Genomic DNA, 57,671 nt, shown 5'->3' with positions numbered 1-57,671 from the left:
GCTGAACGCAACGTTCCAGCCCTTGGATGCAAACAAGACGGCTGTGGCGCGCCCGATGCCGCGCGATCCACCGGTAATCAGAACTGTCCGGGCCATTTTTGCTCCCACTTCGCATCATGTTTTGGTGTTTTGGCCACTATGACGCGTCAGATTGGAATTGGTCAAAAAGAAACGGCCCTGCTGTGGAGAAGCAGGGCCGTTTCAGAGGGAAAAAGACAAAAATGCCGCAAGGATCATGAACCGTGATCCTGCGCGTCGTCATTTGATGTCAGACCAACCCGGGCGGGACTGATCCGTTATTCCGTGCTTTGGGCATCGTACTGATCATATGGAATACGATCCGCGATGTCGTCTGCCTGATGGGCAGGGCCAATATCAAGACCGAGCGCAGCTTTTTGACCCAGGGTCAAGCGCTCAAGGCCGTCATAGGCCGTCTGGCGACGACGAGATTGTATGACGCTTAAGGCAGTAATAGGAAAACGGATCACCGTTCATGGTCTCCAGCAAATTGACGTCCCGACGGGCCATCTTTTTGTCATGGGATTGTCATACGTTAACCTTTGACTAATGTGCATTGCGAAGGTTGCAAGGCATTCATACGCCGGATGCATGCACCGGTATTTCCCGCGTCCAAAATGGCGTAGCATACCGATGTGGCGTTTGGTGCTTGCGCCACGTCGGTACAAACCCTTACATAAGTCGTACCACCCGCCCGATGCCCCACAGGATGAAAGAGGATCTTCATGGCCATTTCCGGTGATGCTCAACTTGCCAAGCTGCTAGAAGCCGCCAATGTCGACAAGGATGTTAGCGCTGTCATTGATCTGATTGACGGTGTTCTGGCCGCCGCCGAAGGCAGCACGCGAGAAGACTGGATCGATCTGATCTGTCCATCCCCGGATGACGCATTGCGGGCCGAGTTGCTGGCCTTGCGCGACGAACGCAAAAGCCGCTTTAAAATGGCCAAGGATGATTTTGACGCCGCACACCGTGTTGATGCCCTGCGCACTTATCTTGCCGCCAAGGGCGTTGATGGCTTTGTTGTGCCGCGTGCCGATGAACATCAGGGCGAAAATGTCCCGGCCCGGGCCGAACGTCTGGCATGGTTGACCGGCTTTACCGGGTCTGCCGGGGCAGCGGTTGTTCTGCGTGACAAGGCTGCGGTTTTTGTTGATGGCCGCTATACCATTCAGGTCCGCCAGCAGGTTGACCGTGACCTGTTTGAATACCGCCATCTGGTCGAAGAACCGGTGGTGGGGTGGCTGCACGACAATCTGAAATCCGGGCAGAAACTGGCCTATGATCCGTGGCTGCATACCGTGCAGCAGGCAAACCATCTGCGTTCTGCATGCGATGCCGCCGGGGCGGAGCTGGTTGCGATTGATACCAACCCGATTGATGCGATCTGGCATGCCCAGCCACATCTGCCACTTGGTCCGGTGCGCCCGCATCCGATGGAATATGCCGGCAAGTCCTGCTTTGAAAAGCGCACCCAGATCGCTGAAATCCTGTCACGCATTTCGTGCGATAGCGCCATTTTGTCTGCGCCTGACAGCATTGCCTGGCTTTTGAATATCCGTGGTGCCGATGTGCCGCAAACGCCGCTGGCCCTTGGCTATGCGATCATTAATGGTGATGCCTCGGTCGATCTGTTCATGGATGAGCGTAAGATTGCCGCAGAAACCGTCGCCTGGCTGTCGGGCGAGGCAACTTTGCGCGCGCCGGGTGAACTTGCCGGTGCCCTGCAGGCGATGGGCAATCAGTCCGTGCGTCTGGATGAAGCCACAGCCGCCGACTGGCTGCGCATGCAGCTTTCCGAAGCCGGCGCAACCGTGCGTGTCGGGCGTGATCCGGTTGCCATTCCCAAGGCGTGCAAGAATGACGTCGAACTCGAAGGATCGCGCAAGGCCCACAAACGCGACGGCGAAAAGATCATCCGGTATTTCAAATGGCTTGATGAAGCCGCAAGCGGTGGTGACATCGATGAACGTGCGGCAGCCGACATGTTGCTGTCGATGCGGGCCGAGGATCCGCTTTTCCGCGATTCAAGCTTTGAAACCATTCCGGGCAGTGGTCCGAACGGGGCGCTTTGCCATTACCGCAATACCCCGGAAACCAACCGCAAACTCACGCCGGGCGAGATTTTCCTGATTGATTCCGGTGCGCAATACCTTGATGGCACCACCGATATCACCCGAACGACCGTGATTGGCGAACCGACACAGGAGCATCGTGATCGCTTTACCCGGGTGCTCAAGGGCCATATTGCCCTTGCCCGCGCCGTGTTCCCGGTGGGCACCACCGGCCAGCAGCTTGATACGCTCGCACGCATGCCGCTTTGGGAAGCCGGGCTTGATTTTGACCATGGCACAGGGCATGGCGTTGGCAGTTACCTTGGTGTGCATGAAGGCCCACAACGCATTTCCAAGGCGCCAAACAAGGTGGCGCTGAAGCTTGGCATGATCGTTTCCAACGAACCAGGTTTTTATAAGGAAGGCGAATACGGCATCCGGATTGAAAACCTGATTGCGGTGACCGAAATCGATGCGCCGATTGGTGCAGATCGCAAGATGCTTGGCTTTGAGACCCTGACCTTCTCGCCGATTGATCGCAAGCTGATCGATCCGGAACTGATGACCAAGGACGAGTTGCAGTGGTTTAACGATTACCATGCACAGGTCTATGCGATGTATGCCGATGATCTTGATGAGGATCATCGTGAATGGCTGCAAAAGGCAACGGCGCCGATCAAAAAGAAACAGGACTGACCCAGGCAATGGGCGAGATGCACTCAGCAAGGCCGCGTCGGTTTCAGGCGCGGCTTTTTGCATCCTCGCACTGACAAACCAGATCTAATGTCGCTATAAGACGGTATTGGATCGATTCAAGGAAAGCGGCAAACCGCTTCTGAAAGTTGGAGGAACATATGGCTGAAGTCGAAGCCCAGTGGATGGCAAATCCCGATCGCTATCAGGATGAAAACTGGAACCGTTGTGGGCGCAGTGGATTGCTTCTGCCGAAAATCACACTTGGTCTGTGGCAGAATTTCGGTGGCGTGGATGTTTATGAAACCCAGCGGGCCATGATCCGCCGTGCCTTTGACCGTGGTGTGTTTCATTTTGACCTTGCCAACAACTATGGCCCGCCGCCGGGCTCGGCCGAAGAAAACTTTGGTAAGGTTCTGTCGCAGGATCTGAAATCCCATCGTGACGAGTTGGTCATTTCGACCAAGGCGGGGTATCGCATGTGGCCAGGACCGTTCGGCGAATGGGGATCGCGCAAATATCTGATTTCAAGCCTTGATCAAAGCTTGAAACGGATGGGCCTGGATTATGTCGATATCTTTTATTCGCACCGGGTTGATCCCAACACCCCGCTTGCCGAAACCATGGGCGCACTTGATCAAATCGTGCGGTCGGGCAAGGCGCTTTATGTCGGGATTTCGTCCTATTCCCCGGAAATGACCCGCGAAGCGCATGCGATCCTTAAAGACATGGGAACGCCATGTGTTATCCATCAGCCGTCCTATTCCATGGTCAATCGCTGGGTCGAGGATGGTTTGCTTGATACCCTGTCCGAGCTTGGCATGGGCTGTATTGCCTTCTCGCCGTTGGCACAGGGACTTCTGACCAACAAGTATCTGAATGGTGTGCCCGAAGATTCCCGTGCCGCACTCGAAGGATCGTTCCAGCCGGGTATGTTGTCAGACGAAAACCTTGATCGTGTTCGCGCGCTGAATGAAATCGCCAAACGCCGTGGGCAGACTTTGGCGCAGATGGCGATTGCCTGGGTGCTGCGTCGCCCCGAGGTAACATCTGCCCTGATTGGCGCGCGCCACGTTCAGCAGCTCGATAACAGCCTTGATGCGCTTAACAATCTTGAATTCAGCGCAGAAGAACTGGCCGAGATCGATAAATATGCCGGTGATGGCGGTGTGAACCTTTGGCAGAAGTCCTCGGACAGTCAGGCACCCGTCTGATACCCGTCCCAAATATCATGATGAAAACCCCGACCAGAGCAGCCCCCGGTCGGGGTTTTTGTTTGGGGTGGGCGGGTTTTTATTGATTGGCCATCGGGACGGTTCCGGCCAGATCATGCAATGTATCAACAACAGCCTTGCCGCCAGCACTGAGTGGACGGTCATGAAGCCAGGATAGCATCACCTTGCGGGAGAGTTCCGGATTGGTGATCCGTCGCGCCATCAGCCGGCCGGTTGACAGTTCCTGAACCAGTGAACTGCGCGGCAAAACCGTGTGCCCGACATTGCGGGTCACAAGGTCAACCAGCACACGAAGCGCATCGGCCTCAACCACGGGCGTCAAGGGACGTCCGGCGCGAAAGGCCGCTTCCTGCATCATGGCACGAAGGCCATGCTTGTTGGTTGGCATGATCAGGGGCAGGGACAGGACATCCTCATAGGCGATTTCGGTTTCCTGTTCGCCGACCTGAGAGGGATGGGAAATCAGAAACAGGTCTTCGCGCCATAGCGGTTCGGCATGCAGGCTGCGCGAAATCATGCCGTCATGAAGAATGCCGATATCAAGACGCCCCGATAGAAGGCCTTCTTGCACATCTCCGGTCAGGTCTTCGGCGACCGTGACATTGAGATCAGGATATCGATCCCGAAGGGTTTCAATCAGTGCACCGGTAATGACGATCCCGGCACTCGGTGGGACCCCGACATGGACATGACCGGTGACCTGGCTGCTCCGCGCGGATAGATCGGCTTCAAGCCTTGCTAGGTCGGTCAGAATAACACGCGCCCGTTCGGCCAGCATCTGGCCCGCCTCGGTCAGTTTGACACCACGACCGGTACGTTCGAGCAGTTTGGTATCAAGGGTTTCTTCAAGCAGATTAAGCTGCCGACTGAGCGCCGGTTGCGACAGGTTCAGCCGTTCTGCCGCGCGTGACAGGCTTCCGAGTTCGGCAATATGCACAAAGCTTCTGAGTTGTTTGATATCCATGCGTCGTGATCCTGCGCGGGTTCCTGCAATGCCAAGATAAACAGATATAGCCAAAGCTGATATCTGATAGCAAATAATTCGAATTGAATAATGGCAGTTTGCAGGTGACTATGGCAATCAAGAGAGGACCGGAGAATTTCATGACGCCACCACCGTCACCTTCTGAGCCCGAAGCAAAGGTCGCTCCGACAGCAGCCGCTGTCGTGTCGCCTGCGGGTTCTGCCCTGACCATCGTTTTGCTGGCAACTGTTGCCTTGGCCATGAAGGGCCTTTTGGCGAAGTTTGTTTATGCCACCGGTATGACGGTGGATGGATTGTTGTTGCTGCGGTTTCTGATTGCCATGCCGTTCTTTTGGCTTGGTGTGGTTCTGTTTGGCAAGAACCGGCCGGGCGAACGCAAAATGAAACCGGTCGATCTGGCATGGGGCGGGCTTTATGGCGGTATGTTTTTTCTGGCCGCCCTGTTTGATTTCACCGCCGTCTCGCTGATTGATGTCACGGTCTCGCGGATTGTGCTGTTTACCTTCCCCGCCGTGGTGATGATCCTGGAAGCACTTCATAAGCGGCGCTTCCCGCCATTTCGCCAAATTGTCTGCTTTGTCATTACCTATGTCGGACTGGTTCTGGTTCTTGCCCCTGATGGGTTTGGCGAAGTGTCGGACAGTTTGTGGTACGGGGCGGCCTGGGCGTTTGGTTCCGCACTGACCTATGCGATTTATCTTTATTTCGGGCAGCGGATGATTACGACGGTTGGCTCCATGCATTTTGCCGCCCTGATCAACACGGCGGCGGGGATTTGCATGGTGATTTACGAGCTGATCGTGCAGAACCCGCTGAACCTCAATATGGCCGGGATCATGTGGACGGTGGGCATCTCGATCTTTTGCACCGTTATCCCGTTCTTCCTGCTCTATGAAGGCATTCGCCGGGTCGGGGCGACACAGGCATCGCTGATTTCATTGTCCGGCCCTGCCATGACATTCTTTGCTGCCTGGCTGTTCCTTGGCGAAGTTCTGACCATTCCGCAATTGATCGGCTTTGTCGTCGTCACGTTGGGTGTGGCGTCACTTAAAAACAGCTTCACCCTGGCGGGATTGGGCAGGTTGTTGGCGCGCCCGTTCGCATCAACTGGCGGGCCATCGCAACGCTAAGACGTTTGGTGTCTGCTGTCTGGTGTTTATTCGTCGCGTTGCCAGCGGCGGACTTCGATCTCATGTTCTGGTAACCGTTCACCGCGGCGCCATTTCAGCGGATCGATAAACTCCCCGGCCCAGACACCGCTGCGTGCCTGGCGGGCCTGATTTTCATAGGCCTCGTATTCTGGCATCTGATCAGGGCGGGCAACCGCCATGCCACGCAGGATCAAGCTTTGGCCGATATCGACCCCGTTGGCATTACGACAGACGGCCATATTGCGATGATACCGGTTCTTGCCGCGCACTTCACAGGTGATCGGCGTGGCCACAAGAAGGTTGGTCGTGATTTGCCATGCCTCTGCCCCGCAGGCCGTGCTTTGCCCATTGACCAGACATTTCTGGAACCGGTTCATGGCATCCGCGCCCCAGAGATCAATCCGTCGGAAACCGAATTCCAGCGTATCTGCATCAATCGCGCGTGCCGGTCCTGCCAAGGTGTCAAAGTCCGGGTCGGCCTTTGCCAAGGTTGGGACACATCCCAGAATCAGGGCAACAAGACCAAGTCTGATCAGGTGATGGGGAAACAGGGGCGCCATGCGGGCCTCAATACAGGTCGCTGTATCTGATTTCATCAAGCTGTGCGAAGATGACTTTCCATTGATCATCCTGCTTGAGCAGCGCAAAGGCATAGTCGCAATCAAAGATCAGGTTGTTTTCCGAATTGCCAAAGCGGAACGAAACAATCGCGCGCGCGCCGCCGGGTAGGGCGGAATGCTGTTCAACCACCATGGATTTGGCCATGGCAAGATCAGCGTTTTTCAGTTCTTCGAAAAAGGACTGATGGTATTTGTGCAGATCAGATGAATTGGCAATCGCCTGAACACCGGACAGATCATTGATCAGGCACGGGAAGTGAAAGAATTCATCAAGCGCGTTTTCTTCAAGCTTGAGATGGGCGTCGACATAACGGCGAAAGAAACTTCCTAGGTCTTCCATCAGCACACTTCCCGAATGAGAACATTTTTATTCAGCAGCAATCAGATCAAGCCATCCTTGTTCATCAAGCACTGTAACACCTAATTCTTCTGCTTTCTTTAATTTGGAGCCTGCACCCGGCCCCGCAACCAGATAATCGGTTTTTGCCGAAACCGATCCGGCGACCTTTGCACCCAAACTTTCGGCTTTGACCTTGGCCTCGCTGCGTGAAAACAGCTCAAGCTTACCGGTAAAGACAACGGTTTTACCGTTGACCGGGTTGTCACTGACGGTGGGCGCTTCGACATCGGTAATGGTCAACAGGCTCTGCAGATCATCAAGCACCTCGCGGTTGTGATCCTCGGCCATGAACTCGATCAGATCCTTGGCGACACCCGGGCCGATCTGATCAATATTGATCAGTTCACGCAGTGCTTCGCTATCGGGCTCATTGGCGGCGACCATTGCGCTGCGCCATTCCGCCAGTGATCCATAATGACGGGCCAGAAGCTTTGCTGTGGCCTGCCCGATCTGGCGAATGCCAAGCGCATAGATAAATCGATCCAGCCCGATGGTTCTGCGTTCATTGATGCCATCAAACAGCTTGGTGGCGGATTTGTCGCCCCAACCTTCAAGCTTGCGAATGGCATCGCCATGATCGCTTTTAAGGCGGAAGATATCACCAGGTGACTTCAGCCAACCCAGTTCAAAGAACGCCTCGACATTCTTGGCGCCCATGCCATCGATATCAAAGGCATTACGCGATACGAAATGCTTCAGGCGCTCAACCGCCTGTGCCGGGCAGATCAAACCACCGGTGCAGCGCGTGACGGCTTCGCCTTCTTCGCGCATGGCGTGGCTACCGCATTTCGGGCATTCGGTGGGGAATTCGTAAGGGGTGGCATCTGTGGGATGATTGCCATCCTCTTCAAGAATAACCTCAACGACCTGCGGGATGACGTCGCCGGCACGTTGGACAACCACCAGATCACCCACCCAAACGCCCAGACGGTCGATCTCGTCACGGTTATGCAGGGTGGCGTTCGATACCACGACACCGCCAACCGTGACCGGTTCCAGCCGTGCGACCGGGGTCAGGGCACCGGTGCGCCCGACCTGAATGTCGATGGCCTTGATGCGGGTGCGGGCCTTTTCCGCCGGGAATTTATGGGCAATTGCCCAGCGCGGCGATCGGCTGACAAAACCAAGGCGCAGCTGAAGTTCGAAATCGTTGACCTTATAGACGATGCCATCAATGTCGTAATCAAGGTCCGGGCGCTGTGTGCCGAGCTCGTCATAGAACGCCATGATGTCATCGGCATCATGCAGCAACCGGGTCAGGGGATTGGTGACAAAACCCCATCCTTCGACCTTATTGAGAAAATCCCACTGGGTCTGGGCAAGGCTTTCGGACAGTTCGCCAAAGCTGTAGGCAAAGAACCGCAGCGGGCGCTTGGCGCTGATCGATGGATCAAGTTGGCGTAGCGACCCGGCAGCCGCGTTGCGCGGATTGGCAAAGGTTTTGCCACCGGTCTCGGCCTGTGTTGCGTTCAGTTTCTGAAAGGCTGAGCGCGCCATATAGACCTCGCCGCGGATTTCGACCACGTCGGGCGCATCATCGGGAAGTGTTTTCGGGATGTCGTCAATATGGGCGACATTGGCGGTAACATCCTCGCCCTCCGACCCGTCACCACGGGTGGCAGCGGTGACCAGTTCGCGGTTCTCATAGCGCAGCGACAGGGAAAGACCATCGATCTTTGGTTCGCCCACCACTTCGACCGGGCTGTGCGCGGTCAGGTTCAGGAAGCGACGAATACGGGCCAGAAAATCAATAATGTCTTCGCGCGAAAACGCATTACCGAGCGACAGCATGGGACGGGCATGCTTCACCTTGGCAAAGCCTTCTGCCGGGGCGGCGCCGACTTCCTGTGTCGGGCTGTTTTTCTTGAGCGTCGGGTAGTGCGATTCCAGTTCGATCAGGCGATTGAACAGCGCGTCATAGGTCGCATCCGAAACCAGCGGGTCGTCATTAACATGATAGGCCTCGTTATAAGACCGGATGCGGTCTGAAATTTCCGCATGTTGTTTGCGCGCATCGGTGCTCGACGACGGCATTTCAGGAAGATCGGACATGTTTGACGCGTGTTCGGCGCTCATATTCTTTTTGTTCCGTATTCAAGGTTGGGCCGACACGTTGGCGTCGGGATCAATTGGGTTGTTCAAGCAGACTGTCGGCTGCCGCGCGGGCCTCGGCTGTCACGGAATGACCAGCCAGCATACGGGCGATTTCTTCGCGCCGCGCGCCATCGATCAGGGCGTCCACACGGGTGACCATGGTGCCTTCTGCCTCGCGCTTGGCGATATAGAAATGCGTGCGACCACGGGCCGCAACCTGCGGGCTATGCGTGATCACAAGGATTTGGCGTTCCTTGGCCAGAAGATGCAGGCGCTGACCAATTGCCGCTGCCGTTGCCCCGCCAACGCCACTGTCAACTTCGTCAAAGACCAGACTGGGTACGGCGGAAACACGGGCCAGAACGACCTTAAGGGCCAGCAGGAAGCGCGAAAGCTCACCGCCTGATGCGATCTTGTTGAGCGCGCCGGGTGGGCTTCCGGGGTTGGTGGCGACGGTGAATTGCACACGGTCAATACCGTCCTGACCCCAGTCGGCTTCTTCAAGCTCGGCAATGTCGGTGACAAAGCGGGCCTTTTCCATACGAAGCGGCGGCAATTCAGCATTGATTGCACCGTCAAGCTTGGCAGCGGCTTCCTTGCGCGCATCATGCAGTTTTTTGCCCGCGGCAATATAAGCGTCGCGATATTCGGCAACGGCAGCCGTCAGGCGGTTCAGTTCCTTTTCCCCGAACTCAAGCTGATCAATCTGGGATCGGAAATCCTTCATCAGGGGATTAAGGCCATCGACCGGCACATTGTATTTGCGGGCGGCCGCGCGCAGGGCAAACAGGCGTTCCTCGACATTTTCCTGATGGCCGGTATCAAGATTAAGATCAGCCAAGGTTGCAGAGATCGACCGATTGGCTTCTTCAAGTTCGATGGCCGCACGATCAAGGGCCTCGATGATCGGTTCAAACCGGCCATCGGCCTTTTCAAGTTCGCGTTCGAGGCAGCGCTGCGCACTGCGAAGCGCACTTTCTGCCCCCTTGCCACGTGAAAGTTCCGATCCGGCATCATTCAGGGCCGCGACCAGCTTTTCGCCATGCATCAGGAACTGGCGTTCCTCGGCCAGGCGCTCTTCTTCGCCTTCTTCGGGGGCGAGCTTTTCAAGCTCATCCACGGCGTGGCGCAGCCATTCTTCTTCTTCGCGGGCTTGCTCAATGCGGGTGCGTGCGGCATTGAGTTCCTTTTGCGTTTCACGCCATGCCCGCCAGTGATCGCGCACGGTCATGGCAAGCGTGCCAAGATTGCCATGGGCATCAAGGGTCGCGCGATGTGTGGTCGGATCAAGGAGGCCGTGCTGGTCAAACTGGCCCTGAATTTCAACGCAGTAATTGCCAACATCGCGCAGCAGGCCAACTGACACGGACTGATCATTGACATAGGCGCGCGATCGACCATCAGAGGTAACCACACGCCGCACGACAAGGTCTTCGCCTTCAAGGTCGATATCCTGATCGGAAAGCAGGGTGAAAACCGGATGGCCCTGCGGCAGGTTGAAGGTTGCAGTGACACTGCATTTGTCGCAGCCGTGGCGGACAAGGCCGCTGTCGGCGCGTGCACCCAGGGCAAGTCCAAGCGAATCAAGCAGGATCGATTTACCAGCACCCGTTTCACCTGTGAGCACGCTAAGCCCGTCGTGAAAATCGAGATCCAGTTTGTCGATAAGGACTACATTCCGAATGCTGAGGCGTCGAAGCATTGCTGGGTACTGATGTTGTTAACGGAGCAGCAGACAGGTACAGCCAATTGTGAATTTGCAGAGTGCCCAATCCCGCCCGGCCTTGCAAGCCTTGCGAGGGCGAAACAGCCTTCAAGTCAGTCGCGATAACGACGTTTGATCAAACTGCAGTAATTTCAGATGCTAACCGCAAGTTGTTCTTTTTTTGTTCTATATTGTCGCAAGGCGGATTGTCAAGCAAACCCTTGGCCTTGCGACGGTTCGGCGACCTGAAATCAGAACAGGCTGGAGATGGAGTTTGTGGTGGAATCCCACCAGCTTTCCTCTTCGCGCTCCGGGGCGTCTTCGCCAAGCATGAGGCTATAGGATTCGCTGTAATATTCGCTGCCCGGGAAGTTGTGGCCCAGAACGGCAGCGGTCCGTTTGGCTTCGCCTTCAAGACCAAGCGAAAGATAGCATTCGGTCAGACGTGCGAGGGCTTCGGGGACGTGGGTGGTGGTCTGGTAATTTTCGATCACCGATTTAAAGCGGTTGATCGCTGCCAGATACTCGCTGCGGTCCTGATAATAGCGCCCGACATCCATTTCCTTGCCGGCAAGGTGATCGACCGTCAGGTCCTTTTTCAGCTTGGCGTCGCGGGCATATTTGCTGTCCGGGAAGCGGCGGATGACGTCATCAAGCGCATCCATCGCGTGCTGGGTCATCTGCTGGTCGCGGCCAACATCGGAAATCTGTTCGTAATAGGACAGCGCCTTGAGGTAATAGGCATAAGGCACATCCGGGTTTGCCGGATGGAGCGAGATAAAGCGATCGAGTGCGTTGATCGCATCGTCATACTCGTTGTCCTGATAATAGGCATAGGCCGACATCAGGGTCGCCTTGGTCGCCCAGACGGAATAGGGATGCTGGCGTTCAACTTCGTCAAATGCCTCGGCAGCTTTCTGGTATTCCTTGGCGTCAAGCAGGTCCTGCGCACCGTTATACAGTTCGGAAACCGGACGTTCGACATATTCCGGTGCCTCATTGCTTGAACATGCCGCAAGCATCAGCGACACGCCGCAAATGGCAATGAGTTGTTTGGCGCGAACGGTACTTAGCACTGTGACCTATCCTCGAAATTTGTGATGCACTCACCGTAAAATCCGCCGGACTATATCATGTGAAGGGCGTGCTTGGGCAAGTAGTAGTGTCGTCAATTGCCGACTTTTATTTGACCGCAGATATCGCAAGCCGGATCAAAGGGCCGAAATTTGCTCCGCGCAATAAAAAATGGCGACCACACGGGCCGCCACTTTCAACATAAGATAACCAATCCAGCCTGGCTTCAGGCGGTGGCAAGAACCGGCTCGGCAACGCCGCGCAGGGCTGCTTTGGACAGCGGAACAACCCGATAAGCACTTTCATCAGCCAGCAGGGCCTGCAGCAGCAGGTTGTTGACGTGGTGGCCGGATTTGTACGCGGTGACCTTGCCCTGGAGCTGCTTGCCAGCGGTATAAAGATCGCCCAGCGCATCAAGGATTTTGTGGCGAACGAACTCGTCTTCGTAGCGCAGGCCTTCCTCGTTCATGACTTCGTCACCGGAAAGGACAACAGCGTTATCAAGCGACCCGCCACGTGCCAGACCGGCAGAGCGCATTGCTTCGACTTCATGCAGGAAGCCAAAGGTGCGTGCGCGCGAAATATCGGCAACAAATACGCCGTCATCAAATTTGACAGACATGCGCTGGTTCGCGATCGCCTTGCTGGCAAAATCGATTTCGAAATCAATCTCGAACCCGTTGGCCGGCTCGACCCGCGCGGTGCAGCCGTTATATTCGACTTCAATCGGTTTGAGGACTTCGATGACCTGACGCGGGGCATCCAATTCTTCGATGCCGACACAATCGATAAGGAAGTTAAATGGGGCGGAGCTGCCATCCATGACCGGAACTTCATCGGCATCGATATCGATCAGAACGTTATCAATGCGCGATCCGGCAAGGGCAGCCATCAGATGTTCGATGGTGCCAATCTTGATGCCCTTGGACGCATCGCCAAGGCAGGTGCAAAGACGGGTATCAATCACACCATCGTAACGTGCCGGAAACAGCGGCTGGTCATCCAGATCCGTGCGGCGAAATACGATGCCATGATCAGCAGGGGCAGGGTGCAGGGTAATGCGGATCTTCTGGCCGGAATGCAAACCGACACCGGCACAACCGATGGAGGCTTTCAACGTGCGCTGGGCCACATAGCCGTCACCGGAATGGCCTGTCTGCGCGATGGCAGCACCAAGATCGGCAATATTGTTCACAGGAACCCCCAAATCAGGTCAGTCAGTTTGTCATCAATCAAAGTCAAAGCATGTTTAAAGCCGTCTTCAAACCCGTCGGCCCCTGCTTTGTTAGTTTCAAACATTACAGAGGATCGAACAATCACTCAAATCACTCTTTGTTACGCTTTGTAAACTTCATATGTAATTGAAATTAAATAATAAAATTGAAATTCAATTAGTGTTTCGCGATATCTGTAACAGTCCGGGGTTGGGGGCTTTGATCACAGGCAGGGATGTGTTGCGTCATGTAATCTGGTGCACCCAAAAAAAAGGGGAAGGCATGCCGCCTCCCCCATCTTCGCGCGGAGATCGTCGTCAGTTGGCCTGACGACGAAGGAAGGCCGGAATTTCAAGAAGGTCATCAGACGCGCCTTGCGTCTTGCCCCGGGAAGCGGGCTCCTTCTTCATGACAGGTTCACTGTCTTCGCCAAGGGGCATCTCGGTCTGACGCGGGGCAGGTGCCTGCGGCTGCGAGACTTTCGGTTCCGCGTGGTGTTGCGGTTCCTTGGCGGTTTTGTTCTTGCCAAACAGGCTGCCCAGAACCGAACGCGGAGAGGTTGCATTCTGGGCATCGGCTGCTTCGAATACATCCGGGCTGTACGGTTTGTGCTCGGCTTCGCTCGGGCTTACAGCGCGCGGCGGAATAAAGGCCATGTCGCCGTTGCTGGTGGTTTTTTCGGTCGGCTTGTCAGCGCGCAGAACCGGTTTCGGCTTGAGAACCGTCTGGCCCATTTCAATCGAACCGGTTTCCTGTGCTTCGGCCTGATGGCTGATTTCCGGCTGCTGTGCGCTGCCGGTGGCAGCAAAGCGATCCGCCGGAATGTGATCAACCGATCCACCACCTGCGTAATCGCCAGCGGCGGTGTTTTCAGCTGCAGCGGCGGCTGCATTGCCGGCACCATGCTGTGCGAAGGACGGGGCGGCTGCTGGCTGTTCTGCCGGTTTCGGTGCCACAGGCTGTGCGACGGAAACCGTGGTTGGCTGCGGACGGCGAACTTCTTCGGCGTCGATACCGGTTGCCACGACAGAAACGCGAAGCGCGCCTTCGATGGTCGGATCAAAGGTCGAACCAAAGATGATGTTGGCTTCAGAAGCGACTTCTTCGCGGATACGGTTCGCGGCTTCGTCAACTTCATACAGCGCCATATCCATGCCGCCAGTGATGTTAATGAGGACCGCACGGGCACCCTTCATCGAAGCATCTTCAAGAAGCGGATTGGCTATTGCGGCTTCGGCTGCCTCGAGGGCGCGTTTTTCACCCGATGCTTCGCCGGTACCCATCATGGCTTTGCCCATCTCGCTCATCACAGTGCGGATATCGGCAAAGTCAAGGTTCACAAGACCGGGAACCATCATAAGGTCGGTAATCGAACGCACGCCGTTGCGCAGAACGTCATCGGCCATCTGGAAGGCATCTGCGAACGTGGTTTTTTCATTCGCAACCCGGAACAGGTTCTGGTTCGGAATGATGATCAGGGTATCAACATACTGCTGAAGCTGCTCTATGCCCTGTTCGGCGGTGCGCATGCGGCGCGTGCCTTCGAAATGGAACGGCTTGGTAACAACCCCGACGGTCAGAATGCCAGCCTCTTTGGCGGCACGTGCAATGACCGGGGCGGCACCGGTACCCGTACCACCGCCCATACCGGCGGTGATGAATACCATGTGGCTGCCTTCAAGCTGCGCCTGAATGTCTTCAATGGATTCTTCTGCGGCGGCACTGCCTGCATCCGGACGTGCGCCTGCACCCAGCCCCTGGGTGATCTTGCGGCCAAGCTGCATCTTACGCGTTGCTTTTGCCTGGGTCAGGGCCTGAGAATCGGTGTTGGCAACAACAAAGTCACATCCTTCGAGTTCGGATGCGATCATGTTGTTAACGGCGTTGCCGCCGGCACCGCCGACACCGATAACGGTGATCTTCGGTTTTAGGTTTTCTTCCGTTTCTGGAACGGAAAAATTGATTGTACTCATTGTTTGCTCTTCCTCTCCGCGCTTTAGAGCTTAAAGATCACACAAGCCTTCCCTTTGCCTGTGCGTGCCAGAAATGCTTCGGGCACAAGACCTCCAAGTTCGTTTTAGCGGGCAAAGAGTTATTGCCTTCTTAATACGGCTAAAAGTTTTCAGAAAATTGGAGAAAAAAGTACGCCTGATTTACGTACTAGAAGTTCTCTTTGAACCAGGCGCCCAAACGGCCCCAACGCCCACCTGATTGACGGATTTGCGCCATGGCTTCGCTCAGCGGGTCGTTTTGTTGAGCAACGGCGCGCAAAAGCAGGCCGGAACAGGCCGAAAAGGCCGGGCCAGCCGTGGCTTCGGCAAGGCCGGAAACCCCATGCGGCAAGGCAATGGTCGCCGGACGTTCAAACATCTGGCTGGCCAGATCGGCGATGGCATTAAGCTGACTGGCGCCACCGGTCAGAACGATGCTGCGGCCGCCAATCTGTGACAGACCATGTTCTTCGAGCTGATCGCGAATCAACTCGAAGGTTTCTTCAAGACGCGGCTTGATGATGTTGATGAGCATCGAGCGCGGCACATGATTGAAGTTGTTTTCGTCCTCATCCCCAATGGTCGGAACGGCCAGGATTTCCTGATCGTCAGACGGTGATGTCAGGGCACTACCATGCAGGGTTTTCATACGTTCCGCATGGTTAAGCGACGTATTGAGCCCATAGGCAATATCACGCGTGACATGTGCACCACCTACCGGGATCGAGGTCGTGTAAACCACCTGACCGGCGTTGAACACGGCAACACTGGTTGTCCCAGCCCCCATGTCGATCACGGTCGCACCAAGATCACGTTGATCGGGTGTCAGGGCAGAAAGGCCCGATGCCAGCGGGGTGACCACGGTTTCTTCAATCGCCAGATGGCAACGCGCGAGCAGGGTATCGAGATTGCGCAAAGGGGCAGTCTGGGTGCGGACAAAATGCAGATCAAGACCAAGGGTCGATCCATACATGCCGCGCGGATCATTCATGGTATTGGCGCCATCAAGGCGGAAGCCAAGCGGCACAGTGTGGATCAGCTCATCACCCGCCTGACGCAGAAGGGCTTCTTTCTGGTCATTGAGTTTGCGGATCTCAAGATTGCCAATCGGACGGGAACCAAGCGGGAGCTCAACCGTATGGGTTTCCGATTCCGGGCGACCACCTGAGAGGTTTACAATCACCGAGTCGATGGTTTGTCCCGCCATTTTCTCAGCGGCGTTGACTGCGGCAAGGACGACTTCCTGTGCCGCATCCAGATTGGAAATGGATCCACTTTGCAGACCCTTGGACATGTTGTGACCAATGCCGATGATCTTGGGCGGCTGGTCCTTTTCACGCCGCGCAATAAAACAGCAGACCTTGGACGTTCCAATGTCCAAAGCCGCAATCAATCCTGATCTGGTTTTGCCGCGTGCCAATTGAATGCTCTGAATTTTTATCGGTTATGTGGCGGGAGTTTTATAACTCTACCTTATTAAGCCCGTTTTCCACCAAAAGCGGTTGCAATTTGGTTAAGGCAGACCATCCCATAACGCATCTTTCATGCGAATGTTCGCAAGAACTGTGTAAAAACAAGATTGGCAGTCTGAAAAGAACCGTCCGAGGCGCTTTTTCGGCGGCGGTTTGTAAGCTGGCAGAAGGGCGGTCAGTTCAGACCGCGCCCTCCTTCTTTGGCGGATTTCGCCGTTGCTCGGCAGCCCCCGGCGTCAGACGGACAAAAGTCCGGTCTGGAAGGCGCAGATCAACAATCAGAACATCGCGATCAAGGATGCCATGATCACGATCCAGCAGTTCAAGCCGCTGCCAGGCCTTTGCCATGTTTTCTTCAGGCAAGCGAATGAACATGCCGTTGGCAAGCTGGATGTTCCAGCGGCGATGGCCGATGCGCTGGGCGCCGGTGATCTGTTCATAAAGATGCGGGATGGTCTGCAAGGTGGTCAGCATTTCAGCCGCGGCCTTGGGCGCGTCATCGCCGACCAGAACCGGCAGATCAAGATAATCACCCAGTTCATAGTTCTGAAGCTGTTCGCCGTCGCCATCAATCAGGACATGCTCGCGACCTTCGGTTTGCCACAATGCCAGCGGTTTGCGCTCAACGACCGACACGATAAGGGTATCGGGCAGCTGACGTTCGACCGTTGCGCTGCGCACCCATGAAAGTTCCTCGACCCGTTCACGCGCGGCATCAACGTCAAAGGTGATAATCGGCGTACCCGGTTTCTGTCCGATGGCGGCCAAGAGGGCATTGGTGTCGGTTTTTTCGCGGCCGGATACTTCGATATTCTTGACCGTCATGCCGAACTCGGCTGATAGGCGCACGCTTTCCTGTTCGGCCATATCAAGCCATTTATCGGCCTTGCCGGTATATAAAAGGGCGGCCGGAATAATCGTGATTGCGCCAACAAAGCCGCTCCACCACATGACGCGGGCGATCTTTTTAACGTTGGATGCAACGCCATGCTTTTTATCAAGCTTTTCGCGGCGTTCGCGGGCCTGTTCTTCTAGCGTTCGCATGAGGCGTCCTCCACCATCCACGCAACGATATCGGCAAAGCTCATACCGTCGTGACGGGCGGCATCCGGAACAAGCGATGTCGGCGTCATGCCCGGCTGGGTATTGATTTCAAGGATCGCCAGATGATCCTTTTCCGGGTCATAGCGGAAATCGGCCCGCGCTACACCACGGCAACCAAGCGCCTTATAGGCTTCTTCGGCGTGGCGTTGCAGGCGATCACGCAAATCGCTTTCGATGTCGGCCGGGACGATATGTTCTGATCCGCCCTGGGCATATTTGGATTCAAAATCGTAAAAGGCATGATTGCCGGTCAGGATTTCGATGACCTCCATCGCCTTGCCATCCTTGACGGCAACGGTCATTTCCCGACCGGGAATGAATTCTTCCTGCATGATACCAGCACCATGGTCCCAACTACGGGCGAGCATGTTCTGCTCTTCCTCGGCCGTCAGGATGATCTCAACCCCGACAGACGATCCCTCGTTATTGGGTTTAAGGACGTAGGGCGGCGGCAATGCCTTGCCCGATGCAATGTCTTCACGCGTCACCCAGACGTGGCGGGCACAGGGGATTTCATATTCGGCAAACATCGCCTTGGCAGACATCTTGTCCATGGCGATCGCCGATGCCCTTACACCGGAATGGGTGTAGGGTATGTTCATGATTTCAAGCAGTCCCTGAACCGCACCATCTTCGCCCCAGCGACCATGCAGGGCGTTAAATATCACATCGGGTTTGGGATCAATTGCGCCAAGCTGACTTGCGATATCGCGCGTCGCATCGACCTCGGTGACCTGATAGCCCTTTTCGCGCAGGGCCTTGGCGCATTCGCGTCCGGATGACAGGGATACTTCGCGTTCTGCTGACCAACCGCCCAGAATGACAGCGACATGTTTGCTCATGCGTCTTTTCCTATGATCGAGTGGCCAAGGCGCTCACCAATGCGCCGGATTTCCCAGCGCAGCTCAACGCCGCTATGTTCTTTGACCCGTTTGCGGACCTCATCGCCAAGCTGCTCAAGATCAAGGGCGGTGGCATCGCCCGTATTGATCATGAAATTGCAGTGCTGTTCGGACATCTGTGCGCCACCGATTTTAAGGCCTCGGCATCCGGCAGCATCAATGACTTCCCAGGCGCGGTCCGGCACCGGATTGGCAAATGTCGATCCGCCGGTACGTGATTTGATCGGTTGTGATCCTGCACGCGCCTGCTGGATTTCATCCATGCGTTTGGCGATGTCGGCCGGGTCGCCCGAAGTGCCGCGCAGAATGGCGGATGTGAAAATCCAGTCTTCCGGCACACCGCAATGGCGATAGGACATGTCCATCTCATCGGGTGTGACGGTATGGATGGTCCCGCTGCCATCAATGGCAGTTGCCGACACCAGAACATCCTTGATCTCGGTGCCATAAGCCCCGGCATTCATGCGAAGTGCCCCGCCAATGGTGCCCGGAATGCCCGACAAAAATTCAAGACCGGCAATCCCGTTCATCTGGGCTGTTTGTGCGACGTTCAAATCAAGCGCGCCGGCGCCGACATGGAGATCACCATCCTTGATGGTGGCCTCGGTAAACGGGCGGCCCAAGCGGACGACAACGCCACGAATCCCGCCATCCCGGACCAGAAGGTTGGAGCCAACGCCGATCACGGTCACGGGCAAGTCTTGCGGCTTGCCTTTCAGGAAGTCGGCAAGATCGGCTTCATTGGCCGGGCGAAACATTACATCTGCCGGGCCGCCGACCTGAAACCAGGTGACCTTGGCCAGTTGCGCACCTTCACGCAGCTTGCCGCGCACCTTGGGCAGGCGGTCAATCAGGGGCGTATGGTGTTCCGGCGTGCTCATATCTGTTTCAGTTCTTGATCGCTTCAAGTTGGGCGGGCAGGGCATTGGCCCAGGCACTGATCGAACCAGCGCCGAGACAAACGACGAGATCGCCCGGTTTTGCTTCGGCTTTGATGACTTCGGCCAGTTTTTCCGGGCCTTCAAGGGCGCTGACATGGCGATGGCCAAGATTGCGCAGGCCTTCGACAAGCGCATCCCGCGAAGCACCCTCAATCGGGCTTTCTCCGGCTTCAAAGACGTCGGCGACAATCACGTTGTCGGCATCGTTAAAGCAGGTGCAGAAATCTTCAAACAGGTCATGCAGCCGCGAATAACGGTGCGGCTGGACCACGGCGATGACGTTGTTCCGGGTGGCCTGACGGGCGGCCTTTAGCACGGCTTTGATTTCAACCGGGTGATGGCCGTAATCGTCGATGATGGTTACGCCATCAACTTCGCCGGTTTTGGTAAAGCGGCGTTTCACACCGGTAAAGCCATCAAAGGCGGAAACGATTTTCTCGTCCGGAATGCCAAGTTCCAGCGCAACCGTAATCGCGGCCAGCGAGTTCGAAACGTTATGGTCGCCCACCATCGGCAGGCGGACATCCTTGATCACCCGTTCTTCGCTGTCGACGCGTTCGCGGATGACAACATCGAAGACACTGTCGCCGATATTGGTGCGGACATTAACCGCACGCACATCGGCCTGCGGCGAGAAGCCAAACGTGAAAATACGACGATCAGTGATGCGCCCGATCAGAGCCTGGACTTCAGGATGGTCGATGCACAGAACGGCAAAGCCATAAAATGGAATATTCTGAACGAAGTTCTTGAAGGCTTCGCGCAGCTGATCGAAGTCTTTCCAGTGATCAAGATGTTCCGGGTCAATGTTGGTCACGACCGAGATGGTCGACGGTACTTTGACAAAGGTGCCATCAGATTCATCGGCCTCGACCACCATCCAGTCACCTTCACCCAAACGCGCATTGGTGCCGTACGAGTTGATGATGCCACCATTGATCACGGTCGGATCCAACCCGGCGGCATCAAGCATGGTCGCAACCAGGGACGTGGTGGTGGTTTTGCCATGCGTGCCACCAATCGCAATTGCGGCCTTAAGGCGCATCAGCTCGGCCAGCATTTCAGCACGGCGAACGACCGGGATCATGGCCGCGCGCGCGGCGGTGACTTCGGGGTTGTCAGGTTTGACGGCGGTGGAAATGACAACGACCTTGGCGTCTTCGACATTTGCCGCCTTGTGGCCGACAAAGACCTTGATGCCAAGGGCGCGCAGGCGCTGCACATTGGCATTGTCGGAAATGTCCGACCCCTGAACCGAATAACCGAGGTTATTGAGGATTTCGGCAATACCGGACATGCCGATGCCACCAATACCGACAAAGTGGATGGTGCCGATGTTGAGCGGCAGGGTGTTCATTGAGTGTCTCCTCGGTCTTTGGTCATGTTTTTGTTGTCCGGGCTTCCGGCCGGGTTCAGGCCCAGCATATCAAGCACCATGTCTGCCAACCGCTCTGCGGCGTTGGCGCGGCCACTGCTTTTCGCAGCCTTGGCCGCACGGGTAAGTGCGGCCGGGTTGGTTAGAAGTTTTGCCAGGCGATCCGTCACGGCCTCACTACTAAAGCGATCCTGCGGCATCAACCATGCACCGCCAGCCCCTTCGACCTGTTGCGCGTTATAGCGCTGATGATCGTCAATGGCATGGGGCAATGGGACCAGAAAGCCCGGACGTCCAGCGGCAGTCAATTCCGCAACGGTCGACGCGCCGGATCGGGCAATTACCAGATGGCAGTCGCGCAGGCGTTCGGGGATATCATCAACGAAGGATGCCAGTGTCACGTCGATCTGCGATCCGTCATAGGTTTTGCGCACGGCTTCGATATCTTCTTCGCGGGCCTGCTGGGTGACGATCAGGCGTTTGCGCAGGCCTTCTGGCAGGTTCACCAGTGCGGTCGGCAGAATTTCAGACAGAATGCGCGCCCCTTGCGACCCACCGGTGATCAGCAGGCGGATCGGACCATCATTGGTCGGTGCGTCATATTCGCTCGATGCAAGGGCGGCGACTTCGGCGCGGACCGGGTTGCCGGTCCAGATGACTTTGGCCTCATCTTCGGGCGCTATCATCGTGACCTTGGCAAAGGATGTTGCAATACGTTGGGCGTTGCCTGCAACCAGACGGTTGGCGCGACCCAGAACCGCGTTTTGTTCGTGAATGGCATAGGGAATGCCAAGCCACTTGGCGGACATGGTCGCCGGGATGGAGGCATAGCCACCAAAGCCGATTACGGCTGCGGGTTTGACCTTTTTAATACGACTTCTGGCCTTAAGCGTGCCAAGGCCAAGGCGGGCGGCCCCGATCAGGCGGCCCTTGATGCCTTTGCCTGCAATGCCGCCGGCCGGAAGGATGACAGTCTCGACGCCTTCAACACCTTCGGTATAGCGGGCAGCACGGGCATCTGTGAAAAACAGGACCTGTGCGCCACGACGCACGAGTGATTTGGACAAGGCAACAGCCGGGAACATATGCCCGCCGGTGCCACCGGATGTTACGGCGATCACCTGACCTGCCAGCGGTGTCTCGGCAGCAGTAAGTTCTGGATTTGCGAAGTCAGTCATCTTGTCCACATGTAAAACGACGGCGGTGCAGGGAAGCTCCCTGACAGTTACCCCCATCAGAACCCGACAAAGGTTAATATCCCTTCAAACCGGACCCTGAATAAGGCCCGAATTTGTCGTTTTGATGCAGAAAGTTTTTAAGGCGGGATGTCGACTATTCGCCGGGGCGTTTGCGTGTCAGGGCAAGGACAAATCCCATGCCGATCGCAATGCCGATTGTCGCCGATCCACCGTATGAAACGAACGGCAAAGTCATGCCCTTTGGCGGGACCAGCTGCAGGGTGGAGGCCATGTTGATCACGGCCTGCAAGCCGAACTGAACCAGAATGCCGGTGACAGCCAGAACAACAAACAGGTTGCGTTCCCCCATCAGGCGCGAAAACCCGCGCATGATGATGAAGGTAAAGACACCAACCACCAGCACACAGAACAAAAGACCGAATTCTTCGCCCGCAACGGCAAAGATAAAGTCGGAATGCGCATCGGGGATGGAGTTTTTGACCCAGCCTTCACCCGGGCCTCGGCCCATGATGCCGCCGCTCATGAAGGCTTCCATCGATCGTTCGATCTGATAGCTGTCACCCGATGCCGGATCCAGGAAGCGATCCACGCGCGACTGAACGTGCGGCAGGATCAGATAGGCGGTAACAGCCAGTCCAACCGCGCCAAGCCCCAGACAGAACACCAGAATGATCGGAAGACCGACCAGGAAGATTTGTACCGACCAGATCGAAGTGATGACAACGGTCTGGCCAAAGTCCGGCTGGATCATCAAAAGGAAGATGCACACCGCGAGGATCAGGCTGGAAACGATATAGCCCGGGAAGTTCGGGTTCAGCCGCCCTTCGGCAAACATCCAGGCAATCACAACCGCAAAGGCGGGTTTAAGGAATTCCGAGGGCTGCAGGTTAATGCCGGCAATGTTGATCCAGCGTACTGCACCCTTGATGTCTGATCCGATGAACGGGGTGACGATCAGCAGAAAGATCACACCCAAAAACATGAAGGATGCCAACCGTCTGATCCACTTCACCGGCAACAGAGAAATGGCAAACATGCAGATCGTCGCCATGCCAAGGAAGACAAACTGGCGGGTAACAAAGTGGAAGCTGTCGACATTGATGCGATCGGCGACCGGCGGGCTTGCTGACATCACCAGAAGTGCGCCAATCCCCATCAAAAGAATGATGGCAGCCAGCAACCAGCGATCCACCGTCCACCACCAGATCCCCAGAACCGAGGTATCGGCACGCGAAAAGGCGATATGAGTGTTATGACCAAAAAGGGACTTCATGCGCTTTCCTTTCCGGTCAAATTGCCATCGGCCAAGGCGGTATAAAGATCGCGGAAGGCGTCACCGCGTGCTTCAAAGCTTCTGAACTGATCGAATGACGCGCAGGCCGGGGTCAACATCACCACCGGATTGTCATCACCGCTGTCCTTGGCATCGGCAAAGGCGGCCTTGGTTGCGACATCAAGGGTTTCGCATTTCGTCCACGGCAGGTCATTGCCAAGGGTTTCGGCAAATTCGTTGGTCGCAGCGCCAATCAGATAGGCTTTCTTGATGTGGGGATAGAATTCCTGCAGGCCTTCGATCCCGCCTTCCTTGGGTTTGCCACCCGCAATCCAGTAAATGTTACGATAGGCCGACAGCGCCTTTGCCGATGCCTCGGCATTGGTGGCCTTGCTGTCATTAACGAACACAACGCCATCAATGGTGCCAAGCATTTCCTGTCGGTGGGCAAGACCCGGGAAGGACATGATGCCATCAATGATCCGCGTGGCATCGACACCCCGCGCGCGGCACAGACCATAGGCAAAGGCAATGTTTTGCCAGTTATGGCGCCCGGGCATCTGGGTGACGGTCGTAAGATCAAGAATGAGGGTTTTGGCCCCGGTCATGTCATCAATCAGCCAACCATCGCCATCGACATAGATGCCGTGATCGACGGGCTGTTTGACTGAAACCTCGATGATGTGGCGACCGCCTTCACGGGCCAGCTCCATGGACATCTTCGCACATGGCTCATCATCAATGGAAATGATCGCCCATTTCGGGCCCTTGGAGTGGGCAAAGATCAGGTGCTTGGCACCGATATACCCATCCAGCCCGCCATGACGATCCAGATGATCCGGGGTGATGTTCAAAAGCGCGCAGGCATCAAAGGCCGCATGTTCCAAAAGTTCGAGCTGATAAGAAGACAGCTCAAGAACAAGGCAATCATCAGATGTGGAGGGTTCAAGTCCAAGGGCCGCATTGCCAAGGTTGCCACCGGCTTGTGTCTTGATCCCTGCCTGTTCGATGATGTGGGCCGTCAGGGCGGTGGTGGTCGACTTGCCGTTGGTGCCGGTGATCGCCAAGGTCGGCACATCGGGCTGTGCCGTGCACAGCAGGTCAACATCGCAAATGATCGGCTTGCCTGCACGGCGGGCCTTTTCAGCCGCGGGATGCGGGGTCGGGAAGGTTGATGGAATGCCCGGGCTGATGACCAGCATATCGGGTTCCGACCAGTCGCATTCCGCCAGATTGATCGGTACCAAGCCAAGCGGTTCGATCTGTTCGCGCGATGACGGGTTGTCATCCCACGCCCAGACGATGGCGCCTGCATTGATCAATGCTTTCACACTGGCCAGTCCGGATTTCCCCAGACCCAGAACCGCGATGGTTTTGCCGCGCAGATGCGAAAGATCAATCACCTCAGTTTGTCCTTAACGAAGTTTCAGGGTCGCAAGACCAACCAGTGCGAGAATGACGGCAATAATCCAGAAGCGGATCACGATGGTCGCTTCCTGCCAGCCCTTTTTCTCGAAATGGTGATGAAGCGGCGCCATGCGGAACACGCGCTTGCCGGTCAGTTTGTAAGATCCGACCTGAATGATGACGGACAGGGTTTCGAGAACGAACAGCCCCCCAATAATCGCCAGAACCAGTTCGTGTTTGGTCACAACCGAAACCGCGCCCAAGGCACCGCCAAGGGCAAGCGATCCGGTATCGCCCATGAACACCATCGCCGGCGGGGCGTTGTACCAAAGGAAACCAAGGCCAGCACCGACCAGTGCGCCAAGGAAAATGGTTAATTCACCAGAACCGGCGACGTAATGGACCTGCAGGTATTCGGCGAACTGAACGTTACCGATCAGATAGGTAATCAGCGCAAAGCTTGCGGCTGCGATCATTACCGGCACGATGGCCAGGCCATCCAGACCATCGGTCAGGTTGACCGAGTTCGAGGCCCCGACCATGACAAACATGGCAAACGGCACAAAGAACCAACCCAGATCGAGCAGGAAATTCTTGAAGAACGGGAAGGCCAGCGCGGTCGAAAGTGGATCGGCGGTGTTATACGAAATCCACCAGGCAGCAAGGGCCGCGATCGAAAACTGTCCAAGCAGCTTCAGCTTGCCCGGAAGGCCTTTGGTATTGCGTTTGGAGACCTTCAGGAAATCATCGAGGAAACCAAGGAAGCCATAGCCGATGGTGACCAACAAAACCGCCCAGACATAAGGGTTGGTCAAATCAGCCCAGAGCAGGGTGGCAATTGACGTTGAGATCAACAGCAAAAGCCCGCCCATGGTCGGCGTGCCTTTTTTCGTCAAAAGGTGGCTTTCCGGGCCGTCTTCGCGGATCGGCTGGCCTTCGCTTTGTTTGGAACGCAACCAGTTGATCAGGTGCGGGCCGATCACAAAGGCAAGGACAAGCGATGTGATGATCGCACCGCCCGTGCGGAAGGTGATATACCGAAACAGGTTCAGTACCGGCATCTGATCAGCAAATTGATAAAGCAGATTATAGAGCATTGCTCTGGTCGTTCCTTTTGAGGCTTACTCTGATGCAGTTGTGGAATTCTCCACCACGCCACAGGATTTTAAGGCCGATACAATTTTCGAAACGTAAATGCCAAGCGATCCTTTGATCAAAACCACGTCGCCATCGCGCAAATCGGCCTTGATCGGCTCAATCGCGTCTTCGGCGGTCTCAAAGTGGCCGGCATTGCGTTCGGACGGCAGGGTTTTATCGAGCTCGGCCATCAGCGGCCCAACCGAATAAACCCGGTCAATCTCAAGCGAGGTTAACGGGTGATACAGATCGGCATGCATCTTGGCTGCAATATCGCCGAGTTCGCGCATTTCACCCAAAACCGCAATCTTGCGGCCGCCGTCGCCCGGTTTGCTCTGGGACAGCACCTTGATCCCGGCCATCATCGAGGTCGGGTTGGCGTTATAGGCATCATCAATCAGGGTAAAGGTGCCGTCGCCTGACGGCAGTTTGATGGTCAGCGTTTCGCCACGACCGGCCGGCGGGGTGACATCGGCGAGATCCTTGGACGCTTTGACCAGATCCGCGCCAATCGCATCGACACAGCCCAGAACTGCAAGCGAGTTCAGAACCCAGTGTTCGCCCGGGCAGCCGATGAAATATTCCAGATCCTGGCCGCCAACGCGCGCACGGACAGCACTGCCATCGGTGACAATGTTGGCTTCAAACAGGCGATAGTCGGATACCGCATCCGTACCAAAACACTTGATGTTACTCAGGCCAAGCTCCTTGGCGCGCCGTGCAAGGGCGAAGTAATGCAGGTTGTCACGGTTGAGGATAACCATGCCGTCATTCTCAAGGCCGTCGAAAATCTCGGCCTTGGCCATGGCGATTTCGGCTTCGTCCTTGAAGAATTCGGTATGTGCCCCGACCACGGTGGTAATCAACGCCACGGACGGTTTGACCATTTTGACCAGCGTGCTGATTTCGCCCGGATGGTTCATGCCGATCTCACAAACGCCATACTCGGCATCCACCGGCAGGGTCGCCAGTGTTATCGGAACACCCCAATGGTTGTTGAAGCTGGCCGGGCTGGCATGGGTTGTACCCTGCTGGGACAGCACGTATTTAAGCGCTTCCTTGGTGCCGGTTTTGCCGACACTGCCGGTAATGGCAACGATCTTGGCTTTGCTGCGTTGACGACCGGCGATGCCAAGGCGCTCAAGGGCGGCCATGGTGTCATCCACCAGAAGAACCTTGTCGCTATCGGTGATGCCGTTGGCATCTGAAACCATGACGGCATGGGCGCCAGCATCAAGGGCGGCCTGGGCAAATTTGTGACCGTCGAAATTCGGGCCCTTTAGGGCGATAAAAAGATCGCCTTCGCTGACTTTGCGGCTGTCAATCGAGATGCCGGTTACCGTCCAGTCGCCTGTGGTTTTACCACCGGTTGCGGTTGCGGCATCCGTTGCGGTCCATAAAACAGCCTTCGTCATAACGTCACTTTCTTTTCGCTCAGACCATCACGGCCAAAGCGCCGTAACGGGAATTAAGGTCAATTGCCGCCGGCAAGAATGCTGCGGGCAACAGATGCATCATCGAATGGAAGAACCGTATCACCGACAACTTGGCCTCTTTCATGGCCTTTTCCGGCGATAATAAGGACATCGTTGCGCTGAAGGATGCCAATGCCGCGTTTGATGGCCTCAGAACGGTCGCCAATCTCGACAGCACCTTCGCACTTTTCCTTGATCGCAGCACGAATGGTGGCCGGATCTTCGCTGCGCGGATTGTCATCGGTGATGATGGCAATATCGGCAAAATCGTGGGCAACCTGCCCCATCAGCTGGCGTTTCCCGACGTCACGGTCTCCACCGGCTCCGAATACACAAACCAGCCGGCCTTTGCAATGCGGGCGAACCGCCTTGATCACGGTTTCAAGCGCATCTGGCGTATGGGCGTAATCCACGAATACCGGCGCGCCGAAGCTGGTTTTGCCGACCAGTTCAAGACGACCGCGCACACCATCAAGTTTTTCAAGCGCAAGGATTGCCTGATCAAGATCCGCACCCGATGCCACAACGATGGAAAGGGCGGCCAGCGCATTCATCACCTGGAAGCTGCCCATCAGCGGCAGGTGGATGTTGTATTCGCCCTTGTTCGCAGCAAGACGGAGCTGGGTGCCGGTGCTGTCCGGCGTTGCCTTGATCAGTTTGATGTCATCGGCGTTCTGGCCATAGGACAGAACATTCACACCGCGCTTGGCGCACAGCTTTTTCAAAAGATCAAACTGTTCGACATCGGCATTGAGCACAGCAGTGCCGTCCGCGACCAGAAGGTCGGAGAACAGGCGGGCCTTGGCAGCGAAGTATTTTTCGAACGTGCCGTGGTAATCCAGATGATCGCGCGACAGGTTGGTAAAGGCAGCAACGGTGACCTCGACGCCATCAAGGCGGTATTGGTCAAGCCCGTGCGAGCTTGCTTCCATCGCGACATGGGTAACGCCAATACCCGACATTTCATCAAGACTTTGATGCAGGGCGACCGGGTCCGGCGTGGTCAGCGAACCGGGGATTTTCGCCCCGGCGGCGCGAATGCCAAGGGTGCCGATCGATCCCGACATGTTGCCCAGGATCGTCCAGAGCTGTTCGGTAAAGATCGCGGTCGATGTTTTGCCGTTCGTACCGGTGATCGCTGCAATGTTTGCCGGTTGCTGACCGTAAAAACGTGCGGCCAGCTGGGCATAGCGTTTGCGCGGATTTTCCACCGGGATCAGCGGAACCGTGGGGGCTGCTGGTCTGGGCGTGCCGTCCTTTGCAAGGATGGCTGCGGCACCAAGTTTGATCGCATCTTCGATATACTTGGACCCGTCGTCTCGTGCACCGGAAAGGGCGGCAAACATATAGCCATCCTTCACGGTACGTGAGTCTGCTGTCAGGCCCGTGATATCCGGGTCCTGTCCTTCGGCATGTTTCAATGCCGCCTGATCACCTGCCATGAGCTCAGAAAGACGCAAGTTTGCGCTCCCCCTTGCGAAGTTCGATCTGCAGCGCTTGCTCAATCTCCGGCGCCTTCGCATTCGCCGGCTCAATGCCCAAAAGGGGAGCAATACGTGTCACAACCTTGCCAACGGCAGGGGCGGACACCCAACCTGCTGTGGCAAATCCATAAGTTTCTTTGGTGCCTTTGGGCTCGTCCAACGTCACCAGAACCACGTATTTCGGGTCCTGCATCGGGAAAGCGGCGACAAAGGTCGACATGCGGGCGTTCTTGACGTAGCGCCCGTTCACGAGTTTTTCCGAGGTGCCGGTCTTCCCGCCAAGGAAGTAACCCGCCACTTCGGCCTTCTTGCCAGAACCTTCGGTAACGACCAGCCGCATCAGGCGGCGCAGCTGTTCCGAGGTTTTCTGGGAAAATACACGTTCGCCTGCCGGGGCGCCGTCCTGTTTCAGGATGGTTGCCGGGCGACGAATGCCACCATTCACAAGGGTGGAAATACCACTGACAACCTGAAGCGGGGTCACGGCCAGACCATGACCGAACGAAATCGTCATGGTGTTGATCTCGCGCCAGGGATTGGGCACAAGCGGTCCGCCGACTTCAGGAAGCTCGATCTGCGGTTTGTCGAGCATGCCAAGCTTTTTAAGGTAGGTGCGCTGGTTCTCGCCGCCAAAGGCCATGGCCATGCGCGCCGAACCAATGTTCGAGCTGTGCACAAGAATTTCCGGCACTGTCAGCCAACGGTTTTCGGCGTGATAGTCGCGAATGCGGAACCCGCCAACCGGCAGCGGTTCCGTCGCGTCATAAACCGAATTCAACGTTGACGTGCCGGTTTCAAGGGCAATCGCGGTGTTAAACAGCTTGAACACCGAACCCATTTCATAAACGCCAAGCGTAGACCGGTTAAAGCGCGCGTCCGCCGGTGCCTGACCCGGACGGTGCGGATCAAAGTTCGGAAGCGACGTCATGGCAACGACTTCGCCGGTATAGGCATCCATCACCAGCCCGGCTGCGCCAACCGCGCTATAGGTTTCCATCGCGGTTTCGACTTCTTCCTCAAGCGCGTATTGCACCCGGGTATCAAGCGAAAGTTCCAGCGGGCCGTTATTGATGCGCAGTTCGTTGTCAAACTCCCGCTCGGCGCCGGCGATGCCGTTATTGTCGATATCGGTGAAGCCCAGCGCATGTGACAGCAAACGCCCATGCGGATAAACGCGGCGTTCTTCACGCTGGAAGTTCAGGCCGGGAATGCCCAGCGAGTTGACTTCATATTGCTGTTCCGGCGTCAGGTTGCGGCGCAGCCAGACGAATGCCTTGCGCGAGCTTAGGTGACGGATCAGCGTGTCGCGATCAAGGTCGGGCAACACGGTCAGCAGAAGGTCTGCGGACTCAACCGGATCCTTGACGACGCGGGCATCAGCATAAAGCGAATTGGTCGGAAGATCGGTTGCCAGCAACATGCCGTTGCGATCAACGATATCGGCGCGCTCGGTCTTAAGTTCGCGGGTATCGGTGCCCGATGCGACGGCGGGTTCGTTGCCCTGACGCAGAACCGATGCATCCACCAGACCATAGGTGATCCAGCAAAAACCGATGATGAACATCGCACCGGTAATGAAGATACGGTTGCGCGCGGTTTCGATCGCAAGACGTTCGCGTTGATCCGGGCCCAGTTCCGGGCGATCACCACGCAGCCAGTATGAGAAACGGGTCAAGCTCATTGCGCACCCCCGGTTTCTGCCGCGACCGACGGGGCGTCGATGATCATGGAATCTGCGGCCTCGTCATACATCAGATCCCCTGGACGGGCGCGCGGAACGGGCATGAAGGCAACTGCTTCACCGAACTTGTCGATGCGATACTGATGCAGGTCGGCATCTTCGGGCAGATCATCGATGCTGGCCATTTGCAGCACGTCAATCTGGGCCAGGCTCAGATACTGCTGAGACAGGCGTTCGATCCGCTCGGGATTGTTCAGATAGCTCCACTCCGCCTGAAGCACATGGATGCTTTCCTGTTCGGCGAGAATATCAGACTGGATTTCGGCGTAGCGCTTTTCAAGGCGCTCTACCTCGTGGCTGACCCAATAGGTGCCGGTGCCAATCAGGATGGTCAGAACGAGGCCAATGATGGTTACCGCACGGGTCATTTGCGACCTCCCTGCGATGTGGCTGGCTGCTCGTTGCGGGCAACGGCGCGCAGTTTGGCCGAACGCGCACGCGGATTGGCGCGGATTTCCTCCTTCTGACCGGTCACGGCCTTGCGCGTGATGGTCGAAAATGTCGGAATGGCGACTTCCGGCTCGCCGGGCAGGCGACGTGACATCTTTTTCGGATCGCCGGAGCGTGCCTTCATGAAGGTTTTTACCTGCCGGTCTTCCAGCGAATGGAACGTCACCACCACTAGGCGACCGCCCGGTTTCAGCAAGGTCTCAGACGCCGCCATGGCACGTTCAAGTTCGCCAAGCTCGTCATTTACATAAATGCGCAGCGCCTGGAACGTGCGGGTCGCCGGGTCAATGCCATCCTTGGATTTGCGCACCACAGAACGGACCGCGCGGGCCAGTTGGGATGTCGTCGTAAAAGGTTCGTCAGAACGAAGTTCGACAATCTTGCGCGCGACCTTGCGCGATGCGCGTTCCTCGCCATAGCGGTAAACGACATTGGCAATGTCTTCTTCTTCGGCATTGTTGACGAAGTCGGCCGCGGTCGGGCCGGACATTGACATGCGCATATCAAGCGGGCCGTCTTCGCGGAACGAAAACCCGCGATCCGCCTGATCGAGCTGCATGGATGAAACACCGATATCGAGAACGATGCCATCAACCTGCTCTGCACCCGCTTCCGGGATCAGGCGACCCATGTCACCAAAGCAGCCCTCAACCATATGGAAGCGGCCGTCATATTCGGCTTCAAGCTTTTTGCCGGTGGCAACTGCGGTCGGATCACGGTCGATGCCGTAAAGTTCGCAATTGACGGAATCAAGAATGGCGCGGGAGTAACCGCCTGCGCCAAAGGTGCCGTCAACCATGATCTCGCCGTCACGCGGTGCAAGGGCTTCGAGGACCTCGCGCAGCAGGACCGGCTTGTGGGGACGGTCTTCGGTGGCAAAGCTCAGATCCTTGTCGCTCATGATGCGTCCTCCTCATCTACGGTGCCGGGACGTGCACCTTTGGGGAGTTCATTCATCGGTTTGAGCTTCAATGTCGCACCACGGTTGAGCGTGCGGGTCCGGCTGGCTTCTTGCAGGGGCTTGAAGATGTCAGGGTTCCACAGGCGGAAGGTGCGACCACGGCCAACAAAGGCGACCTGGTCTTCGATACGGGCAAATTCGATCAGTTCTGCGGGCAGAATGATGCGACCTTCGCCGTCATAAGGAAGCATATGCGAGGAGCCAAGGATGGTGTCTGCCAGGTCATCGGCCTCGTCAGAGAACATGTCGAGTTCATCAAGCGATGCGGCGATGCGCTCCATATGGCTGTGGCTGCAGCCTTCAAGCGCGCTTTCCTTGTGGGATTGATACAGGTAGATGCCAGCGAATTCTTCGTTGTCGAGGGCCGCACGGAACCGCTTGGGGACGGATACGCGTCCCTTCCGGTCCAGCTTGTGAATGTGCGTCCCTGTGAACAGCACTTCGCCATTCCCCTGATCAAAAATCCGATTTCAAAACACGGGCCCAATCGGGCTGTCTTGCGACTGTGATGTGACTGAAATGGATATGCCCCGCATGGCACGGAATTTGTGCCTATTTATGGGGTACCATGGGAAATGATGGGGGTCAATGGGATTTGATGGGCTACTTTGTGACGTTTTGGCGCTTCCCGAGGGTTTCTGCGGTACATGCAAAAAGGCTGAATTCGGCCAAAAATCCCGGAAAACCGGTGCAGCTCCATCTTCTGCCCATGAAATCCCAAATCCGTTCCACGGGTGCCCATGGGAAGACCATCGTAAAACCGGAATTTGGGTTTTGATGGTCCGGTTGTAGCATTGGGTTTGGATGGGCGTGATGAAGACAATTTGCGATTTGATAGCCAATCGGGTTTGATGCGCGGGCAAACTCCTGCAAAATGTCAAAACGATCTCTGATGGTCTTTTGATCGGTTTGACCTGCCATCAGAACGGAATATGGCCCCCAACGGGGCGGGCTCATCTGGCGCGGGGCAGCGTCAGTGAAACGAAGGAAGCGATTGTTGCGGATAAAAGCTGCCATTCTATTAATGGGTTGCGCATTCTCCGGCGCCTCTTTGTTGCCGGGGTTTGGCTCGGTCACAGGCGGGGAGGCATTCGCACAGGGGCTATCTCTTGACCCGGCCGGTGGCGGATCAACCTCACCCGAAGTTTCATCGCCGCAGATGCGGGAATTGCTGCCACTGATTATGCAGCAGTTGCAAAACAACCCGGAACTGATGTCGCAGTTCGGTCTGGGCGGGCTTTCCGGATTGAATGGCCTTGATGGGGCGGGATCGGGTACCGGTGTCCCCGGCATGACGGGGGATGGTGCCGCCAATATTCCCGGCCTGAGCGAGGCAATTGCAAAGGCCCTTGCCCAGCAAAATGGCGGAACGGGTATCGCTCCCTCCGGGATCCCGGAACAAGTCAAAGTCTATCGTGAACAATATCATCCGATCGATATTGATCAGGACGGCCGGATCAGCGCGGACGAGGCCGCGGCCTATGCCAGCTGGATGTTCCGCCGCCGCGATATCAATGGCGATAATGTCCTTGTCGCGCGGGAGTTTACCGCAGTTGAAAAACTCCCCGGTTCAGCAGAGGGCAACCGTCAAAGACTGCGCACCGAAAGCCGCCGACTGGGGTTGCTGTTTCCCGATTACGATGCCGATGGCGATCAGATGATCACCAAGGTAGAATTCCTGGCAAAGGCGCGCACAACCTATGATGACAAGCGCGGCGACGATGCGGATATCGATCCGTTTTCGTTCCGGACGGTGTTGCCGTTTTAGCGGTGATTCCATCTGAAACGCATTCATCACATGACAAGCAAGACATAAACTGGCATCCGATATGGTCGGTAAGCCGGAAAAGACGGAGAGGCTGATGGACACCAACGAATTCTTTGCTCCGGTGCGCACGACGACTGACGACACCAACGCGCCAGCGCCCGTTGCTTCGGATGCCTCTGGCGGCGTTGATGCCGCCGATGGTTTGCCAGCGAAACCTGCAACAGGAAAAGTTGATCGCCTTCCGGTCTGGGTGGACTTGCATTCTCCCACCACTGAGGAAATCAAGGAGATCGAGGAGCGCTTTGGTATCGAGATGCCGACGCGCGAAGAAATGCAGGAAATTGAGCTATCCTCGCGCCTCTATGATGAAGACGGGGCGTTGTTCATGACCGTTTCGGTTCTGACCAAGGCAACCACCGATGCACCGCAAACAACGGCGGTGACCTTCATTCTGGTCAAGAAAACCCTGATCACGGTGCGTTATGCTGATCCGGTCCCGTTCAAAACCTTTATCCGGCGTGTGAAGCGCAGCCCGTCACTTGCCAACAGTGCAGAGGCGGTTCTGTTTGGTTTGCTCGAGCAGATCGTGGATCGTCTGGCTGATTTGATGGAACAAACCGCGATTGATCTCGAAGGCCTGTCCAATCAGGTCTTTATCAGCGCCGAAGACAAGGGCTCTGACGGTGATCATCGCGAAACCCTGCGTCAGATCGGACGAACCGGCAACCTGTCAGGCAAGGCCAAGGACAGTCTTTTGAACCTGCATCGTTTGGGCTTGTTCCTTTCGACCCAGGCGCGGCTGAAAAAGGACGCCAAGGCAAGGCTCAAGATTCTGTCGCGCGATATTGTCTCGATCACCGAACACGCCAATTTCATCGCCAACAAGGTGACCTTCCTGCTCGATGCGACGCTGGGTATGATCAGCCTTGAACAAAACAACATCATCAAGATTTTCTCGGTTGCCGCCGCTGCCTTCCTGCCGCCGACCCTGATTGCCAGCATCTATGGCATGAACTTCGAATTCATGCCCGAACTTGAATGGCAGTTCGGATACCCGGTGGCGATTGCCCTGATGATCCTCTCGGCCGTCCTGCCGCTTTTGTATTTCAAACGCAAAGGCTGGCTTTAAGGCATCTGGCAAAATTGGTGGGGCTTCTGTCCTTTCAGACAGTCTTCGCGCTGCTAGATTAACGAGCGTATTTACCTGATTTCGGAGCCCCAAAATGAGCCAGACCGCCCTGATCCTGATTGATTGGCAGCAAGGATTTGATGACCTCGACTACTGGGGAAATCGCAATAATCCTGATGCTGAAACCAATGGTGCAAAGCTGTTGGCGCATTGGCGGGCGCAAGGGTGGCCGGTTTTCCATGCGAAGCACGACTCAACTGAGCCGCAATCGCGTCTGCATCCCGATCACCCCGGAAATGCCTTCAAGCCGGGGCTTGAGCCCCGCAATGGCGAGCCGGTCTATGGCAAGAATGTCAATTCGGCCCTGATCGGAACAAGGCTTGAGGCCGATTTGCGCGCACAAGGTATTTCAAAGCTGGTTCTGTGCGGCATCACCACGGATCATTGTGTGAATACGACCACGCGCATGGCGGCCAATCTTGGGTTTGAGGCCACCATTGCCGCAGATGCCTGCGCGACCTTTGATCGCAGCCTGCCAGATGGGCGGGTTTTCCCGGCCGATCTGGTGCATGACGTGGCACTGGCCAGCCTGAATGGAGAGTTCGCAGCGGTCAAAACAGTGGACGAAATCATTGCCGGGTAATCGGCAATTGACTTGCGTTTGCAACTAAAGCAGTTTCTGCCTCCAATCCCCGCGAAAGGTAAGTCTGCCATGACGAAAATCGATACCCAGGAAAAGCTCCGTGCCATCTATGGGGAGCCGCTTGGGCTTGCCGTATCCAAGTGTTTGCCGGCACTTGATCCGCACTGCAAACACTTCATTTCCCTGGCACCTTTTGCTGTGATTTCGTCGGCAGATCAGGATGGTAATGCCGATGTCAGCCCGCGCGGTGATGGCCCGGGCTTCATCAAGGTGATTGATGACAAGACTCTGGTCATGCCCGATCGTCCGGGCAATAACCGGGTGGACAGCCTGTCAAACATCATCGATAACCCGAAAATCGGGATGCTGTTTTTTGTGCCGGGCGTGAATGAAACGCTGCGCATCAATGGTGTGGCCGAAATCAGCACCGATGTGGAACTGCTTGGTCTGTTTACCGATACGCCCAAGGCGCCGATTACCGCCATCAAGATTAAGGTCGAGGAAGCTTTCCTGCATTGCGCAAAGGCCCTGATGCGCTCCAAGTTGTGGGATCCGGAAACCCGGATCGAACGCAAGACGCTGCCGACCTTGGGCAAGATGATCAAGGATCAGACCTCGACGGATATTCCGGAAGGCACACAGGAAGAAGCCGACAAGTATTTCGCGCAATCGATTGCTGAGCGCGGCTGATCTTCTGCCTGCAACTACGGGCATTTTGTTCGGGCGATGACGGGAAGCTGTCATCGCCTTAAATCTGTCTGGAAAAGATAAAACCAGATGGCCTGTAAGCCGGGTTCTGTCCATGCGGCGAACCGCACTGGATGACTATTCATCTGGGACGTCCGTCGCCGAACGCCTCCTGCAACCAACCCGAATGGTGGTGCGAAAACCCACCTGCCGACAATGCCGAAGCATCCGGCCGACCATTCCTATTAGGTTTTGCTCCCGGTGGGGTTTACCATGCGTCCCGCATTGCTGAAGGACCGGTGCGCTCTTACCGCACCCTTTCACCCTTACCGGATGGCTTGCGCGATCCGGCGGTATCCTCTCTGTGGCACTTTCCCTAGGGTCGCCCCCGCCAGACGTTATCTGGCACCGTGTTTCCGTGGAGCCCGGACTTTCCTCCCCGATTGCACGCATTCAGGGCAGCCATCCGGCCATCTGGTGGTCGGGATGTAGGTCACATCACGGGGGAGGTCAAGAAAAAGCGATATGGCTAGGTGGTCTAGCTGGCAACCGTACTGGCCAACAGCTTGGCAATGGCAAGGCATTCACCGTCAACCTGGCCGGAAATGTCGTTCTGGCGCCAGTGCCGCTGGAAGGCGATGGTACGTTGGGTTTTGTCTTCTTCGCTGGCTGCCCGGCCATAGCCGATGGCATCAAGCACGGCATGAAACTCATCCGGGTTTGAAGGTGCGGCGACCACGTTTGATGCGATGGCCGGAACGCCATTATATCCGGGCCAGAGCCCAATGGCGTTTTCGGCCAGCTGCTGCCAGGGGAACAGTTCCCCCGGGTCTTCCTTGCGGTCCGGGGCCATATCGGAATGTCCGATGATGCGGCCCGCCGGGATGTCATGGCGGGTCAGGATATCTTTTGTCAGGTCGATAACCGCTTCGATCTGGATATCCGGGAAAGGACGATAGCCGAACTCATGACCCGGATTGACGATTTCAATCCCGATGGAGTTTGAATTCACATCCCGGCATTCCTGCCAGACGCCGACGCCTGCATGCCAGGCGCGCTTGTCCTCGTCGACCAGCTGAAGGATGCGGCCATCTTCCTCAATCAGGTAATGGCTTGAGACCGAGCTTGCCGGGTCACACAGCCGCTCAAGGGCAGCCTGCCCCGATTGCATGCCGGTATAATGCAGGATCAGGATATCAATCGGGCAACCATCGGGGCGATCACCGAAATTCGGGGAGGGATGGGAAATGATACGTCCCTGTAAGCTTTTGTTATCCAAGCTGTCCCCCATTTGGATCAGTCCATCCCCTGTACTTTGCGCTGAACCGGTTTGCGCAACATGATCACAGCCACACCGCACAGGACAATGATGCTGCCGATGATTTTAAGCAGCGAGAATGTCTCGTCAAACACAAGGAACGACCCGATGACACTGATCACGGGTGCAAGCAACATCCAGGGCACCACGACATTCACATCCTGGGTTTTCAGCAAGTGATACCAGAAACCATAGGCAACGATGGACGACATCACCACCGTGAATGCCAGGTTCGCCCACGCCACCCAGCTTGCAGCAGCAATCGCCTGAAAGGCGTGTGGTTCAAAGATCAGCGACAGGACCAGTAACTGCGGGGCTGCCATCAATGCCATCCAGCCATTGAGCTGGAAGGTGTCGATATCGCCCAGCTTCTTGATCATGACATTGGCAACCGCCCACATGAAGGATGCAAACACCACAAGCAACAGCGGCAATTGCAGCTCTGTCATGGTCGGATCCCAGAACATCACGGTCACGCCAATAAAGGCCAACGCCATGCCCGATAGTCGTTTCCAGCCCAGCCGGTCATTGAAGAAATAGGTCGCAAGCATTGATGAAAATGGCACGCCCAGAAGGATGATGACGGCAACCGGCCCGGCATCAATCATCGAAAGGGCATAAAACAGAACACCGAAATGCAGGCCGCCAAACGTCACGGAGATCAGGGCAAGTTTGCCAAAACGCCCGTGAGGGACTTTGGTGAACGGGATCAACAGGATCGCCACAGCCGCAAAGCGGATCGCCGTCAGGATGAAAGGCGGGATTTCGCCAACCGCGCCTTTGACGGTCAGCATGTTCACGCCCCAGATAACGGCGACGGAAAAGGCCATAAGCAAGGCTTTGATCGACATGACGGGGCCTTTCGGTAAAAGGGGCGGTAATTGCACCAAGGATATCAGACGGATGGTCAATCCCGTCGATATTTTTAGACGGGTTATAAATCCTGACCTTGGCCCTTGATCCGATGTTTTGCCCCAAAGCACAAATGAGTTGTTCTCAACTCAGGGCTCAACTGTCACGCGTGGGCACAAGAATACGGTCAGGACTGACCAAGTTCCTCACGCAGCATTTCAAGTTCAAGCCAGCGTTCTTCGGAGGATTCAAGCTCTGCACGCGCCGCATCCAGACGGTCGACCTTTTTCTGGAAGCCGTCCGGGTCCTTGGTGAACAGGCTGCTATCCGATAGGGCCTCTTCAAGGGTTGCGATTTCGCCTTCAAGCTTGGCCATGGCACCTGGCAGGTTGTCATATTCGCGCTGATCCTTATAGCTCAGCTTGCCCGCTGGTTTGGACTTCGGCGCAGATGCCTGTGCGGTTTTCTTGACCTGCTTGGCAGCGGCCTTTTCTTCCTTGGCGGCCTCAGCGCGCGACAATTTGCGCTGGGCAATATAGTCGGAATAACCGCCGGCATATTCGATGGCCGTACCATCGCCTTCCATCACGATGGAGGATGTGACCACGCGATCGAGGAAATCACGATCGTGGCTGACAAGAAGCAGCGTGCCTTCATAGTCGCTCAGCATTTCCTGCAGCAGGTCGAGCGTATCCATATCCAGATCGTTGGTCGGCTCATCCATGATCAGAAGGTTGGTCGGCTTGGCCAGCTGTTTGGCCAGCAACAGGCGGTTGCGTTCCCCGCCCGAAAGCGCGCCAACCGGGCTTCTGGCCTGCTTTTCATCAAACAGGAAGTCGCGCAGATAGCTGACTACATGGCGGGGATTACCACGCACCATGACCTGATCACCGCCCACATCACAGAGCGTATCCCAAAGGGTTTTGGTGTCATCAAGGGCGGCGCGCTTCTGATCAAAGTAGCTCGGGTTCAGGTTGGTGCCGATCTTGATCGTGCCGCTGTCGGGTTCCAACTGCCCGGTCAGCATTTTCAAAAGCGTGGTTTTCCCGGCCCCATTCGGGCCGATAATGCCAACCTTGTCACCGCGCATGATGCGGGTCGAAAAGTCCGATATGATCGGGCGGTCGCCAAATGACTTGGCGATGTCGGTGGCCTCGATCACGACCTTGCCCGACGTTTCACCCGCATCGGCCGCAAGCGACACATTGCCAATCCGGTCAACCTGTTGGGAACGCTGCGCGCGCATGTCATGAAGTCTGCGCAGGCGGCCCTGGTTACGTTTGCGGCGCGCGGAAATGCCCTGTACCGACCAGACGGTTTCTTGTGCGATCAGCTTATCGAGCTTGGCGCGTTCCTCGGCTTCCTTGCGATAGATTTCCTCGGACCATTCCTCGAACTTGGAAAAGTTGATCGCACCCTGATGCATGACGCCGCGATCAAGCCACAGCACACCATTTGATACGGCATTGAGGAACGCACGGTCGTGCGAGATCACCACGACGGCACCCCGGAAATTCTTGATCTCGCCTTCAAGCCATTCAATGGTCGGCAGATCAAGATGGTTGGTCGGCTCATCAAGCAACAGAACCTGCGGGTCGGCAATCAGCGCACGTGCAATGGCGGCGCGGCGGCCTTCACCCCCGGAAAGCTGTTTGGGATCGGATTTCGGGTCGATATCGACCGATGCCAGCAGCATGTCGGCGCGATAGGCATATTCCTGTTCATGGTCATCAAGCGCATCGAGAACGAAATCCTCGACCGTGTCATAGCCGTCGAATTTCGGTTCCTGATTAAGATAGGCCACCTTGCAGCCCGGCTGAACAAACCGTTCGCCGCCGTCTGGTTCGATTTCACCGGCGATGATTTTCAGCAATGTCGATTTGCCGCCACCATTGCGCCCGACAAGACACAGGCGGTCGCGATCGCCAATGGCAAATGACACATCGGAAAACAGATCGTTTCCGCCAAAGGTCAGGTGAATGTCATTTATATTGATCAGCGGTGGCGCCATGGAAAAACCGACAAGTTTGAAAACAAAACAAGGTCACAAGGACCGGCCCCCTGCAAACAGCAAATCGGGTGCTGTTGCAAGGGAAATCATATCAGAGCGGGGGCAATCAGATGGCTGTCTGGTACCGTTTGGCTGATTAGCGAATGCTGCGTTCCTTGCGGATCTGATCCCAGGCGGCATTGATCCGTGCCATTTTGTCATTGGCCTGTTCGATGAATTCGGGCGGCATGCCCTTGGCGATCAGGGTGTCGGGATGGTTTTCGCGCGACAATTTACGGTGCGCTGATTTCAGGTCATCATCGCTGGCATCACGGGTCAGGCCGAGCTGTTCATAGGGATCTGGGCCGTTCGATGCGGTAAAGGCATGATGCACCCGGTCAAAATCGACATCGGCAAAGCCAAAGATATGGGCGACCTTTTTAAGGTAATCCTGCTCTGCCGGATGCAGTTCACCGTCGGCCATCGCGATCTGGTAAAGGGCCTCAAGCACGCCTTCAAGGATGGCGCGTTCACCACGGAACATGGTGGCCATCTGGCGGGCGTAAACCTCGAACCCCTCGGAAGATGACCTGGCCATATCAAAGATGCGCCCGACATTCTTTTCTTCGCCGTGCGGAATGTGAAACACCCGTTTGAAGGTGTTGATTTCGTCGCGGCTGACATGGCCGTCGGCCTTGGCCATTTTGGCTGCCAGCACGATCACGCCGGTCGCAAAGGCAATCTGGCGCGGATCATGACCGCCAACCTGCGGTCCGCGCATGCCGCCCTTGATCTTGTCGACCACGTGGCCGGCCGCTGCACCGAGGATTGCACCCAATGGTCCGCCCAGGGCGAAACCTGCGGTTCCGCCAATAATTTTGCCCCAGATGCTCATGGGTGATCTTCATCCTGTTTGTTGTCACGTAGCACGGGCGGAAAGGTCGGCCCGCTACTCAAGGCACAAACATAGTGCGCAAGTCGCGAAAAGAAATGGGCAAATTCACGGGAGGTATTGTCAAAGGTAGTGCTAATTAACAATTAGTCTATACTTTAGTGTTTATATATCTACTGATGGTAGAATGTTTTATGATGTTGAAATAACGAAAAAAAGAAGAAAATCAACATCGAGAATGTGGGGTGGAAACATGTCTTTCTTGTCGCGAATGAAACTGGTTTACCAGATTTCACTGCTGAGCATCGTCGCATTGGTGATTTTCGCCATTGTCGGCATTACCCAATTTGTTGCCGATCAACAACGTCAGTCCGCACAGGTGATTGCCAAGGCCGCCAGCGAAGATTCACGAACGGTTGGCACAGTGTCGCGAGCGTTTCTTGATACCCGACGCCACGAGAAGGATTTTGTCCTTCGACGCAGCATGGAATACGTTGCCGCGCATAGCGAGGCCGCAACAAATATCCGCGCCGGTCTGGAAGAACTCGCCGGTCGTGACGAGTTGGGCGAGCTTCTTGAACTGGTTGGTCAGGCACAGACTGCTGTCGATGCCTATGTCGCCGAGTTTGCCACAGTCGTTGAGCTGCAGAGCAAGGTCGGCCTTGATGAAAATTCCGGGTTGCTTGGTGAAATGCGCAGTGCCGCGTCAGAAGTCGAAACCGCTTTGGGGGAAGTGGCGAAGCTTGAAGCGATGCTGGGACTGAGTGGTACCAAGGATCTGTCTATTGCTGTTTTGCAAATGCGCCGTGACGAGAAGGATTTTCTCGCCCGCCTCGACCCGGCCTATGTCCAAAGCGTTGAAGCAACCGCCAAGCAGTTTTCAACCGCCCTTGAGCAGGCCGGCAGCATTCAGGATGAAAAGAAGGAGCAGCTTGGCAAGCTGATGGAGTCCTATCTGGCGGACTTCAAAACGCTGGCTGATGCTGTTCTGGAACGTGAAGCGTCGCTTGAGCGTCTCAGTGGTTATTATGCGGCGGTCGAACCCATTCTGGAAACATTGGGCAATGAAGTACGAACCGTTGCGGAGAACATGCAACTCCGCGCAGAGGAAATCGCCCATACCGGTGTTCAGGTAACCTTCGCCATCTTTATTGCCGGTGCCATCATCATGATCCTGATGTCGACGGTGCTGGCACGTGCAATTGTCCGGGCGATTACCGGCCTGACAACGAAGATGGCCCGGTTGGCCAAAAACGACTTTGACGTCAAACTCGATGAAGCAGACCGCAAGGATGAAATCGGCGAAATGGGCCGGTCTGTGGTTGTCTTCCGTGAAAACGGGCTGGAGCGGCAAAAGCTTGAAGCCCAGCAGCGCGAACTTGATGAAAAGCAACGCCAGCGCATGGAACAGCAGGAACAGCACATTCGCGAGTTTGACGATGATGTCGTCGCGATGATGAGCGAAGTGGGGACTGCCGTTCAACAGCTTCATTCGGTTTCCGAAGTTCTGCGCAACAGTGCGGCGACGGCCAATGAACAGTCGACAACGTTGTCTGCGGGCAGTGAAGAGGCATCTTCAAATGTGCAACTTGTCGCAACAGCCGCGACCGAGCTTTCGGCTTCCATTCACGAGATCGCCGGACAGATCAGCGATACCTCCAAAATGGCGATGAATGCCAGTGACCGTGCCCAGACAACCAATGACGATATTCAGGGGCTGAATGCCGCGGCCGTCCGGATTGGCGAAGTCATCAGTCTGATCAGCGATATTGCTGAGCAAACCAATTTGCTGGCCTTGAACGCAACCATCGAGGCCGCGCGTGCCGGGGATGCCGGCAAGGGCTTCGCGGTTGTCGCAAGCGAGGTCAAGAACCTTGCCAATCAGACGGCCAAGGCGACCGAGGATATCTCGACCCAGATCAATGATATCCAGCAGGCAACGCAGTCTGCGGTCGAAGCAATCGATGGCATCGTTCAGATGATTTCCGATATCAGCGAACGGGCATCATCTGTTGCAGCAGCCGTTGAACAGCAAACCGTTGCCACCAGCGAAATCTCGGAAAATGTCGAACAGGCTGCTTCTGCCACCAGTGAGATTTCAAATGCCATGCAAGGTGTTTCATCGGCGGTGGCCGAAACCAGTCAGGCGGCAAACGATGTGCGCGGATCAGCGGACAATCTTGGCCGTCAAAGCGATGGACTGAGTGAGCGTATTGACAGTTTCCTCTCGCGGATGCGGTCGATCTCTTAAGCGTCAAGCGCAACACAGTTTACAATTTCGCATTGGAACAAGGGGGAAGAGTAATTTTTCCCCTTGTTTTGTTGTGCCGGAAAACAAATCTGACTCTGACAAGCAAAACAAGACACCAGACACCAGACACCAGACACCAGACAAGAACAGCGAAGCGACTTGTCAACTGCACAATGCCGGACGCGATGGCCATCCAGGGAGTGGGTGGCTCGCACTACCGACAGTTTTACCCCGCCGCATGAAGGGCCGGGGTCACGGGGTGTCTTTATTTCGTTTTGAACTTTGATCTGCGCTGATGCGCGACATCGAACGGCTTGGTATCAACGTGGCGAACCCCTGGGGGGCTTGATTGAACTTTCTTTCCCGAATGAAACTTCTGTATCAAATATCGCTGATCGGGGCGGTGGCACTTGTGATCTTTGTCGTGGTCGGTGCCGTGCAATTTGTCGCCGAACAGCAGCGCCAGGCGGCGCAGTCTGTGGCGGACAGGGCACTTGATAACAAGCTTGTTGCGGATGCGATTTCGCGTGATTTCCTCAATGCGCGGCGGCGCGAAAAAGATTTCCTGCTGCGCAAGGACGAGAAATATGTCGCCGAACATGGCGACGTTGTTGTCGACGTGGTCGCCGGCCTTGGACGGCTTTCAGAAGCACCAAGCCTGAGTGCCTTTGATGATCAGCTGGTTCAGATCGAAACGTCCTTTGCCAACTACACAGAGAAGTTTGCAACGGTCGTCGGGTTGCAACGCGATATTGGCCTGAACGAGGAAGAAGGGCTTTTGGGGCGCCTGCGCGGGTCGGTACATAATGTCGAAGAGGCGCTCAAGAAATACAGTGCGGATAATCTGACCGTGATCATGCTGATGATGCGCCGGCACGAGAAAGATTTTCTCGCCCGTCTCGATCCCAAATATGTCGGACGGATTGATGACCGCCTTTCCGAGTTTGGGCCCGCCTTGGCCGCATCAAGTATTCCGGCCGATCAAAAGGCGGAAATCACCGACCTGATGAAATCCTATGTGACCGACTTCAAGGCACTGTCGGAAAAGATCCTCCAGCGTGAGGCGGAGTTGGGCTTCCTGTCTGACTATTATGCGGAGGCCGAACCGGTTCTTGATGAGATCAGTGCAATGATCGGGGATATCGCCGCATTGGAAAAACAGCGGGCAGAACAGATTGCGGCAACCAGCCTGACGGTGACGGTTGTCATCTATCTGATCGGGATCGCTGCGTTGTTGGCACTTTCGTTCCTGTTGTCGCGGGCAATCGTCCGGGCGATTTCGGGCCTGACCGGCAAAATGACCCGACTGGCCGACAACGACTTTGATGTGAATATCAACGAAGTGAACCGTGCGGATGAAATCGGCGAGATGGGGCGTGCCGTTCTGGTGTTCCGTGAAAACGGGATCGAGCGCGTCAAACTTGAAGCGGCCCAGAAGGCCGAAGACGAAAAACGCCGCAAACGCATGGAGACGCAGGAAAAATATATTGCGGAGTTTGATCAGGCGGTTGTTGCCGTCATGGCAGATGTCGGAACAGCTGTCGAACAGTTGCATCAGGTGTCCAACGTTCTGCGCAGCAGTGCCGAAACTGCGACCAATCAATCGATGGCGGTTTCATCTGGCGCAGAAGAGGCATCCTCGAACGTGCAACTGGTTGCAACCGCAGCAACCGAACTTTCGGCCTCGATCAGCGAGATTTCCGGCCAGGTTACGGAAACGTCAAGTATGGCGCAGTCCGCAACCGAACGGGCGCGCAATACCAATGACAATATTCAGGGGCTGAATGATTCCGCAATCAAGATTGGCGAAGTCATCAGCCTGATCAGCGATATTGCCGAACAGACCAACCTTCTGGCACTCAATGCAACCATCGAGGCTGCCCGTGCCGGGGATGCCGGCAAAGGGTTTGCGGTGGTGGCAAGCGAGGTGAAAAACCTTGCCAATCAGACCGGCAAGGCGACCGAGGATATCACAACCCAGATCAACGATATCCAGCAGGCCACAAGCCTTGCGGTCGATGCCATCGACGAGATTGTCAAAATGATCTCAGACATCAGCGAACGGGCCTCTGCCGTTGCGGCTGCGGTCGAAGAGCAAACCGTTGCCACAGCCGAGATATCGCAAAATGTCGAACAGGCGGCTTCCGGGACCGAGGAAATATCGGCCGCGATGCAAGGGGTGTCTGCGGCGGTGAACGAAACCAATCAGGCCGCGGGCGACGTCAATGCATCGGCCAACAATCTTGGTCAGCAAAGTGGTGATCTTCGATCCCAGATTGATGGCTTCCTGGAACGGATGCGCACACTTTAACAGCGAATTGTCGATAAGTATAAGGCGGCAGGGGCTTTACCCTGTCGCCTTTATCGCGATAAAATGCCGACAAACTTGCAGCGATCTCACTCTAAATAGCTGTAACACCCCGTCATATCGGACAACAGGGAACGTCGGATGGCTGATAAAACACGCATTGTCTCCTCGTCACATCTTGTCTCGGAACGCGCCGCCGAGCTGTCGGAACTTGAATTCGCCCTGATCCTGTCGGGCAACGCGTTCAACCGCTGGATGGTGCGCTGTATGCGGGCGGCTGGCATGCCCGATGTCTCGGTGCTTGATATTCTGGTTCTGCACAACGTCAATTCGCGTGAACGGGAAAAAAGCCTGTCTGAAGTCTGTTTTGTGCTGAATGTCGAAGACAGCCACCTTGTGAACTATTCCCTTAAAAAGCTTCGCAAGCTTGGTCTGGTCGACGGGGTCAAGCGCGGCAAGGAAGTGCATTACGCAACAACCGCCGAAGGCCGCGACATGTGCGAGAAATATCGCCAGGTCCGCGAAGACTGCCTTGTTGAAACCTTCCAGCGTCTGGGCGTGAATGCAGAGGAAGTTGGAGATGTCGCGAAAACCCTGCGGGCAATTTCCGGCGTTTATGATCAGGCATCCAGAGCGGCGAGCTCGATCTGACCTCGTCTCGGTGGGGAATTGCACCTTTTCCTTGTTCTGATCCTAAAAAATTTACGGGCGGCAGTTCAGACGGACTGTCGCCCGTTTTCTATTGCGTGACAATGGATTGACGCAGATCTGAAATTTCGCAGGGCGCTTTCCGGGTTGCAGTTTTTGCATGGTAGTTATGAAACAACATTGACAATTTATCGGCAAAATGTGATCAATGTGTCGGGAGGCTACTTTGGAGTCTCGATACACCAAACCGTGTATCGGCTTGCATCACACACAGGGAGACTTGAATAATGTTGAAAAAAGCACTTTCAACTGTCGCAGTTGCGGCAATCACCATGTCGGCCGGTTTTGCATCGGCTGAAGAAACCTGGGACATGGCAACGCCGTATCCGGACGCGACGTTCCACACCCAGAACATCATTGAATTTGCCAAGGACGTGAACGAAGCATCCGGCGGCGAACTGAACATCACCGTTCATTCCGGTGGTTCGCTGTTCAAGCATGCTGACATCAAACGTTCGGTCCAGCGCGGCCTGATCCCGATCGGCGAAACCCTGATTTCGCTGCTCGCCAACGAAAACCCGATCTACACCGTTGACGCGATCCCGTTCCTGGCGACCTCTTATGAAGATGCCAAGAAACTTTGGGAAGTTTCGCGCCCGGGCATCGAAGAAGCCCTGGCCGAAGACGGCCTTAAAGTTCTGTACGCTGTTCCGTGGCCGGCACAGGGTCTTTACACCGCAAACGAAGTCAGCACCGTTGCCGACCTCGAAGGTGTTAAATTCCGTGCCTATAACGCCACCACGTCCGAACTGGCGTCGCTGACCGGCATGGTTGCGACCCAGGTTGAAGTTCCGGAAATCCCGACCGCCTTTGCCACCGGTATTGTCGAAGCGATGATCACCTCGCCGTCGACCGGTGCGAACTCCAAGGCATGGGATTTTGTTTCGAACTTCTATGACGTTCAGGCATGGCTTCCGAAAAACATGGTTGTCGTAAGCGAAGCCGCATTCGACGGCCTGTCGGCTGACGTTCAGGCTGCTGTTCTTGACGCTGCTGCCAAAGCAGAGACCCGCGGTTGGGAAATGAGCATGGCAGAAGCCGAAGCCAAGAAAGAAATCCTGGCTGAAAACGGCATGAACGTTGCTGCACCGAGTGCAGAACTCAAAGACGGTCTGGCAGAAGCTGGTGACAAAATGGTCGCTGGTTGGCTGGAAAAAACCGGCGATGAAGGCCAGGCCATCATCGACGCGTTCAAGAACTGATAACCGGTTCTTGCCTGTTGCCGGGACCGGGCGGTTGTCGTCCTCCGTTCGGTCCCGGACAATCCGCACATTTTAATGTTACTGTCCGTTCGTGCGATAAATCGCTTTGGGGATAATCGTTGGCGGAAAGGGGGACTGCTGTGCGCAGACTGCTAGATTATTTATTCAAATTCAGTGCCGTGTTGGCGGCCGCATTCCTGGTCATCATCGCGCTGCTGATCCTGGCACAGTCCTTGGGACGCCTTGTCGGGATCGCGGTTCACGACGCCAATGAACTGGCCGGGTTCTCGCTTGCGGCTGGTACGTTCCTCGCCCTTGGTCCGGCACTGCGTGCAGGTACCCATATCCGGGTCATGATCGTTCTTTCGCACCTTAAAGGCCGTGTGAAGCGCGTTGTTGAGGCGGTCACCCTTGTGGCTGCGATCTATCTTGCCGGTTACTTTGCCTGGTGGATGGCCGTTCTGGCCCAGGAAAGCTTTTCGTATGGCGATACGTCGCCGGGCGTTCTGGCCTTCCCGCTGTGGATCCCGCAAACCGCCATGGCGTTCGGACTTGTCGTCTTTACCATCGCCCTGCTTGAAGCATTTGTTGATCTTCTGGCTGGCCGTGAACCCGCTTTCGTCAGCGGCGAAGCAAACGAACTGAACGAGTAGGGGGCGGTCATGGACGTACTTCAAATCGGTTTAATCCTGATGGGCCTGCTGTTCCTATTTCTGGGCGCTGGTCTGTGGGTTGCACTTGCACTTTTTGCCATTGGCGTTTTTGCCATTGATGTTTTCACCAGTGGTCAGACCGGTCCGATCATCGCCACCACGGCATGGTCAAGCCTGGCGACCTGGTCGTTGGCACCGTTGCCGCTGTTTATCTGGATGGGTGAAATCCTGTTTCGGTCCCGCCTTTCGGAAGACATGTTCACCGGGCTTGCCCCATGGCTGAACAAGCTTCCCGGCCGGTTGCTGCATGTGAACATTCTGGGATGCGGTATCTTTGCTGCGGTCTCTGGTTCGTCGGCAGCAACGGCTGCGACAATCGGGCGCATGTCGATCCCCGAACTTCGTAAACAGGGCTATGCGGACAGCCTGATCCTTGGCACGCTTGCCGGTTCCGGTACGCTGGGTCTTTTGATCCCGCCATCGATCATCCTGATTGTTTATGGTGTCTCGGCCGAGCTTTCCATCGCCCGTCTTTTCATCGCCGGCGTCATTCCCGGTGCTATGCTGATCGTCATGTTCATGAGCTTCGTTGGCATCTGGGCCACGATCAACAAGGACAAGATGCCGGCCGCCGAGCCCAGCATTCCCTTTGCCGAGAAAATCCGTGCATCGGGTCGTCTGATCCCGGTCATCCTTCTGATTGCGGCTGTGATTGGCTCGATCTATGGCGGGGTTGCCACCCCGACCGAGGCCGCGGCATTTGGTGTGGTTGGTGCGCTGATCCTTTCTGCCCTTAGCGGTTCGCTTTCCAAGGAAAGCCTGCTTGATGGTATCATGGGGGCCACCCGCACATCCTGCATGATCTGCTTTATCCTTGCAGGGGCGGCGGTCCTGACAGTTGCCATGGGCTTTACCGGTGTTCCGCGTGAACTGGCGGCCTGGATCGCGCAGATGGAGCTTTCACCCTATGCGCTGCTGGCGGCACTGACCGTGTTCTTTATCGTCCTTGGCTGTTTCCTTGACGGGATTTCGGTGGTGGTTCTGACCACCTCGGTGATCCTGCCGATGGTGCAGGCCGCGGGCATCGACCTTCTGTGGTTTGGCATCTATGTGGTGCTGGTGGTCGAAATGTCACAGATCACGCCACCGGTCGGCTTTAACCTTTTCGTGCTGCAAGGCCTGACAGGCAAGAACCTGTTCAAGATTGCAGTTGCTGCCTTGCCATTTTTCTTCTTGCTGTTGTTTGCCGCCCTGATGATCACCGTCTTCCCGGGGATCGTGACCTGGCTGCCAACGCAAATGAGTGGCTAACGGCGATCGACTGAACTGACTTAAATATTCGAATTTTCTGACTACAGATGCCTTAAGGAGTGCGCATCATGGCACCGCTCGACCAAAATTCGCCCACCTCGCAGACGACCGGACAGCCGAAATGGCAGTTCTGGATTGATCGCGGCGGCACCTTTACCGATATCGTTGCCCGCAAACCCAATGGTGCGCTTGTCACCCACAAGCTGCTGTCGGAAAACCCCGAACGCTATAAGGACGCCGCCATTCAGGGCATCCGCGAGCTGCTTGAGGTTGCCGACGGGGAAAAGATCCCGGCCGAAAAGATCGAAGCCGTAAAAATGGGCACCACGGTCGCAACCAACGCCCTGCTGGAGCGTAAAGGCGACCGTACTGTTCTGGTCACCACCAAGGGGTTCCGCGATGCGCTGCGTCTGGCCTATCAGAACCGCCCGCGTCTGTTTGATCGCAACATCATTCTGCCCGAAACGCTTTATGAAACCGTGATCGAGACTGAGGGCCGCTTTAACGCACAGGGTAACGAGCTCGAAGCTATGGACCTTGATGCGCTGCGCACGGACCTTCAAAAGGTGTACGACAGTGGCATTCGCGCCTGTGCCATCGTCTTCATGCATGGTTATCGCTATACGGCCCATGAGCTGGCGGCCGAAAAGGTTGCACGTGACATCGGCTTTACCCAGGTGTCGACGAGCCACCAGGTCAGCCCGCTGATGAAGCTGGTTTCGCGTGGCGACACCACTGTTGTCGATGCCTATCTGTCGCCGATCCTGCGTCGCTATGTCGAACAGGTTGCCGGTGAGTTGGGCGGCGTGAAACTGATGTTCATGCAGTCCAATGGTGGTCTGACGGATGCCGCCAAGTTCCAGGGCAAGGACGCAATCCTGTCCGGTCCGGCGGGCGGCGTTGTCGGTATGGTGCGGACCGCTGAAATGGATGGCTATAAACAGGTCATCGGTTTTGATATGGGCGGTACTTCGACCGACGTTTCGCACTATGACGGCGAATACGAACGCGATTTCGAAACCCAGGTTGCCGGTGTGCGCATGCGGGCGCCGATGATGAAAATCCACACGGTTGCGGCCGGTGGCGGGTCGATCCTGCATTTTGACGGGGCGCGTTTCCGCGTGGGTCCGGACAGTGCCGGTGCAAACCCGGGCCCGGCGGCCTATCGCCGTGGCGGTCCGCTGGCGGTGACCGATATCAACGTCATGCTGGGCAAGGTTCAGCCGGACTTCTTCCCGCATGTCTTTGGTCCCGAAGGCGACGAACCGCTCAATGCCGAAGCCGTCCGCAAGGGCTTCGAGGACATGGCGGCCGATATCGAAAAGAACACCGGCCAGATCCGCACACCCGAAGAAGTCGCCGAAGGCTTCCTGCGCATCGCCGTTGAAAACATGGCAAACGCGATCAAGCAGATCTCGGTACAGCGCGGCTATGATGTCAGCGACTATATCCTGCAGTGCTTCGGCGGTGCCGGTGGTCAGCATGCCTGTCAGGTTGCCGACACGCTTGGCATGACCAAGGTCTTTGTCCATCCGTTCGCCGGTGTTCTGTCGGCCTATGGCATGGGCTTGGCCGACATCCGTGCGATGCGTGAACAGGCGGTCGAAGGTCAACTTGCCGCCAGTGGGCTTGCTGATCTTGATAAGCAGCTTGATGTTCTGGCGGTTGACGCCCTGGCGGAACTCAAAGAGCAGGGCATTGGCGATGACAAGATTCGCCTGCTGAAACGTCTGCACCTGCGCTATGACGGTACCGACACCCCGCTGATCGTTGATTTCGGCGATGTCGATGCCATCAAGGCCCAGTTCGAAGAGCAGCACAAACAGCGTTACGGCTTTGTCATGAGCGAGAAGCCGCTGGTTGTTGAAGCCGTCGCGGTCGAAGCCATTGGCGAAACCCAAAGCCTGCCGGCTGCAACTGCCGAGCTGGACGGCGCAGAAGTTATGCTCAAACCGCTGGCAACCCGTCCGGTTGTGTTTGACGGCAAAACCGAACAGACCCCGTTCTACAAGCGTGAAAACCTGAAACCGGGTGCGACCGTTCGTGGTCCAGCCGTGATCGTGGAGCCGGTCGGCACCACCGTGATTGATCCGGGCTGGGAAGCCAAGGTCAATGGTCTTGATCACCTGATCCTCAATCGTGTTGTGCCGATGAAACGGACCGAGGCGATCGGAACCCAGGCCGATCCGGTGATGCTGGAAGTGTTCAACAACCTGTTCATGAACATTGCCGAACAGATGGGTGTAACGCTCGCCAACACCTCATACTCGGTCAACATCAAGGAACGTCTGGACTTCTCATGTGCTGTATTCGATCAGGAAGGTCTTCTGATCGCCAACGCCCCGCACATGCCTGTCCACCTTGGTTCGATGGGTGAGTCGGTTCAGGCCGTGATCAATAACAACGCCGGGAAAATGAAGCCGGGCGATGTTTACATGCTCAATGACCCGTATAACGGCGGCACGCACCTGCCGGACATCACCCTGATCACGCCGGTCTTTGGGGATGATGGCAAGGAAGTGTTGTTCTATGTCGCATCGCGTGGTCACCATGCCGATGTTGGTGGCATTACCCCGGGCTCCATGGCGCCGAATTCGCGTGTTCTTGAAGAAGAAGGCGTTCTGATCAACAACTTCAAACTGGTTGATCAGGGGGCGTTTGACGAAAAAGGTCTGACTGACCTTCTCGAAGGTGCGAAATATCCTGCCCGTAACCCCTATCAGAACATCGCTGATCTGCGTGCGCAGATCGCGGCCAACGAAAAGGGTGTGCAGGAACTGCGCAAGATGGTCGACCATTTCGGTCTTGATGTGGTGCATGCCTATATGCAGCACGTTCAGGACAACGCCGAAGAAAGCGTGCGTCGTGTGATCGATGTGCTGAAAGACGGTGAATACGCCTATGAGATGGACAATGGTGCGGTCGTCCGCGTCAAGGTCACCATTGATAAGGCAACCCGTTCGGCAACGGTCGATTTCACCGGCACGTCCGATCAGCTTGATAACAACTTCAACGCCCCGTCTGCGGTAACCCGTGCGGCTGTGCTGTATGTCTTCAGAACCCTTGTTGATGATGACATTCCGCTCAATGCCGGGTGCCTGAAGCCGGTCAACCTGATCGTGCCCGAAGGATCGATGCTCAATCCGCGTTATCCGGCTGCCGTTGTTGCTGGTAACGTTGAAACCAGCATGCATGTGACCGATACGCTTTATGCCGCCCTTGGTGTGCTTTCGGGTGGTCAGGGTACGATGAACAACTTCACCTGGGGCAATGATACGCACCAGTATTACGAAACCATCTGTGGCGGTACCGGTGCCGGTCCCGACTTCGATGGTACGGCAGCTGTTCATTCGCACATGACCAACTCGCGCCTGACCGATCCGGAAGTCCTTGAATGGCGCTTCCCGGTCCTGCTTGAAAGCTTTGAAATCCGTAAGGGTTCCGGTGGTGCTGGCAACCACAAAGGCGGCGATGGTGCGATCCGTCGTGTGCGTTTCCTTGAAGACATGACCGCATCGATCCTGTCCAACCACCGTCGTGTGCCGGTTCAGGCATGCCAGGGTGGGGAACCCGGTCAGCTTGGCCGCAATGCCATCGAACGTATCGACGGTACCGTGATCGAGCTCAAGGGCACCGATGGTGCGGAAATGCATCCAGGCGATGTCTTTGTCATCGAAACCCCGGGCGGTGGCGGTTACGGCAAGGCCTGATCGCCTACCCAACCAGATGTCCCGGGCCGGGAATGTGTTCCCCCCTTAAACACCTGATGTTTCCGGTCCCCAAAGCCGCCTTGCTCCCTGTTGCAAGGCGGCTTTTTCTTGATGTTGGCAACATCGTCCCTACATGCACTCAGGATGGGGATTCATTAAAAATCAACGACATTGCCATTGAGGCCCGTGGTCAAATCAACGATGATCATGGATGTTGCTGCTATCTTGGATGCGAAATACCAGATGCCTGCCCGCACAGGCGGTGTTTCGGCGGATCAGATTGGCCTGAACAGGACAGGAAGAGAGCACCGTGAAATTCTTCATATTGAACCAGCGCTATTTTGTGATCACCGCTGTTGTGGTTTTGGCATTGGCCTCTGTGATTTTGGGCCTTGCCGTTGATCGCTGGTTCTGGGTGCCCGCCATCATATTCGGATTGCTGGTGCTGGTCGGTCTTCATGACCTCTATCAGAACAAGCACTCGATCCTGCGCAACTATCCCATAAGCGCGCATATCCGCTTCATCCTCGAAAGCTTCCGTCCGGAAATCCGCCAATACCTGCTTGAAAGTGATCAGGACGAAATCCCGTTCAGCCGTCAGGCACGCGGTCTTGTCTATCAGCGCGCCAAGGGCGTGGAGGACAAACGCCCGTTCGGCACGATCGAGGAAGTCTATAAATCCGGCTATTCATGGATCACGCATTCTGTCGCGCCCAAGCACATCACCGATACCAACTTTCGGGTGCGTGTCGGGGGACCGAATTGCAAGCAGCCCTATGATTGCAGCCTCTATAACATTTCGGCCATGAGCTTTGGCGCGCTGTCGGGCAATGCGATCCTGGCACTGAACAAGGGGGCCAAAAAGGGCGGTTTTGCCCATGATACCGGCGAAGGCAGCATTTCACGCTATCACCGCGAAGGTGGCGGGGATCTGATTTATCAGGTGGCGTCTGGCTATTTCGGTGCCCGCAACGAAGACGGCACATTTTCCGAGGAAAAGTTTGCGCAAACGGCCGCTGACCCGCAGGTCAAAATGATCGAGGTTAAACTCAGCCAGGGCGCGAAACCGGGCCATGGCGGCATGTTGCCCGCAGCCAAAATCACCCCGGAAATCGCCGAGGCCCGCGGTATTCCGATGGGACAGGATTGTGTCTCGCCCGCCGCCCATAGCGTGTTTTCGACCCCGGTTGGCCTGATGGAATTCATCGGTCGCTTGCGGGATCTTTCCGGTGGCAAACCGGTCGGGTTCAAGCTGTGCATTGGCCATCGTCGCGAATTCATGTCGATCATCAAGGCGATGCTTAAGACCGGCATCACCCCGGACTTTGTCGTGGTCGATGGCAAGGAAGGCGGCACCGGTGCCGCCCCGGTCGAGTTTGCCAACCATGTCGGCATGCCGATGCAAGAAGGCCTGACATTCGTCCATAATGCGCTGCGCGGGGCCGGTTTGCGCGATCAGATCAAGATCGGGGCGGCCGGCAAGATCGTCTCGGCCTTCGATATCGCCCGGACACTGGCGCTTGGGGCGGACTGGGTGAATGCGGCCCGTGGTTTCATGTTTGCGCTCGGCTGTATTCAGGCGCAAAGCTGCCATACCAACTGCTGCCCGGTCGGGATCGCGACACAGGATAAAATCCGCCAACGCGCCCTTGATCCGGGCGATAAAAGCGAACGTGTCGCGCGCTTCCACAGCAACACCATGCATGCCCTGGCCGAAATCACCGGCGCAGCCGGTCTGACCGACCCGCGCAACTTTATGCCCTATCACTTCATGGTGCGCCAGAAAGACAACGAATTCGTCGATGGCAACGAAGCCTATCCGTACCTTCCCGAAGGCTTCCTTCTTGCAGAGACCGAAACGCCGGAACTGCATGAATGGCATTCACGTTGGGAACGCGCATCCCCGGAAACCTTCGCACCCAAGGAAATCCCGGTCGGGCCCTACAAGCGGGCAAAGGCGATTGCGGGAGAGAAGGCCGCGCAATAGCAGCAACGGCCAATTCGGATAAAGCGGACAAAGCCCGGCTGCCAATGCAGCCGGGCTTTGCTGTTAGCGTTGACACAGTTCTGCGCGTACTGCCAGCAACCCGTCACGGGTGATGCGGTAGGGTGCACCCCCTTGTGAGCGGATCAGGCGGCGTTTGCGCAATTTCTTGAAGACATCAAGCGTACATGCGGTCAGAAACCATCCGTCGCGGGTGATGTAATCGGCTTCAAGAACATGGTTTTTGTCGTCCTTGATCACTTTGATCAGGCCGCCTTGTGCGAGTGCATGCAGCACGCGCTGTTCATTTTTTGAAATATTCATCGGTCAAAGTCCGAAAACCAGTTGGTAAAACGGTTTCCGATCGGGACGGGCACAACAGTACCGGTCACGCGCACCCGATTTAAGGTCGGGCAGGCGGTCCGATCTGCTGATCAGCGGTCTGGCTTTGAAAGACTCTGGGCTGTCAAACCGCGATCAGCGGCTGTGCCGGGACTCTGACATGAAATCTCCGATTAAGGTTCGGACGCAAAGTTGTCCGATTACGCGCATTTGTCAAGCCGCGCGCTGCATTTCCAGCATGGGAACCTGATGGTCATTGACCGGGCCGGTCACCATGAAGCCGAATTTGCGGTAAAACGCCTTGGCGCGTTCATTGGTCACCGGGACGGTCAGGCGCACATTGCTGCGAACTCCGCGTTCGGCCAGCGCATCAAGGGCTGCAATCATCAACGCCTTGCCCGCGCCACTGCCTTGTGCTGTCGGATCAACAACGATCCAGCGGATTTCAGGGGCATCGTGGATGGCAATGACATAGCCCAGAAGCACATCATCATGGGCCGCGACATAGACAGAATGATTGTCTGAGCCAATACCGGCGGAGAACGCATCGAGGGCCGCATCGGTCAGGTTGCGCGCAAGTGAAGTGGTTGTCTCGTCCAGTTCTTCAACAAGACAGTAGGCTTCTGTCGCGCGTTCGGAAAGCGCACGCACGTCTGACAGATCGTCAGCGTTACCTTGGCGTATTTGCATATCAGGCACTCTAAGTCATTTTTCTTAAGGGTAGGCCCTTTGGGTTCAGTTTCCCCCAAAAAGAATACCGGGAGGTTAATTCACCCTCGCAATCGGCACAGAGTGAGGGCGCTGGTCGAGGATTGTTAAACATTCTGTTGCATTTTCCACGGTCTTGGAGATTGGGAGAATGTTATGGAACTACAAATAGTTATAAAAGAGTATCTTGCTCATTGTCGGCTTAAGGAGCTTTCAGAGAGAACGCAGCGCGCCTACCGCCAAGACCTCAAGGATTTTCGATCTTGGTCAGAGCGGGAGATAGTCGATAACCTGTTTGAGAAGGCCGCTGTTCTTGCTTGGTTAGAGGATATGCGGTTGCGCAAGCTCTCGGCCGCAAGCATCAAGCGTCGGATTGCCTGCTTACGGGCAATGTTTCGTTGGCTGGAAGATGAGGGCCGACTGGAAAATAACCCGTTTCATAAACTGCATGGCTTGGTACGGTTGCCGCGACGGCTTCCGCGGAATCTCACAGTGGATGAATTACGTGCTATTTTTGAAGAAAGTAATCTTCGCAGCGGAAAACATGATGAAGTTGAGCTCGCAACCTTTGCGTTAGCCTTGGAGCTATTGCTGGCAACTGGCGTGCGTGTGGGCGAGCTTTGCAATATTCGAATTGAAGATATTGATCTTTCTGGCGGAATTATTCGCATACGCGGCAAAGGTAATCGAGAGAGAAGTGTGTTTGTTGTAGATAGCGACTTGCTGCAGCAGCTCGAAAGCTATCTGAATTTACGGCGTCAACATAACATCTTGGTCAACAAGTTACTGTTTTCACCAGCGGGAACTTCCACCACGCCAGAATATATCCGGAAAAAACTTCATCAGTTCGTCGACGAACTTGAGCTAAGCCGGAAGATCACCCCGCATATGTTCCGCCATACTGCTGCAACACGCTTGCTTGAACGTGGTGTTGATATTCGGTTCGTTCAGAAACTGCTGGGACATGCAAGCATTTCAACCACTGAAATTTATACGCATGTGTCAGATCAGCAGCTTAAACATGCGATGTCTGCAGCCAACCCCAGAAGAATTTAGATCT

General features: G+C 56.0%; 48 protein-coding genes and 1 other RNA gene (1 of these 49 running past the window's edge). 16 read left to right on the top strand and 33 right to left on the bottom strand.

The features are described 5' to 3' along the window. Both ACXAF0_RS19040 and ACXAF0_RS19035 read right to left on the bottom strand, forming a co-directional pair. Positions 1 to 96 carry the beginning of an SDR family oxidoreductase gene (locus ACXAF0_RS19040; protein WP_475347404.1) on the bottom strand. Its footprint begins 642 nt before the window's first position, so only the first 96 of its 738 coding nucleotides appear in the window; the start codon lies at positions 94 to 96; its stop codon lies off the left edge, out of view. 200 nt (positions 97 to 296) lie between these two features. Beyond that, positions 297 to 488 carry a hypothetical protein gene (locus ACXAF0_RS19035; RefSeq protein ID WP_475347403.1) on the bottom strand — a complete coding sequence of 64 codons (192 nt, stop codon included), beginning with the start codon at positions 486 to 488 and terminating at the stop codon, positions 297 to 299. A 255-nt stretch (positions 489 to 743) separates the two neighbouring features. On the opposite strand from ACXAF0_RS19035, the gene ACXAF0_RS19030 reads away from it, so the two are divergent. Together ACXAF0_RS19030 and mgrA are read left to right on the top strand one after the other, a co-directional pair. Next, the gene (locus tag ACXAF0_RS19030) at positions 744 to 2,768 is read left to right on the top strand and encodes an aminopeptidase P family protein (RefSeq protein ID WP_475347402.1); all 2,025 of its coding nucleotides are present in this window, start codon (positions 744 to 746) and stop codon (positions 2,766 to 2,768) included. Positions 2,769 to 2,926: 158 nt separating this feature from the next. After that, positions 2,927 to 3,979 carry an L-glyceraldehyde 3-phosphate reductase gene (gene mgrA / locus ACXAF0_RS19025; protein WP_475347401.1) on the top strand — a complete coding sequence of 351 codons (1,053 nt, stop codon included), beginning with the start codon at positions 2,927 to 2,929 and terminating at the stop codon, positions 3,977 to 3,979. Positions 3,980 to 4,058: 79 nt separating this feature from the next. Here mgrA and ACXAF0_RS19020 read toward each other — a convergent pair whose 3' ends face one another. Further along, on the bottom strand, positions 4,059 to 4,964 hold the full coding sequence (locus tag ACXAF0_RS19020) for a LysR family transcriptional regulator (RefSeq protein WP_475347400.1): 906 nt from the start codon (positions 4,962 to 4,964) through the stop codon (positions 4,059 to 4,061). A 140-nt stretch (positions 4,965 to 5,104) separates the two neighbouring features. On the opposite strand from ACXAF0_RS19020, the gene ACXAF0_RS19015 reads away from it, so the two are divergent. Next, positions 5,105 to 6,115: a DMT family transporter gene (locus ACXAF0_RS19015; RefSeq protein ID WP_475347399.1), complete on the top strand. Its 1,011-nt coding sequence runs from the start codon at positions 5,105 to 5,107 to the stop codon at positions 6,113 to 6,115. A gap of 26 nt (positions 6,116 to 6,141) precedes the next feature. On the opposite strand, the gene ACXAF0_RS19010 is transcribed toward ACXAF0_RS19015, so the two are convergent. The 23 genes from ACXAF0_RS19010 to ACXAF0_RS18900 form a co-directional block, all read right to left on the bottom strand. Further along, entirely contained in the window at positions 6,142 to 6,732 is a 591-nt protein-coding gene (locus ACXAF0_RS19010) for a thermonuclease family protein (RefSeq protein ID WP_475347398.1), read from the bottom strand. Continuing rightward, positions 6,704 to 7,096 (bottom strand): hypothetical protein, encoded by a 393-nt coding sequence (locus tag ACXAF0_RS19005; protein WP_475347397.1) that lies wholly within the window; start codon positions 7,094 to 7,096, stop codon positions 6,704 to 6,706. The genes ACXAF0_RS19010 and ACXAF0_RS19005 overlap by 29 nt, the downstream gene beginning before the upstream one ends. A 27-nt stretch (positions 7,097 to 7,123) precedes the next feature. After that, positions 7,124 to 9,232, bottom strand: a complete 2,109-nt coding sequence (gene ligA / locus ACXAF0_RS19000; protein ID WP_475347396.1) for an NAD-dependent DNA ligase LigA — start codon at positions 9,230 to 9,232, stop codon at positions 7,124 to 7,126. Positions 9,233 to 9,281: 49 nt separating this feature from the next. Then, on the bottom strand, positions 9,282 to 10,952 hold the full coding sequence (gene recN, locus ACXAF0_RS18995; protein ID WP_475347395.1) for a DNA repair protein RecN: 1,671 nt from the start codon (positions 10,950 to 10,952) through the stop codon (positions 9,282 to 9,284). A 254-nt stretch (positions 10,953 to 11,206) separates the two neighbouring features. Beyond that, a complete protein-coding gene (locus ACXAF0_RS18990; RefSeq protein WP_475347413.1) occupies positions 11,207 to 11,977 on the bottom strand; it encodes an outer membrane protein assembly factor BamD in 771 nt (256 codons plus the stop codon). Between the two features lie 278 nt (positions 11,978 to 12,255). Continuing rightward, entirely contained in the window at positions 12,256 to 13,224 is a 969-nt protein-coding gene (gene lpxC / locus ACXAF0_RS18985; protein ID WP_475347394.1) for a UDP-3-O-acyl-N-acetylglucosamine deacetylase, read from the bottom strand. A gap of 336 nt (positions 13,225 to 13,560) precedes the next feature. Then, positions 13,561 to 15,216 carry a cell division protein FtsZ gene (ftsZ, locus tag ACXAF0_RS18980; RefSeq protein WP_475347393.1) on the bottom strand — a complete coding sequence of 552 codons (1,656 nt, stop codon included), beginning with the start codon at positions 15,214 to 15,216 and terminating at the stop codon, positions 13,561 to 13,563. A 187-nt stretch (positions 15,217 to 15,403) separates the two neighbouring features. Next, positions 15,404 to 16,615: a cell division protein FtsA gene (gene ftsA / locus ACXAF0_RS18975; protein ID WP_475347392.1), complete on the bottom strand. Its 1,212-nt coding sequence runs from the start codon at positions 16,613 to 16,615 to the stop codon at positions 15,404 to 15,406. Between the two features lie 271 nt (positions 16,616 to 16,886). After that, a complete protein-coding gene (locus tag ACXAF0_RS18970) occupies positions 16,887 to 17,750 on the bottom strand; it encodes a cell division protein FtsQ/DivIB (RefSeq protein ID WP_475347391.1) in 864 nt (287 codons plus the stop codon). Continuing rightward, the gene (locus ACXAF0_RS18965; protein ID WP_475347390.1) at positions 17,738 to 18,652 is read right to left on the bottom strand and encodes a D-alanine--D-alanine ligase; all 915 of its coding nucleotides are present in this window, start codon (positions 18,650 to 18,652) and stop codon (positions 17,738 to 17,740) included. Before ACXAF0_RS18965 ends, ACXAF0_RS18970 begins: the two co-directional genes overlap by 13 nt. After that, positions 18,649 to 19,593 carry a UDP-N-acetylmuramate dehydrogenase gene (murB, locus tag ACXAF0_RS18960; protein ID WP_475347389.1) on the bottom strand — a complete coding sequence of 315 codons (945 nt, stop codon included), beginning with the start codon at positions 19,591 to 19,593 and terminating at the stop codon, positions 18,649 to 18,651. The genes ACXAF0_RS18965 and murB overlap by 4 nt, the downstream gene beginning before the upstream one ends. Before the next feature lie 7 nt (positions 19,594 to 19,600). After that, the gene (gene murC / locus ACXAF0_RS18955; RefSeq protein WP_475347388.1) at positions 19,601 to 21,010 is read right to left on the bottom strand and encodes a UDP-N-acetylmuramate--L-alanine ligase; all 1,410 of its coding nucleotides are present in this window, start codon (positions 21,008 to 21,010) and stop codon (positions 19,601 to 19,603) included. Continuing rightward, positions 21,007 to 22,206, bottom strand: a complete 1,200-nt coding sequence (gene murG, locus ACXAF0_RS18950) for an undecaprenyldiphospho-muramoylpentapeptide beta-N-acetylglucosaminyltransferase (protein WP_475347387.1) — start codon at positions 22,204 to 22,206, stop codon at positions 21,007 to 21,009. The genes murC and murG overlap by 4 nt, the downstream gene beginning before the upstream one ends. 154 nt (positions 22,207 to 22,360) lie before the next feature. Beyond that, positions 22,361 to 23,500 carry a putative lipid II flippase FtsW gene (ftsW, locus tag ACXAF0_RS18945; RefSeq protein WP_475347386.1) on the bottom strand — a complete coding sequence of 380 codons (1,140 nt, stop codon included), beginning with the start codon at positions 23,498 to 23,500 and terminating at the stop codon, positions 22,361 to 22,363. Next, entirely contained in the window at positions 23,497 to 24,903 is a 1,407-nt protein-coding gene (murD, locus tag ACXAF0_RS18940; RefSeq protein ID WP_475347385.1) for a UDP-N-acetylmuramoyl-L-alanine--D-glutamate ligase, read from the bottom strand. The genes ftsW and murD overlap by 4 nt, the downstream gene beginning before the upstream one ends. 12 nt (positions 24,904 to 24,915) lie before the next feature. Further along, entirely contained in the window at positions 24,916 to 26,004 is a 1,089-nt protein-coding gene (mraY, locus tag ACXAF0_RS18935) for a phospho-N-acetylmuramoyl-pentapeptide-transferase (RefSeq protein ID WP_213473865.1), read from the bottom strand. 24 nt (positions 26,005 to 26,028) lie between these two features. Beyond that, positions 26,029 to 27,459: a UDP-N-acetylmuramoyl-tripeptide--D-alanyl-D-alanine ligase gene (locus ACXAF0_RS18930; protein WP_475347384.1), complete on the bottom strand. Its 1,431-nt coding sequence runs from the start codon at positions 27,457 to 27,459 to the stop codon at positions 26,029 to 26,031. A 59-nt stretch (positions 27,460 to 27,518) separates the two neighbouring features. Further along, complete coding sequence (locus ACXAF0_RS18925) at positions 27,519 to 28,979, bottom strand: UDP-N-acetylmuramoyl-L-alanyl-D-glutamate--2,6-diaminopimelate ligase (RefSeq protein ID WP_475347383.1); 1,461 nt, start codon at positions 28,977 to 28,979, stop codon at positions 27,519 to 27,521. Further along, a complete protein-coding gene (locus ACXAF0_RS18920; RefSeq protein WP_475347382.1) occupies positions 28,966 to 30,684 on the bottom strand; it encodes a peptidoglycan D,D-transpeptidase FtsI family protein in 1,719 nt (572 codons plus the stop codon). Before ACXAF0_RS18920 ends, ACXAF0_RS18925 begins: the two co-directional genes overlap by 14 nt. Beyond that, a complete protein-coding gene (ftsL, locus tag ACXAF0_RS18915) occupies positions 30,681 to 31,112 on the bottom strand; it encodes a cell division protein FtsL (protein WP_475347381.1) in 432 nt (143 codons plus the stop codon). Before ftsL ends, ACXAF0_RS18920 begins: the two co-directional genes overlap by 4 nt. Beyond that, complete coding sequence (gene rsmH / locus ACXAF0_RS18910) at positions 31,109 to 32,095, bottom strand: 16S rRNA (cytosine(1402)-N(4))-methyltransferase RsmH (protein WP_475347380.1); 987 nt, start codon at positions 32,093 to 32,095, stop codon at positions 31,109 to 31,111. The genes ftsL and rsmH overlap by 4 nt, the downstream gene beginning before the upstream one ends. Then, complete coding sequence (locus tag ACXAF0_RS18905) at positions 32,092 to 32,595, bottom strand: division/cell wall cluster transcriptional repressor MraZ (protein WP_475347379.1); 504 nt, start codon at positions 32,593 to 32,595, stop codon at positions 32,092 to 32,094. Before ACXAF0_RS18905 ends, rsmH begins: the two co-directional genes overlap by 4 nt. Before the next feature lie 163 nt (positions 32,596 to 32,758). Continuing rightward, positions 32,759 to 33,232 carry a hypothetical protein gene (locus ACXAF0_RS18900; RefSeq protein WP_475347378.1) on the bottom strand — a complete coding sequence of 158 codons (474 nt, stop codon included), beginning with the start codon at positions 33,230 to 33,232 and terminating at the stop codon, positions 32,759 to 32,761. 106 nt (positions 33,233 to 33,338) lie between these two features. Here ACXAF0_RS18900 and ACXAF0_RS18895 point away from each other — a divergent pair, with 106 nt between their 5' ends. From ACXAF0_RS18895 to ACXAF0_RS18880, 4 genes are all read left to right on the top strand, one after another. Further along, on the top strand, positions 33,339 to 33,923 hold the full coding sequence (locus ACXAF0_RS18895) for an EF-hand domain-containing protein (protein WP_475347377.1): 585 nt from the start codon (positions 33,339 to 33,341) through the stop codon (positions 33,921 to 33,923). 94 nt (positions 33,924 to 34,017) lie between these two features. Further along, complete coding sequence (gene corA / locus ACXAF0_RS18890) at positions 34,018 to 35,052, top strand: magnesium/cobalt transporter CorA (protein ID WP_475347376.1); 1,035 nt, start codon at positions 34,018 to 34,020, stop codon at positions 35,050 to 35,052. Positions 35,053 to 35,146: 94 nt separating this feature from the next. Beyond that, positions 35,147 to 35,695, top strand: coding sequence for a cysteine hydrolase family protein (locus ACXAF0_RS18885; RefSeq protein ID WP_475347375.1), 549 nt, complete (start codon positions 35,147 to 35,149; stop codon positions 35,693 to 35,695). Positions 35,696 to 35,764: 69 nt separating this feature from the next. After that, positions 35,765 to 36,385, top strand: a complete 621-nt coding sequence (locus ACXAF0_RS18880) for a pyridoxamine 5'-phosphate oxidase family protein (RefSeq protein WP_475347374.1) — start codon at positions 35,765 to 35,767, stop codon at positions 36,383 to 36,385. Positions 36,386 to 36,464: 79 nt separating this feature from the next. On the opposite strand, the gene rnpB is transcribed toward ACXAF0_RS18880, so the two are convergent. The 5 genes from rnpB to ACXAF0_RS18855 form a co-directional block, all read right to left on the bottom strand. Next, an RNA gene (rnpB, locus tag ACXAF0_RS18875) (RNase P RNA component class A) lies at positions 36,465 to 36,860 on the bottom strand. Positions 36,861 to 36,920: 60 nt separating this feature from the next. Then, entirely contained in the window at positions 36,921 to 37,673 is a 753-nt protein-coding gene (locus ACXAF0_RS18870; RefSeq protein WP_475347373.1) for an N-acetylmuramoyl-L-alanine amidase, read from the bottom strand. Positions 37,674 to 37,678: 5 nt separating this feature from the next. Next, entirely contained in the window at positions 37,679 to 38,551 is an 873-nt protein-coding gene (locus ACXAF0_RS18865; RefSeq protein WP_475347372.1) for a DMT family transporter, read from the bottom strand. 188 nt (positions 38,552 to 38,739) lie between these two features. Then, on the bottom strand, positions 38,740 to 40,563 hold the full coding sequence (locus tag ACXAF0_RS18860) for an ATP-binding cassette domain-containing protein (RefSeq protein ID WP_475347371.1): 1,824 nt from the start codon (positions 40,561 to 40,563) through the stop codon (positions 38,740 to 38,742). A 136-nt stretch (positions 40,564 to 40,699) separates the two neighbouring features. After that, complete coding sequence (locus ACXAF0_RS18855; protein ID WP_475347370.1) at positions 40,700 to 41,437, bottom strand: TerB family tellurite resistance protein; 738 nt, start codon at positions 41,435 to 41,437, stop codon at positions 40,700 to 40,702. Between the two features lie 250 nt (positions 41,438 to 41,687). Between ACXAF0_RS18855 and ACXAF0_RS18850 the strand changes: the two genes are divergently transcribed. The 8 genes from ACXAF0_RS18850 (at position 41,688) to ACXAF0_RS18815 (ending at position 55,564) form a co-directional block, all read left to right on the top strand. Then, positions 41,688 to 43,685, top strand: coding sequence for a methyl-accepting chemotaxis protein (locus ACXAF0_RS18850; protein WP_475347369.1), 1,998 nt, complete (start codon positions 41,688 to 41,690; stop codon positions 43,683 to 43,685). Between the two features lie 349 nt (positions 43,686 to 44,034). Then, positions 44,035 to 45,996 carry a methyl-accepting chemotaxis protein gene (locus ACXAF0_RS18845; RefSeq protein WP_475347368.1) on the top strand — a complete coding sequence of 654 codons (1,962 nt, stop codon included), beginning with the start codon at positions 44,035 to 44,037 and terminating at the stop codon, positions 45,994 to 45,996. A gap of 138 nt (positions 45,997 to 46,134) precedes the next feature. Further along, complete coding sequence (locus tag ACXAF0_RS18840) at positions 46,135 to 46,644, top strand: winged helix DNA-binding protein (protein ID WP_475347367.1); 510 nt, start codon at positions 46,135 to 46,137, stop codon at positions 46,642 to 46,644. A gap of 284 nt (positions 46,645 to 46,928) precedes the next feature. Further along, a complete protein-coding gene (locus tag ACXAF0_RS18835) occupies positions 46,929 to 47,903 on the top strand; it encodes a TRAP transporter substrate-binding protein (protein WP_475347366.1) in 975 nt (324 codons plus the stop codon). A 140-nt stretch (positions 47,904 to 48,043) separates the two neighbouring features. Then, positions 48,044 to 48,556, top strand: a complete 513-nt coding sequence (locus ACXAF0_RS18830) for a TRAP transporter small permease (RefSeq protein WP_475347365.1) — start codon at positions 48,044 to 48,046, stop codon at positions 48,554 to 48,556. A gap of 9 nt (positions 48,557 to 48,565) precedes the next feature. Then, positions 48,566 to 49,867 carry a TRAP transporter large permease gene (locus tag ACXAF0_RS18825; RefSeq protein WP_475347364.1) on the top strand — a complete coding sequence of 434 codons (1,302 nt, stop codon included), beginning with the start codon at positions 48,566 to 48,568 and terminating at the stop codon, positions 49,865 to 49,867. A 68-nt stretch (positions 49,868 to 49,935) separates the two neighbouring features. After that, positions 49,936 to 53,577 (top strand): hydantoinase B/oxoprolinase family protein, encoded by a 3,642-nt coding sequence (locus tag ACXAF0_RS18820; protein WP_475347363.1) that lies wholly within the window; start codon positions 49,936 to 49,938, stop codon positions 53,575 to 53,577. 310 nt (positions 53,578 to 53,887) lie between these two features. Next, positions 53,888 to 55,564, top strand: coding sequence for an FMN-binding glutamate synthase family protein (locus tag ACXAF0_RS18815; RefSeq protein WP_475347362.1), 1,677 nt, complete (start codon positions 53,888 to 53,890; stop codon positions 55,562 to 55,564). Between the two features lie 63 nt (positions 55,565 to 55,627). Here the strand turns inward: ACXAF0_RS18815 and ACXAF0_RS18810 are convergent, their stop codons facing one another. Continuing rightward, positions 55,628 to 55,885 carry a YjhX family toxin gene (locus ACXAF0_RS18810; RefSeq protein ID WP_475347361.1) on the bottom strand — a complete coding sequence of 86 codons (258 nt, stop codon included), beginning with the start codon at positions 55,883 to 55,885 and terminating at the stop codon, positions 55,628 to 55,630. A gap of 231 nt (positions 55,886 to 56,116) precedes the next feature. Then, entirely contained in the window at positions 56,117 to 56,593 is a 477-nt protein-coding gene (locus ACXAF0_RS18805) for an N-acetyltransferase family protein (RefSeq protein WP_475347360.1), read from the bottom strand. Between the two features lie 174 nt (positions 56,594 to 56,767). On the opposite strand from ACXAF0_RS18805, the gene ACXAF0_RS18800 reads away from it, so the two are divergent. After that, complete coding sequence (locus ACXAF0_RS18800; protein ID WP_475347359.1) at positions 56,768 to 57,667, top strand: tyrosine-type recombinase/integrase; 900 nt, start codon at positions 56,768 to 56,770, stop codon at positions 57,665 to 57,667. The last annotated feature ends 4 nt before the right edge of the window (positions 57,668 to 57,671 follow it).

The sequence above is a fragment of the Thalassospira sp. ABD4_177 genome, assembly GCF_056160125.1.
This window is presented reverse-complemented; position numbering and strand designations above follow the sequence as displayed.

What these genes read in the sequence shown, in the direction of transcription:
- ACXAF0_RS19030 (WP_475347402.1), top strand. Translation starts at nt 744, where the DNA reads ATGGCCATTTCCGGTGATGCTCAACTTGCCAAGCTGCTAGAAGCCGCC.
- mgrA (WP_475347401.1), top strand. Translation starts at nt 2,927, where the DNA reads ATGGCTGAAGTCGAAGCCCAGTGGATGGCAAATCCCGATCGCTATCAG.
- ACXAF0_RS19020 (WP_475347400.1), bottom strand. Translation starts at nt 4,964, where the DNA reads ATGGATATCAAACAACTCAGAAGCTTTGTGCATATTGCCGAACTCGGA.
- ACXAF0_RS19015 (WP_475347399.1), top strand. Translation starts at nt 5,105, where the DNA reads ATGACGCCACCACCGTCACCTTCTGAGCCCGAAGCAAAGGTCGCTCCG.
- ACXAF0_RS19010 (WP_475347398.1), bottom strand. Translation starts at nt 6,732, where the DNA reads ATGAAATCAGATACAGCGACCTGTATTGAGGCCCGCATGGCGCCCCTG.
- ACXAF0_RS19005 (WP_475347397.1), bottom strand. Translation starts at nt 7,096, where the DNA reads ATGGAAGACCTAGGAAGTTTCTTTCGCCGTTATGTCGACGCCCATCTC.
- ligA (WP_475347396.1), bottom strand. Translation starts at nt 9,232, where the DNA reads ATGAGCGCCGAACACGCGTCAAACATGTCCGATCTTCCTGAAATGCCG.
- recN (WP_475347395.1), bottom strand. Translation starts at nt 10,952, where the DNA reads ATGCTTCGACGCCTCAGCATTCGGAATGTAGTCCTTATCGACAAACTG.
- ACXAF0_RS18990 (WP_475347413.1), bottom strand. Translation starts at nt 11,977, where the DNA reads ATGCTTGCGGCATGTTCAAGCAATGAGGCACCGGAATATGTCGAACGT.
- ftsZ (WP_475347393.1), bottom strand. Translation starts at nt 15,216, where the DNA reads ATGAGTACAATCAATTTTTCCGTTCCAGAAACGGAAGAAAACCTAAAA.
- ACXAF0_RS18970 (WP_475347391.1), bottom strand. Translation starts at nt 17,750, where the DNA reads ATGCGAACGCTAGAAGAACAGGCCCGCGAACGCCGCGAAAAGCTTGAT.
- ACXAF0_RS18965 (WP_475347390.1), bottom strand. Translation starts at nt 18,652, where the DNA reads ATGAGCAAACATGTCGCTGTCATTCTGGGCGGTTGGTCAGCAGAACGC.
- murB (WP_475347389.1), bottom strand. Translation starts at nt 19,593, where the DNA reads ATGAGCACGCCGGAACACCATACGCCCCTGATTGACCGCCTGCCCAAG.
- murC (WP_475347388.1), bottom strand. Translation starts at nt 21,010, where the DNA reads ATGAACACCCTGCCGCTCAACATCGGCACCATCCACTTTGTCGGTATT.
- murG (WP_475347387.1), bottom strand. Translation starts at nt 22,206, where the DNA reads ATGACTGACTTCGCAAATCCAGAACTTACTGCTGCCGAGACACCGCTG.
- ftsW (WP_475347386.1), bottom strand. Translation starts at nt 23,500, where the DNA reads ATGAAGTCCCTTTTTGGTCATAACACTCATATCGCCTTTTCGCGTGCC.
- mraY (WP_213473865.1), bottom strand. Translation starts at nt 26,004, where the DNA reads ATGCTCTATAATCTGCTTTATCAATTTGCTGATCAGATGCCGGTACTG.
- ACXAF0_RS18930 (WP_475347384.1), bottom strand. Translation starts at nt 27,459, where the DNA reads ATGACGAAGGCTGTTTTATGGACCGCAACGGATGCCGCAACCGCAACC.
- ACXAF0_RS18920 (WP_475347382.1), bottom strand. Translation starts at nt 30,684, where the DNA reads ATGAGCTTGACCCGTTTCTCATACTGGCTGCGTGGTGATCGCCCGGAA.
- ftsL (WP_475347381.1), bottom strand. Translation starts at nt 31,112, where the DNA reads ATGACCCGTGCGGTAACCATCATTGGCCTCGTTCTGACCATCCTGATT.
- rsmH (WP_475347380.1), bottom strand. Translation starts at nt 32,095, where the DNA reads ATGAGCGACAAGGATCTGAGCTTTGCCACCGAAGACCGTCCCCACAAG.
- ACXAF0_RS18895 (WP_475347377.1), top strand. Translation starts at nt 33,339, where the DNA reads ATGCAGCAGTTGCAAAACAACCCGGAACTGATGTCGCAGTTCGGTCTG.
- corA (WP_475347376.1), top strand. Translation starts at nt 34,018, where the DNA reads ATGGACACCAACGAATTCTTTGCTCCGGTGCGCACGACGACTGACGAC.
- ACXAF0_RS18885 (WP_475347375.1), top strand. Translation starts at nt 35,147, where the DNA reads ATGAGCCAGACCGCCCTGATCCTGATTGATTGGCAGCAAGGATTTGAT.
- ACXAF0_RS18880 (WP_475347374.1), top strand. Translation starts at nt 35,765, where the DNA reads ATGACGAAAATCGATACCCAGGAAAAGCTCCGTGCCATCTATGGGGAG.
- ACXAF0_RS18870 (WP_475347373.1), bottom strand. Translation starts at nt 37,673, where the DNA reads ATGGGGGACAGCTTGGATAACAAAAGCTTACAGGGACGTATCATTTCC.
- ACXAF0_RS18865 (WP_475347372.1), bottom strand. Translation starts at nt 38,551, where the DNA reads ATGTCGATCAAAGCCTTGCTTATGGCCTTTTCCGTCGCCGTTATCTGG.
- ACXAF0_RS18860 (WP_475347371.1), bottom strand. Translation starts at nt 40,563, where the DNA reads ATGGCGCCACCGCTGATCAATATAAATGACATTCACCTGACCTTTGGC.
- ACXAF0_RS18855 (WP_475347370.1), bottom strand. Translation starts at nt 41,437, where the DNA reads ATGAGCATCTGGGGCAAAATTATTGGCGGAACCGCAGGTTTCGCCCTG.
- ACXAF0_RS18850 (WP_475347369.1), top strand. Translation starts at nt 41,688, where the DNA reads ATGTCTTTCTTGTCGCGAATGAAACTGGTTTACCAGATTTCACTGCTG.
- ACXAF0_RS18840 (WP_475347367.1), top strand. Translation starts at nt 46,135, where the DNA reads ATGGCTGATAAAACACGCATTGTCTCCTCGTCACATCTTGTCTCGGAA.
- ACXAF0_RS18835 (WP_475347366.1), top strand. Translation starts at nt 46,929, where the DNA reads ATGTTGAAAAAAGCACTTTCAACTGTCGCAGTTGCGGCAATCACCATG.
- ACXAF0_RS18825 (WP_475347364.1), top strand. Translation starts at nt 48,566, where the DNA reads ATGGACGTACTTCAAATCGGTTTAATCCTGATGGGCCTGCTGTTCCTA.
- ACXAF0_RS18820 (WP_475347363.1), top strand. Translation starts at nt 49,936, where the DNA reads ATGGCACCGCTCGACCAAAATTCGCCCACCTCGCAGACGACCGGACAG.
- ACXAF0_RS18810 (WP_475347361.1), bottom strand. Translation starts at nt 55,885, where the DNA reads ATGAATATTTCAAAAAATGAACAGCGCGTGCTGCATGCACTCGCACAA.
- ACXAF0_RS18805 (WP_475347360.1), bottom strand. Translation starts at nt 56,593, where the DNA reads ATGCAAATACGCCAAGGTAACGCTGACGATCTGTCAGACGTGCGTGCG.
- ACXAF0_RS18800 (WP_475347359.1), top strand. Translation starts at nt 56,768, where the DNA reads ATGGAACTACAAATAGTTATAAAAGAGTATCTTGCTCATTGTCGGCTT.